The sequence below is a fragment of the Aminobacter anthyllidis genome, assembly GCF_018555685.1.
Classification (GTDB): Bacteria; Pseudomonadota; Alphaproteobacteria; order Rhizobiales; family Rhizobiaceae; genus Aminobacter; species Aminobacter anthyllidis.
Genome location: NZ_JAFLWW010000009.1, coordinates 108,474 through 163,800 on the forward strand (window position 1 = coordinate 108,474; position 55,327 = coordinate 163,800).

General features: G+C 64.1%; 55 protein-coding genes and 1 tRNA gene. 37 read left to right on the forward strand and 19 right to left on the reverse strand.

The features are described from left to right. Window positions 1-254 precede the first annotated feature (254 nt). Complete coding sequence (locus J1C56_RS25630) at window positions 255-893, forward strand: protein-L-isoaspartate(D-aspartate) O-methyltransferase (RefSeq protein ID WP_214392823.1); 639 nt, start codon at window positions 255-257, stop codon at window positions 891-893. A 4-nt stretch (window positions 894-897) separates the two neighbouring features. Here the strand turns inward: J1C56_RS25630 and J1C56_RS25635 are convergent, their stop codons facing one another. The 4 genes from J1C56_RS25635 to J1C56_RS25650 all read right to left on the reverse strand — a co-directional run bounded on the left by J1C56_RS25635 (window position 898) and on the right by J1C56_RS25650 (window position 5,814). Further along, window positions 898-1,473: a GNAT family N-acetyltransferase gene (locus J1C56_RS25635; protein WP_214392824.1), complete on the reverse strand. Its 576-nt coding sequence runs from the start codon at window positions 1,471-1,473 to the stop codon at window positions 898-900. A gap of 110 nt (window positions 1,474-1,583) precedes the next feature. Beyond that, entirely contained in the window at window positions 1,584-2,363 is a 780-nt protein-coding gene (locus J1C56_RS25640; protein ID WP_214392825.1) for a Bax inhibitor-1/YccA family protein, read from the reverse strand. Window positions 2,364-2,556: 193 nt separating this feature from the next. Then, the gene (locus J1C56_RS25645; protein WP_214392826.1) at window positions 2,557-5,100 is read right to left on the reverse strand and encodes an ABC transporter permease; all 2,544 of its coding nucleotides are present in this window, start codon (window positions 5,098-5,100) and stop codon (window positions 2,557-2,559) included. A gap of 6 nt (window positions 5,101-5,106) precedes the next feature. Next, window positions 5,107-5,814, reverse strand: coding sequence for an ABC transporter ATP-binding protein (locus J1C56_RS25650; RefSeq protein ID WP_214392827.1), 708 nt, complete (start codon window positions 5,812-5,814; stop codon window positions 5,107-5,109). Between the two features lie 62 nt (window positions 5,815-5,876). Between J1C56_RS25650 and J1C56_RS25655 the strand changes: the two genes are divergently transcribed. Together J1C56_RS25655 and thpR are read left to right on the forward strand one after the other, a co-directional pair. After that, window positions 5,877-6,509 (forward strand): arylesterase, encoded by a 633-nt coding sequence (locus J1C56_RS25655; RefSeq protein WP_214392828.1) that lies wholly within the window; start codon window positions 5,877-5,879, stop codon window positions 6,507-6,509. Window positions 6,510-6,647: 138 nt separating this feature from the next. Next, entirely contained in the window at window positions 6,648-7,244 is a 597-nt protein-coding gene (gene thpR, locus J1C56_RS25660; RefSeq protein ID WP_214392829.1) for an RNA 2',3'-cyclic phosphodiesterase, read from the forward strand. Here thpR and J1C56_RS25665 read toward each other — a convergent pair. Next, window positions 7,148-7,666 (reverse strand): low molecular weight protein-tyrosine-phosphatase, encoded by a 519-nt coding sequence (locus J1C56_RS25665; protein WP_214392830.1) that lies wholly within the window; start codon window positions 7,664-7,666, stop codon window positions 7,148-7,150. The genes thpR and J1C56_RS25665 overlap by 97 nt on opposite strands. Before the next feature lie 49 nt (window positions 7,667-7,715). Here J1C56_RS25665 and J1C56_RS25670 point away from each other — a divergent pair, with 49 nt between their 5' ends. The 3 genes from J1C56_RS25670 (at window position 7,716) to J1C56_RS25680 (ending at window position 9,247) form a co-directional block, all read left to right on the forward strand. Further along, window positions 7,716-8,012, forward strand: coding sequence for a 4a-hydroxytetrahydrobiopterin dehydratase (locus J1C56_RS25670; RefSeq protein WP_214392831.1), 297 nt, complete (start codon window positions 7,716-7,718; stop codon window positions 8,010-8,012). Between the two features lie 122 nt (window positions 8,013-8,134). Further along, the gene (locus tag J1C56_RS25675) at window positions 8,135-8,503 is read left to right on the forward strand and encodes a YkvA family protein (protein ID WP_214392832.1); all 369 of its coding nucleotides are present in this window, start codon (window positions 8,135-8,137) and stop codon (window positions 8,501-8,503) included. A 240-nt stretch (window positions 8,504-8,743) separates the two neighbouring features. Beyond that, complete coding sequence (locus J1C56_RS25680; RefSeq protein ID WP_214392833.1) at window positions 8,744-9,247, forward strand: invasion associated locus B family protein; 504 nt, start codon at window positions 8,744-8,746, stop codon at window positions 9,245-9,247. A gap of 65 nt (window positions 9,248-9,312) precedes the next feature. Here the strand turns inward: J1C56_RS25680 and J1C56_RS25685 are convergent, their stop codons facing one another. Continuing rightward, on the reverse strand, window positions 9,313-9,645 hold the full coding sequence (locus J1C56_RS25685; RefSeq protein WP_214392834.1) for a DUF1294 domain-containing protein: 333 nt from the start codon (window positions 9,643-9,645) through the stop codon (window positions 9,313-9,315). 144 nt (window positions 9,646-9,789) lie between these two features. Here J1C56_RS25685 and rlmN point away from each other — a divergent pair, with 144 nt between their 5' ends. Next, the gene (gene rlmN / locus J1C56_RS25690; protein WP_214392835.1) at window positions 9,790-11,025 is read left to right on the forward strand and encodes a dual-specificity RNA methyltransferase RlmN; all 1,236 of its coding nucleotides are present in this window, start codon (window positions 9,790-9,792) and stop codon (window positions 11,023-11,025) included. Continuing rightward, entirely contained in the window at window positions 11,022-11,483 is a 462-nt protein-coding gene (locus J1C56_RS25695; protein WP_214392836.1) for a hypothetical protein, read from the forward strand. Before rlmN ends, J1C56_RS25695 begins: the two co-directional genes overlap by 4 nt. On the opposite strand, the gene J1C56_RS25700 is transcribed toward J1C56_RS25695, so the two are convergent. Together J1C56_RS25700 and J1C56_RS25705 are read right to left on the reverse strand one after the other, a co-directional pair. Next, window positions 11,464-12,105, reverse strand: coding sequence for a LysE family translocator (locus tag J1C56_RS25700; protein ID WP_214392837.1), 642 nt, complete (start codon window positions 12,103-12,105; stop codon window positions 11,464-11,466). The two genes, J1C56_RS25695 and J1C56_RS25700, sit on opposite strands and share 20 nt — an antisense overlap. A gap of 198 nt (window positions 12,106-12,303) precedes the next feature. After that, window positions 12,304-13,569, reverse strand: a complete 1,266-nt coding sequence (locus J1C56_RS25705; RefSeq protein WP_214392838.1) for a Glu/Leu/Phe/Val family dehydrogenase — start codon at window positions 13,567-13,569, stop codon at window positions 12,304-12,306. 332 nt (window positions 13,570-13,901) lie between these two features. On the opposite strand from J1C56_RS25705, the gene J1C56_RS25710 reads away from it, so the two are divergent. The 7 genes from J1C56_RS25710 to J1C56_RS25740 all read left to right on the forward strand — a co-directional run bounded on the left by J1C56_RS25710 (window position 13,902) and on the right by J1C56_RS25740 (window position 20,733). Further along, window positions 13,902-14,960 carry a dipeptidase gene (locus tag J1C56_RS25710; protein WP_214392839.1) on the forward strand — a complete coding sequence of 353 codons (1,059 nt, stop codon included), beginning with the start codon at window positions 13,902-13,904 and terminating at the stop codon, window positions 14,958-14,960. 36 nt (window positions 14,961-14,996) lie between these two features. Then, window positions 14,997-16,634 (forward strand): ABC transporter substrate-binding protein, encoded by a 1,638-nt coding sequence (locus J1C56_RS25715; RefSeq protein ID WP_214392938.1) that lies wholly within the window; start codon window positions 14,997-14,999, stop codon window positions 16,632-16,634. Between the two features lie 28 nt (window positions 16,635-16,662). Then, complete coding sequence (locus J1C56_RS25720) at window positions 16,663-17,721, forward strand: ABC transporter permease (protein ID WP_214392840.1); 1,059 nt, start codon at window positions 16,663-16,665, stop codon at window positions 17,719-17,721. Further along, a complete protein-coding gene (gene nikC / locus J1C56_RS25725) occupies window positions 17,718-18,635 on the forward strand; it encodes a nickel transporter permease (protein ID WP_214392841.1) in 918 nt (305 codons plus the stop codon). The genes J1C56_RS25720 and nikC overlap by 4 nt, the downstream gene beginning before the upstream one ends. Beyond that, the gene (locus J1C56_RS25730) at window positions 18,632-19,465 is read left to right on the forward strand and encodes an ABC transporter ATP-binding protein (protein ID WP_214392842.1); all 834 of its coding nucleotides are present in this window, start codon (window positions 18,632-18,634) and stop codon (window positions 19,463-19,465) included. Before nikC ends, J1C56_RS25730 begins: the two co-directional genes overlap by 4 nt. Next, a complete protein-coding gene (locus J1C56_RS25735; RefSeq protein WP_214392843.1) occupies window positions 19,462-20,211 on the forward strand; it encodes an ABC transporter ATP-binding protein in 750 nt (249 codons plus the stop codon). Before J1C56_RS25730 ends, J1C56_RS25735 begins: the two co-directional genes overlap by 4 nt. A gap of 81 nt (window positions 20,212-20,292) precedes the next feature. Next, window positions 20,293-20,733 (forward strand): RbsD/FucU family protein, encoded by a 441-nt coding sequence (locus tag J1C56_RS25740; protein WP_214392844.1) that lies wholly within the window; start codon window positions 20,293-20,295, stop codon window positions 20,731-20,733. 185 nt (window positions 20,734-20,918) lie between these two features. Here J1C56_RS25740 and J1C56_RS25745 read toward each other — a convergent pair whose 3' ends face one another. Next, a complete protein-coding gene (locus tag J1C56_RS25745) occupies window positions 20,919-21,701 on the reverse strand; it encodes an IclR family transcriptional regulator (RefSeq protein WP_214392845.1) in 783 nt (260 codons plus the stop codon). A gap of 118 nt (window positions 21,702-21,819) precedes the next feature. On the opposite strand from J1C56_RS25745, the gene J1C56_RS25750 reads away from it, so the two are divergent. The 9 genes from J1C56_RS25750 (at window position 21,820) to J1C56_RS25790 (ending at window position 31,436) form a co-directional block, all read left to right on the forward strand. Continuing rightward, window positions 21,820-22,569: an SDR family oxidoreductase gene (locus tag J1C56_RS25750; RefSeq protein WP_214392846.1), complete on the forward strand. Its 750-nt coding sequence runs from the start codon at window positions 21,820-21,822 to the stop codon at window positions 22,567-22,569. Between the two features lie 14 nt (window positions 22,570-22,583). Then, window positions 22,584-23,468: an amidohydrolase family protein gene (locus J1C56_RS25755; protein WP_214392847.1), complete on the forward strand. Its 885-nt coding sequence runs from the start codon at window positions 22,584-22,586 to the stop codon at window positions 23,466-23,468. Further along, on the forward strand, window positions 23,465-25,012 hold the full coding sequence (locus J1C56_RS25760; RefSeq protein ID WP_214392848.1) for a sugar ABC transporter ATP-binding protein: 1,548 nt from the start codon (window positions 23,465-23,467) through the stop codon (window positions 25,010-25,012). The genes J1C56_RS25755 and J1C56_RS25760 overlap by 4 nt, the downstream gene beginning before the upstream one ends. Further along, window positions 25,009-26,004 carry an ABC transporter permease gene (locus tag J1C56_RS25765; RefSeq protein ID WP_214392849.1) on the forward strand — a complete coding sequence of 332 codons (996 nt, stop codon included), beginning with the start codon at window positions 25,009-25,011 and terminating at the stop codon, window positions 26,002-26,004. Before J1C56_RS25760 ends, J1C56_RS25765 begins: the two co-directional genes overlap by 4 nt. 102 nt (window positions 26,005-26,106) lie before the next feature. Beyond that, a complete protein-coding gene (locus J1C56_RS25770) occupies window positions 26,107-27,054 on the forward strand; it encodes an ABC transporter substrate-binding protein (RefSeq protein WP_214392850.1) in 948 nt (315 codons plus the stop codon). A gap of 64 nt (window positions 27,055-27,118) precedes the next feature. Continuing rightward, window positions 27,119-27,973 (forward strand): fumarylacetoacetate hydrolase family protein, encoded by an 855-nt coding sequence (locus J1C56_RS25775; RefSeq protein ID WP_214392851.1) that lies wholly within the window; start codon window positions 27,119-27,121, stop codon window positions 27,971-27,973. 21 nt (window positions 27,974-27,994) lie between these two features. Further along, window positions 27,995-29,272 carry an L-fuconate dehydratase gene (locus J1C56_RS25780; protein ID WP_214392852.1) on the forward strand — a complete coding sequence of 426 codons (1,278 nt, stop codon included), beginning with the start codon at window positions 27,995-27,997 and terminating at the stop codon, window positions 29,270-29,272. 5 nt (window positions 29,273-29,277) lie between these two features. Further along, window positions 29,278-30,054, forward strand: a complete 777-nt coding sequence (locus J1C56_RS25785) for an L-fucose dehydrogenase (protein ID WP_214392853.1) — start codon at window positions 29,278-29,280, stop codon at window positions 30,052-30,054. Window positions 30,055-30,152: 98 nt separating this feature from the next. After that, window positions 30,153-31,436 carry a glycosyltransferase family 2 protein gene (locus J1C56_RS25790; protein WP_214392854.1) on the forward strand — a complete coding sequence of 428 codons (1,284 nt, stop codon included), beginning with the start codon at window positions 30,153-30,155 and terminating at the stop codon, window positions 31,434-31,436. Between the two features lie 27 nt (window positions 31,437-31,463). On the opposite strand, the gene J1C56_RS25795 is transcribed toward J1C56_RS25790, so the two are convergent. After that, a complete protein-coding gene (locus J1C56_RS25795) occupies window positions 31,464-32,297 on the reverse strand; it encodes a helix-turn-helix transcriptional regulator (protein WP_214392855.1) in 834 nt (277 codons plus the stop codon). 131 nt (window positions 32,298-32,428) lie between these two features. Between J1C56_RS25795 and J1C56_RS25800 the strand changes: the two genes are divergently transcribed. Genes J1C56_RS25800 through J1C56_RS25815 form a run of 4 tightly spaced genes read left to right on the forward strand, consistent with a single transcriptional unit; the run spans window position 32,429 to window position 35,784 of the window. Beyond that, a complete protein-coding gene (locus J1C56_RS25800; RefSeq protein WP_214392856.1) occupies window positions 32,429-33,535 on the forward strand; it encodes a pyridoxal phosphate-dependent aminotransferase in 1,107 nt (368 codons plus the stop codon). 54 nt (window positions 33,536-33,589) lie between these two features. Next, window positions 33,590-33,769, forward strand: coding sequence for a hypothetical protein (locus J1C56_RS25805; protein WP_214392857.1), 180 nt, complete (start codon window positions 33,590-33,592; stop codon window positions 33,767-33,769). 39 nt (window positions 33,770-33,808) lie between these two features. Continuing rightward, a complete protein-coding gene (gene rocF, locus J1C56_RS25810; RefSeq protein ID WP_214392858.1) occupies window positions 33,809-34,729 on the forward strand; it encodes an arginase in 921 nt (306 codons plus the stop codon). A 2-nt stretch (window positions 34,730-34,731) separates the two neighbouring features. After that, window positions 34,732-35,784 carry an ornithine cyclodeaminase gene (locus J1C56_RS25815; RefSeq protein WP_214392859.1) on the forward strand — a complete coding sequence of 351 codons (1,053 nt, stop codon included), beginning with the start codon at window positions 34,732-34,734 and terminating at the stop codon, window positions 35,782-35,784. 335 nt (window positions 35,785-36,119) lie between these two features. Here the strand turns inward: J1C56_RS25815 and J1C56_RS25820 are convergent. Continuing rightward, window positions 36,120-36,194 (reverse strand) — tRNA-Gly (locus J1C56_RS25820). Between the two features lie 214 nt (window positions 36,195-36,408). Here J1C56_RS25820 and J1C56_RS25825 point away from each other — a divergent pair. From J1C56_RS25825 to J1C56_RS25840, 4 genes are all read left to right on the forward strand, one after another. Further along, on the forward strand, window positions 36,409-36,921 hold the full coding sequence (locus J1C56_RS25825) for a prolyl-tRNA synthetase associated domain-containing protein (protein WP_214392860.1): 513 nt from the start codon (window positions 36,409-36,411) through the stop codon (window positions 36,919-36,921). Between the two features lie 73 nt (window positions 36,922-36,994). Further along, complete coding sequence (gene trxA, locus J1C56_RS25830) at window positions 36,995-37,963, forward strand: thioredoxin (RefSeq protein ID WP_214392861.1); 969 nt, start codon at window positions 36,995-36,997, stop codon at window positions 37,961-37,963. Window positions 37,964-38,029: 66 nt separating this feature from the next. Then, complete coding sequence (locus J1C56_RS25835; protein ID WP_214392862.1) at window positions 38,030-38,701, forward strand: LON peptidase substrate-binding domain-containing protein; 672 nt, start codon at window positions 38,030-38,032, stop codon at window positions 38,699-38,701. Window positions 38,702-38,721: 20 nt separating this feature from the next. Then, window positions 38,722-38,949, forward strand: coding sequence for a Trm112 family protein (locus J1C56_RS25840; RefSeq protein WP_214392863.1), 228 nt, complete (start codon window positions 38,722-38,724; stop codon window positions 38,947-38,949). A 95-nt stretch (window positions 38,950-39,044) separates the two neighbouring features. On the opposite strand, the gene J1C56_RS25845 is transcribed toward J1C56_RS25840, so the two are convergent. Genes J1C56_RS25845 through J1C56_RS25855 form a run of 3 tightly spaced genes read right to left on the reverse strand, consistent with a single transcriptional unit; the run spans window position 39,045 to window position 44,786 of the window. Continuing rightward, the gene (locus J1C56_RS25845) at window positions 39,045-42,392 is read right to left on the reverse strand and encodes an error-prone DNA polymerase (protein ID WP_214392864.1); all 3,348 of its coding nucleotides are present in this window, start codon (window positions 42,390-42,392) and stop codon (window positions 39,045-39,047) included. Further along, window positions 42,389-43,903, reverse strand: a complete 1,515-nt coding sequence (locus J1C56_RS25850; RefSeq protein ID WP_246591970.1) for a Y-family DNA polymerase — start codon at window positions 43,901-43,903, stop codon at window positions 42,389-42,391. The genes J1C56_RS25845 and J1C56_RS25850 overlap by 4 nt, the downstream gene beginning before the upstream one ends. Then, the gene (locus tag J1C56_RS25855; protein WP_214392865.1) at window positions 43,800-44,786 is read right to left on the reverse strand and encodes an ImuA family protein; all 987 of its coding nucleotides are present in this window, start codon (window positions 44,784-44,786) and stop codon (window positions 43,800-43,802) included. The genes J1C56_RS25850 and J1C56_RS25855 overlap by 104 nt, the downstream gene beginning before the upstream one ends. A gap of 193 nt (window positions 44,787-44,979) precedes the next feature. Between J1C56_RS25855 and J1C56_RS25860 the strand changes: the two genes are divergently transcribed. Then, window positions 44,980-45,402, forward strand: a complete 423-nt coding sequence (locus J1C56_RS25860; protein ID WP_214392866.1) for a metallopeptidase family protein — start codon at window positions 44,980-44,982, stop codon at window positions 45,400-45,402. Between the two features lie 17 nt (window positions 45,403-45,419). Here J1C56_RS25860 and J1C56_RS25865 read toward each other — a convergent pair whose 3' ends face one another. After that, a complete protein-coding gene (locus J1C56_RS25865; protein ID WP_067955933.1) occupies window positions 45,420-45,626 on the reverse strand; it encodes a DUF1737 domain-containing protein in 207 nt (68 codons plus the stop codon). 13 nt (window positions 45,627-45,639) lie between these two features. Continuing rightward, on the reverse strand, window positions 45,640-46,530 hold the full coding sequence (locus tag J1C56_RS25870; RefSeq protein WP_214392867.1) for an HpcH/HpaI aldolase/citrate lyase family protein: 891 nt from the start codon (window positions 46,528-46,530) through the stop codon (window positions 45,640-45,642). A gap of 97 nt (window positions 46,531-46,627) precedes the next feature. On the opposite strand from J1C56_RS25870, the gene J1C56_RS25875 reads away from it, so the two are divergent. Next, a complete protein-coding gene (locus J1C56_RS25875; RefSeq protein WP_214392868.1) occupies window positions 46,628-47,797 on the forward strand; it encodes an NAD(P)/FAD-dependent oxidoreductase in 1,170 nt (389 codons plus the stop codon). Window positions 47,798-48,097: 300 nt separating this feature from the next. Here J1C56_RS25875 and J1C56_RS25880 read toward each other — a convergent pair whose 3' ends face one another. After that, window positions 48,098-49,816, reverse strand: coding sequence for a putative bifunctional diguanylate cyclase/phosphodiesterase (locus tag J1C56_RS25880; protein ID WP_214392869.1), 1,719 nt, complete (start codon window positions 49,814-49,816; stop codon window positions 48,098-48,100). A gap of 176 nt (window positions 49,817-49,992) precedes the next feature. Between J1C56_RS25880 and J1C56_RS25885 the strand changes: the two genes are divergently transcribed. Next, on the forward strand, window positions 49,993-50,844 hold the full coding sequence (locus tag J1C56_RS25885) for an MEDS domain-containing protein (RefSeq protein WP_214392870.1): 852 nt from the start codon (window positions 49,993-49,995) through the stop codon (window positions 50,842-50,844). A gap of 209 nt (window positions 50,845-51,053) precedes the next feature. Here the strand turns inward: J1C56_RS25885 and pepT are convergent, their stop codons facing one another. Together pepT and J1C56_RS25895 are read right to left on the reverse strand one after the other, a co-directional pair. Next, window positions 51,054-52,298, reverse strand: coding sequence for a peptidase T (gene pepT, locus J1C56_RS25890; protein ID WP_214392871.1), 1,245 nt, complete (start codon window positions 52,296-52,298; stop codon window positions 51,054-51,056). Window positions 52,299-52,468: 170 nt separating this feature from the next. Next, window positions 52,469-53,329 (reverse strand): alpha/beta fold hydrolase, encoded by an 861-nt coding sequence (locus J1C56_RS25895; protein ID WP_214392940.1) that lies wholly within the window; start codon window positions 53,327-53,329, stop codon window positions 52,469-52,471. A gap of 203 nt (window positions 53,330-53,532) precedes the next feature. Between J1C56_RS25895 and J1C56_RS25900 the strand changes: the two genes are divergently transcribed. Beyond that, entirely contained in the window at window positions 53,533-54,549 is a 1,017-nt protein-coding gene (locus J1C56_RS25900) for a GlxA family transcriptional regulator (RefSeq protein ID WP_214392872.1), read from the forward strand. 71 nt (window positions 54,550-54,620) lie between these two features. Continuing rightward, entirely contained in the window at window positions 54,621-55,295 is a 675-nt protein-coding gene (locus J1C56_RS25905) for a permease (protein WP_214392873.1), read from the forward strand. Window positions 55,296-55,327 lie beyond the last annotated feature (32 nt).

Below are 55,327 nucleotides of genomic sequence, written 5' to 3' on the forward strand. Positions count from 1 at the left end.
GGCCAGCGTCTGGGAGGAGGTAGGCGCTGACCTATTCGTCGGAAACCTGGGAGGAGGTAGGCCCGACAAATTCGATGACCCATATCTAGCTCCGGTGAGCCGTGATTTAAAGTGTTGATATTGCATAGGAGCTTTGCATTTTGTGCAATGCAGCAAGAGGCGTCGCGCTGCAGCATCAGGCGGACGCTGCGGCAGGTGCTGTGGCCGGGAACCTTGCTCGCTCGCCAGGGTTAATGCGCAACGGCAGGCAGGCCATGATCGACTACCAGGCAGCGCGTCTCAGCATGGTGGACTACCAGATCGCCCGGCGCGGCATCACCGAGCTGGCAGTGCTGGAAGCCATGGCAGCTGTGCCGCGCGAGGAATTCGTTCCCAAGGCATTGCGCGACCGTGCCTATGACGACACGGCACTTCCCATCGACAACGACCAGACGATCTCGCAACCCTACATCGTGGCGCTGATGACCTGGGCAGCGGAACTCAAGGGCGGCCACAAGGTGCTGGAGATCGGCACCGGCTCAGGTTACGCGGCCGCCGTCATGGCCAAGCTTGCTGGCCACGTCATCACCATCGAACGCATCGCTTCGCTGGCCGAGACCGCCAGGATGCGGCTGCAGAGGCTCGGCTATGCCAACATCGATGTGATGTCAGGCGACGGCTCGGCAGGCTGCGAGGCTGAAGCGCCGTTCGACGCGATCCTGTCGGCGGCGGGCACGCGCACCGTTCCGCCAGCGTGGAAGGAGCAGCTTGCGATCGGCGGACGGCTGATCATGCCACTCGGCCCGTTCGGCGATCAGCAACTGGTCAAGATCGTGCGAACCGGCAAAACCGACTACACGCAGAAGACGCTGGTCGCGGTGCGCTTCGTGCCGCTTGTCGGCGGAACGCGCTGACTGCTCAGCCTTGGCCGCCCTTGGCCCTGAAGCGCCGCTCCGGCATCGAACCCGGATCCGGCGGCAGCGTGGCACCGCCATTCAGCGCCAGTTGCATGAACACGGTGTCGAGCCAGCGGCCATGCTTGTAGCCGGAACCTTCCATGCGACCAGTGTGGTGAAAACCGAGCTTTTCATGCAGCCGCACCGAGGCACTGTCGGCATGGCCGTCACCGATGACGGCAATGATCTGGCGGAAACCGAGCGCTGTCGATTCGTCGACCAGCGCCTGCATCAGGGCCTTGCCGATGCCCGCGCCCTTGGCCTCGGGCGCAATGTAGATCGAATCCTCGACGATGAAACGATAGGCCGGGCGCGCCCTGAACGGCCCCGCATAGGCGTAGCCGATGATCGCGCCATCGCGCTCGACGACGAGATAAGGATAGCCGCCCTCCATAAGCGCCTCGAAGCGCTCGCCCATCTCGGTGCGTGTCGGCGGCTCCAGCTCGTAGCTCGCCGTGCCGTTGAGCACGGCGTCGGCATAGATTTCGGTGATCCGGTCGAGGTCGGCTGGCAGCGCGTGCCGTATCGTCATGCTCATTTTTTAGGCAGTCCATTTTTCTGCCTCCATTAGAGCAAAGCCTGGCGCAAATGAAAAGGGCGGCCATTAGGCCGCCCTTCGAAAGTCTGATGGTCCAGCTTCTCGATGCGTTATTCGCGGTTGCCCAGGAACGACAGCAGGAACGAGAACAGGTTGATGAAGTCGAGATAGAGCGTGAGTGCGCCCATGATCGCCTTGCGGCCGGAAACGAGCGCGTCGTCGCCGTCGAAATACATCTCCTTGATCTTCTGCGTGTCGTATGCGGTCAAGCCCGAGAACACCAGCACGCCGATCGCCGAGATGGCGAACTGCAGAGCCGACGACTGCAGGAAGATGTTGACCACCATCGCGATCAGGATGCCGAACACGCCCATGATCAGGAACGAGCCCATGGCCGTCAGGTCACGCTTGGTCGTGTAGCCGAACAGCGACAGCGCGCCGAAGGCGGCTGCGGTCACGAAGAAGGTCTGCACGATGCTGGCGCTGGTATAGACCAGGAAGACCGACGACAGCGACAGGCCCATCAGGCCGGCGAAGACCCAGAACGCGGTCTGCGCGCCCGAAGTGCTCATCGACTGGATGCGGGCGCTCAGGAAGAACACCATGCCGATCGGCGCCAGCATGACGACCCACTTCAGCGGCGAACCATAAAGCGCCACGCCGAGGCTGGTCAGCATCTTGCCGTTGCCCATCGTGGCGACGGCGGTGGCCGGATCGTTGGTGGTCGCCAGCATCATGGTACCGAACGCGGCAAGACCGGTGATAACCAGGCCAAGCGCCATAAGGTTGTAAACCTTGAGCATGTAGGCGCGCAGGCCTTCGTCGATCGACGCGTCGGTGCGGCTGCCTGCCGTCGCCATGCGCGTCTGGTAGTTTCTAAAGTCGGACATGGTATCCTCTGTTGCTTCTGCCCCGTCGGGTGTCAGGCCGAGACCCAGGCGCCGCTGGCGGGACTCCAGCATGCCTCCGCCGAAATATGATGTTTCTTTCAGACCTAAACAAGGCCCGTTACGGCTTGAAACCGGCTGTGAGCGCACATTTTCATACAAATGTCGTTGAAGTCCAGCCCACAACGACAATCCGTTACTCGCTACGCAGCACCGGAGCCGCCTTGTGGCCAAGCACGCGCCAGGTGCCGATGAGGCCGAAGCCGACGGTCAGCACCAGGGCGAAGACGATCGTCGCCACCGCGACCTCGGGCAGGAAGGAAGACGGCAGCGTCATGATTCGGGCAACCACGAACCAGGCAGCGACGCCGCCGGCGGCGAGCGCGAAGACCGCGGTGGCGAGGCCGATCAGCATGTATTCGAGCGAAAACGCCGATATCAGCGTCCGTCGCGTCGCACCCAGCGTCTTCAGGATGACCGCGTCATGGACCCGGGCGCGGTTGCCGGCGGCAAGCGCGCCGGCCAGCACCAGCACCGAGGCGATCAGCGCCACGCCGGCGGCGGCGCGGATCGCGGTGCCGAGCTGGGCGACGAGCCGGTTGACGACGTCGAGCGCGTCCTTGACCCGCACCGTGGTGATGGCCGGATAGCTACGGGTCACCGAATTGAGGATGCGCGATTCCTGGACGGGCGATGCCTTGTCTTCGGCCAGCGTGGCGAGCCAGCTGTGCGGCGCACCGGCGAATGTGTTGGGCGAAAACACCATGACGAAGTTGATGCCCATCGATTCCCACTGCACTTCGCGGAAATTGGCGATCTTTGCCGTGACGTTTCGGCCCAGCACGTTGACAGTCACCATGTCGCCGAGCTTGAGGCCGAGTTCGCCCGCCTCCTGTGCCGAAAACGACACCAGCGGCTCGCCGGAATAGTCCGCAGGCCACCAGGTGCCTTGCGACAGCGTCGAATTTTCCGGGAGATTCTTGGCGTAGGTCAGGCCACGGTCGCCGCGCAGCACCCAGGCGCCTTCCGGCGGCACGTTGAGCTTCTGCACGTCGGTGCCGTTCAGCGCCATGACGCGGCCGCGGAGCATCGGCACCCGCACGAGCTTGCCGCCAGGTGCCTCGGCCTCGACGAGCTTGGCGAAAGCGTCGACCTGATCGGGCTGTATGTCGACAAAGAAGAAGTTCGGCGCCCGCTCCGGCAGGCTGCCGGCGATCTGGCGGCGCAGGTTGCCGTCGATCAGCGCCAGCGTCACCAGCAGCGTCAGCCCGAGACCGAGCGACAGCACCACCGACGGCGTCAACGCGCCGGGCCGGTGAATGTTGCCTATTGCAAGCCTGAGTGCCGTCGAGCGCACGCGCGGGCTCTTTCGCGCCAGCCACTGCACCCCGCTGGCCACGGCGCGCAGCACCAAAAACGAAACGATCGTCGCCCCGACGAAGATGGTGGCGATACGGCGGTCGCCGGCGAACCAGATGGCGAGCAAGGCCAGAACGGCCGCGATGCCAAGGGCGGTGGCGATGTAGACAAGCCTCGGCAGTCCACGGCCTTCGAATCCCATCTCGCGGAACAGCGCGGTCGCCGGTACGTCGCGGGCGCGGCCGAGCGGCAGGATGGCGAAGGCGAGCGTCACCAGGATGCCAAACAGAGCGGCCATGCCGAGCGCTGCGGGGTAGACGCCAGCCTCAGCCGGCACAGGGATGACCGACTGGAGCGCGGCACTTGCGGCAAACGGCATCAGCGCCCCGAGCACGAGGCCGACAACGACGCCGACTGCCGCGATCAGCAGGATCTGGATGAGATAGACAGAAAGCACGAAGCCGCCCGAGGCGCCCAGGCTTTTGAAGGTGGCGATGACGCCGCGCTTGCCGTCGAGATAGGCACGCACGGCGTTGGCCACGCCAACGCCGCCGACGACGAGCGATGTCAGTCCGACAAGTGTCAGGAATTGGGTGAAGCGCTCGATATTGGCTGACAGTGCTGGGGCCGCATTGCTACGGGTGCGCACGCTCCAACCGGCTTCGGGGAATTCGGCATTCGCCCGCTCGCGCACGGCTGTCACCTCGGCCTCGCTCGTACCGACAGGCATGCGGACCTTGTAGGCGTGCTCGACCAGGCTGCCCGGCTGGATCAGGCCGGAGGCACCAAGACCTTCCATCGACACCAGCAGCCGCGGCGCGAAGCCGAAGCCGTCGGAGACCGCGTCGGGCTCGGTCACGAGCTTGGACCTCAGTTCGAAGGTGGCAGCGCCGAGCTTGATGCGATCGCCGAGCTTGAGGCCAAGGCGTTCAAACAAAAGGTCGGGTGCCGCCGCCCCAAAAACGCCCGAACGCTCGGCGAACAGGTCGTCACGCGGCAGGGCCGGCTCGGTGACCAGTGCGCCATAGAGCGGATAGGTAGCATCGACCGCCTTGGCCTCGACCAGCGACTGGTCGGAACCGTCCTCCAGCCGCGCCATCGAGCGCATGCCGGCATTGTGCGAGACGGTGCCGAGGCTCTCAAGGAAGGCCTTTTCCTTGTCGGTCGCTTCGCGCTGGATCAGCTGGAAGCGGATGTCGCCGCCAAGCAGCGCCTGGCCTTCGCTGGCGACGCCGGCAGTGATGGCGCGAGCCACCGAATTGACCCCGCCGATGGCGGCGACGCCGAGCGCGATGCAGGTCAGGAAGATCAGGAAGCCGCGCAAGCCGCCGCGCATTTCGCGCGAGGCAAAGCGGAAAGCCAGAGGCAGGTCTTTCAGCATGGGCGCCTATGCCCGCACTTTTTCGGCCAGCGGCGCGACCGTCGCCGTTTCGATCCGCCCCGAACGCATCGCCACCTGGCGGTCGCAACGCGCGGCAAGCGCGGGATCGTGTGTCACCAGCACCAATGTCATGGCGCGTTCGGCGGCCTTGGCGAACAGGAGGTCGGCGATCTGGCGGCCGGTCGCCTGGTCGAGATTGCCTGTCGGCTCGTCGGCGATCAGGATGCGCGGCTCGGGCGCCAAAGCGCGGGCGATCGCCACGCGCTGCTGCTCGCCGCCCGAAAGCTCGCCCGGATAATGCGTCACACGATCGGCAAGGCCCACGGCGGCAAGTTCCCGCGCGGCGATGGCGAAGGCATCGCGCTTGCCGGCAAGCTCAAGCGGCACGGCAACGTTTTCCAGCGCCGTCATGTTGGGAATGAGGTGGAACGACTGGAACACGATGCCGATGTTGCGCCCGCGGAATGCGGCGATCTGGTCCTCGCTGCGGCCATTGAGCAGCTCGCCGGCGATCTTCACCGTACCGCCATCAACACGTTCCAGCCCGGCCAGAACCATCAACAGCGTCGACTTGCCCGAGCCCGAGGGACCGACGATGCCCGTCGCCTCGCCGGCAGCGACATCAAGGCTCACGCCTTTCAGCACGTGCACGGAAGACGCACCGGTGCCCAGCGTCAACGACACGTCTCTCAGTTCGATGACTGCTTCTGTCACGGCAAATCTGTCCTATATGAAAATGAAAGAGGCGCGAATTTCCGTCATATGGGTTTTGAGACATGGCATTGAAACATCTTACTTTCGCAATCTTTGCCGCCTCTCTTGCCTTTTTCACGACAGCTGCCCCGGTTTGGGCCGAACCTTTCAAGATCGTCGGCTTTGGCGACAGTCTGATGGCCGGATATGGCCTCAATCCCGGCGAGAGCTTTCCCGAAAAGCTTGAAAAGGCGCTACGCAACAATGGTCACGATGTCGTGATTACCAATGCCGGCGTCTCCGGCGACACGACAAGCGGCGGCCTGTCGCGGCTCGACTGGTCGATTCCCGACGGAACGCAGCTGGTCATATTGGAACTCGGCGCCAACGACATGCTGCGCGGCATCGACCCGGCGCTCGTCGAGCAGAACCTCGACAAAATGCTTGCCCGGCTCAAGGAGCGCAAGATCGAGGTACTGCTGGCCGGCATGGTGGCGGCGCCAAATCTCGGCCATGCCTATGGCGAACAGTTTGGCACGATCTATCCGAAGCTGGCCGAGAAGTACGATGCCACGCTCTACCCGTTCTTCCTCGATGGTGTTGCCGGCGATCCGAAGCTGTTGCTGGAAGACGGGATGCACCCGACTGCCCAAGGCATCGACCGCATGGTCGAAAAGGCGTTGCCGACTGTCGAGAAGGTCATTGCCGGCAAATGACTGCGTCATGCAGCTATGCAACACACCTGCTTTCGTTGCGCTTTCGAAGCAGCAAGTGCTGAACAAAGCACTTGCCCGGCGCTGCGATCGATGATTCGCTGAGCTTACGAATTGCGATTCGAGGAAGGGAGCCTGGCCATGCCGCGTCTTTTCACCGCCCTCGAAATTCCGCGTGATGCCGCCTTATCGCTGTCCCTGCTCAGGGGTGGCCTGTCGGGCGCCCGCTGGATCGACGTCGAGAACTATCATCTCACCTTGCGTTTCTTTGGCGATATCGAAGGCCACGTCGCCGACGAGATCGTCGAAGCACTCGACCGCGTCGACCGCCCCGGCTTCCAACTCACGCTGTCGGGTGTCGGCGCCTTCGGGCAGAAGAAGCCGCATGCGGTCTGGGCCGGGGTCATTCCCTCGCCGGAGATGAACGCGCTGCAGGCCGAGATCGAGCGCATCAGCAAGCGCCTCGGACTGCCGTCCGATCCGCGCAAGTTCACGCCGCATGTGACGCTGGCACGGCTCAGGAACACCAGCCCGCTGGATGTCGCGCATTATCTGTCGGCACGCGGCAATTTCGCTACGGTGCCCTTCCGCGTCGGCCGCTTCGTCCTGATGTCGTCACGCGACTCGGTCGGCGGCGGCCCCTACATCGTCGAGGAGGCCTGGCCGCTGAATGGCAGCGATGCCCGCGCGTCGAGCCGGTCGACGAGTGCCTCGGAAGCCTCGCGGATCATGCGGTAGACCGCAGAAAACCCGTCTTCACCGCCATAATAGGGATCAGGCACATCCATTGGCCCGCCCTTGGCGTTGCCAAGGAAAAGCTCGACACGCTCGACCGCCCCTGATGGCGCGAGCGCCCGGAGATCGTCGACATTCGAGCGATCCATGCCGAGGATCAGGTCGAAACGCTCGAAATCGCGCGCCACGACCTTGCGCGCCTGCTGGGCGGTGATGTCGATGCCATGTTCGGCCGCAACCGCGATCGAACGCGGATCCGGTGCCGAACCGGCATGCCAGCCGCCGGTTCCCGCCGAGTCGATGGTGTACTGTCCGTCCAGCCCGCGTTCGGCAAGCACGGCTCGAAACACGCCCTCGGCGAGCGGCGAACGGCAGATATTGCCGAGGCAAACGAAGAGTATTGATTTTACCGGCTTCTCGCTCATCGATCCCGCGCTATGCTGGTGAACACTTCGAATATCACGGGAGCATGAAATGGCCAGAGAGAAACTTGAACCGAAGGAGCTGAAGGCAGCGCTTGACGCGCTCGGCGGCTGGACACTTGCCGCCGACGGGCTGTCGATGTCGCGCAGCTTCGTGTTCAAGAACTTCAGCGAGGCCTTCGCCTTCATGACCCGCGTCGCCCTCGCCGCCGAACAGCTCGACCATCATCCCGACTGGTCGAACGTCTACAAGACTGTCGACGTCACGCTCAACACCCATGACGCCGGGGGGCTGACCGAGCTCGATATCAAGCTGGCGAAGCGCATGAACGGCTTTTTCGGTTCCTGAGCCCGGCATCTTGCAGTGGAGGCCGAACCTTCCCACATCTTTGACTGCGCATTGGCCCGGAGACCGAAACCGGTTTCCGGCAAGCGCGAGAAGATAGAGTTCGGGCAAAGGAGATTGTCTGGATGATGAAGTTCCCCGGCTTTGACAGCTTTCGCGGCGGCACCAACGATGCTCCGGCAAGCGAAGCCGAGGTGCGCGAGAAATTCTGGCGCACCGCCAAGCGTGCTGCCCGCCATGTGCCTTTCATGGAAGAGGTGGTGGCGGCCTATTATTGCGCGCTCGACAAGGACACGCCGCTGCGGGCCAAGGGTATCCTGATCGCTGCGCTCGGTTATTTCATCCTGCCGGTCGACACCATCCCCGACGTCATCCTGGGCCTCGGCTTCACTGACGACATCGCCGTGCTGACAGCGGCGATCACCGCAGTTCGGGCCCACATGACCCCGGCCCACCGGCTTGCCGCGAGGGAAGCGCTGTCGCAGGACCAGTGACGGCGCGGCCCCGCTTGTTTCATCCTGAAACGAAAAGTCAAACTCTTGCCGTTTTCGTGGTTTTCAACCACGTCAGGGACAAGGTGCCTGTCCACAACAGGCAGTTCGGCGGGGTTCCACGCGGTGAAAGTCCTTTCTGAAAGACGTTCACCCTTTGGTAACCCAGATTAAATCAAAATGAAGCGAACGGGCGGGCGCGCAGTCGGCCTGCCCCGCTCCATTTGAGGTACAGGAAAAGCGATGCGCGGTTTGATAGCTACAATTTCGGGTCTGGTGCTTGCAGTGTCGGCAATGCCGGCGCTCGCCCAGTCGGCGACCAAGATCGGCCAGCACAACGCCTGGGGCACCTACAGCTACCAAGCGCAGAACGGCAAGGTCTGCTACGTGCTGACGGTGCCGACCGACAAGCAGCCACCGACCCTCGACCATGGCGACATGTTCTTCTTCGTCAGCCAGCGCCCGGGCCAGAAGGTTTCCTTCGAGCCGCAGTTCATTGCCGGCTACAATTTCCAGGAAAATTCCAAGGTCTCCGTCACCATTGGCGACAAGTCGTTCTCGATGTTCACCAAGGGCAAGTCGGCCTGGGTCGAGAACGCGGCCGAAGAGCCGGCCCTGATCGCCGCGATGAAGGGCGGCACGGACATGAAGGTCTCGGCCAAGTCCGGCCGCGGCAACCCGACCAACTACATCTTCTCGCTCAAGGGCATTTCAGCGGCGCTGACGTCGATCACCAGCTGCAAGTAAGCGCAGGCGCGAGACAGGTTTCGAAAGCCGGGCGGTCCATCGCCCGGCTTTTTTGCGTCGGGAACCTACGAAACCGCCGGGCCGCTCAGCGCGTTGAACAGCCCCGAAGCCCATTGCGGCGCAATCAGCCAGATCGCCAGCGCGGCGACAGCGACCGCATGCAGGACGACGATCGCGTAGAGCCTGCTGCGGAATGGCTCCTTGCGGGTCTTGTGCCGAAACAGGTGCTGGGCCGACAACGCACCCAGGCTGCCGCCGGCGAAGGCGAGCCAGAGCAGGGTTTTCTCAGGGATGCGCCTTGAGCCGGCGCGAGCCAGGAGCTTGTCGCGCCAGAAGGCAGCAAACGCCGCAAGGTTGACGGCGAGCACCACCAGCACGATATGGAGGATGTTGCTCATCGGGGCAGCATCCCAGCCATTGCCTAACAGAACGCAAAGCTGCGGCAGAAATGCATGGCCGCCAAAACGTGACGCGGCGACAGACCTGTGATATGTCGCCCCAAAATCCTACATTTGCCGCGATATGAACCTAGCTGAGCCCGAATGACCCTTTCGCTCGACCTCACCACCGATGCCACCCGGGACGCGTTGCGCGCCCGTGCGGCCGCGCCCGTCAAGGAGTCGCTGATCGGCCTCACCCGCGAGGAGCTTGCCGAAGCGTTGATCGCCTCCGGTACCGTTCCCGAACGCCAGGCCAGGATGCGCGTCCAGCAGCTGTGGCACTGGCTCTATGTCCGCGGCGTCTCCGACTTCGCCGACATGTTCAACATCTCCAAGGACCTGCGCGCCAAACTGGCGAAGCACTTCACCATCGCAAGGCCGGAGATTGTCGAGGAGCAGATCTCCTCCGACGGCACGCGCAAGTGGCTGTTCCGCTTTCCGCCGCGCGGCGCTGGTCGCCCGGTCGAGATCGAAACCGTCTACATTCCCGAGGAAGGCCGCGGCACGCTGTGCATCTCGTCCCAGGTCGGCTGCACGCTGACCTGCTCGTTCTGCCACACCGGCACGCAGAAGCTGGTGCGCAACCTGACGGCCGAAGAGATCCTGACGCAGCTGATGACGGCGCGCGACCGGCTCGGCGATTTCCCCGACCGCAATACGCCTGATGGCGCCATCGTGCCGGCCGAGGGCCGCAAGATCTCCAACATCGTCATGATGGGCATGGGCGAGCCGCTCTACAATTTCGAGGCGGTGAAAAAGGCATTGCTGATCGCCTCCGACGGCGACGGCCTGTCGCTGTCCAAGCGCCGCATCACGCTGTCGACCTCCGGTGTCGTCCCGGAAATCTTCCGCACCGGCGAGGAGATCGGCGTCATGCTGGCGATCTCGCTGCATGCCACCAATGACGATTTGCGCGACCTGCTTGTGCCGATCAACAAGAAGTACCCGCTCAAGGAGCTGATCGAGGCCTGCCGCTCCTATCCCGGCCTGTCCAACGCCCGCCGCATCACCTTCGAGTATGTGATGCTCAAGGACGTCAATGACAGCATCGAGGATGCCAAGGCGCTGGTGAAGCTTTTGCGCGGCGTTCCGGCCAAGATCAACCTGATCCCGTTCAACCCCTGGCCCGGCACCAACTACCAGTGCTCGGATTGGGAGACGATCGAGAAATTCGCCGACTACATCAACAATGCCGGCTACGCCTCGCCGATCCGCACACCGCGCGGCCGCGACATCCTCGCCGCCTGCGGCCAGCTCAAGTCGGAATCCGAGCGTATGAAGAAGACCGAGCGCCTGGCGCTCGAGGCGATGATGATCGCTGGACACGGCGAGGCGTGAGCCGCGTCCTTCTTTATCTCGGCAAGTTCGCCCACATGGTGCTGGGCTACGCGGCGGCATCCCTTGCCGCCAGCGCCTTTCTCAACATGGTCTTCCTCGGCGCCGCCGGCCTGATGGCCGCCGACATCCCGCCAGAGGTCGCAACCGGGTCGATGGTCTTCACCATCCCCTTCACCGCGCTTTTCGTGGCCTATTTCGCCTTCGTGCCGGCGATCGTGGTCATGCTGCTCGCCGAGTTGCTCGGCAAGCGCGACTGGCTGTTCTACGCACTCGCCGGCGGCTTCGTGGCGCTGGTGTTCATCGGCTTCGCCTATCAGAGTGGCGACCATGGCTTCGCTTATCGCGACCCGCTGCTGCCGGTATCGATCATCGGCAGCGGCCTGATCGGCGGCATTGCCTACTGGTTCGTCACCGGCCGCTTCGCCGGTGCGCTGCGGCCTACTTCGCCTGCGCCGTAAGGATCTTCAGCGCGAAGGCCGAGAACACGCCCGCGAACAGGTAGTCGACGATGCGCGTCACGCGCGGGCTCTTCCTGAGCAGGCCGGCGAACTTGTCTGCCGCGATGACCATCGGTGCCACAACCGGCAGCGACAGCACGATGAACATCGCGCCGAGGAAGAGCAGCTTGCCCGGCGCGTTGGTGTCGTGGGCGGAGACGAATTGCGGCAGGAAGGTCATGAAGAACAGGATGATCTTCGGATTGAGCAGGTTGATGCCAAGCCCGGTCGCCCAGTTCTGGAACACTGAGCGCGGCGCGCGCTTGGTGGTGTCGGGCGAAAACGCCGAACCCTTGGTGATCGCCTGGAAGGCGAGCCAGACCAGATAGCCGGCACCGACGATCTTGAGCGCCATGAAGGCCTGCGGCGAGGCAACGATGAGCGCCGACAGCCCGAGCGCCACCAGCGAGGTGTGGAAGACGATGCCGGTCATCGCGCCGGCCATGCAGGCAAAACCAGCCCTGCGGCCTTCCGACAGCGCCCGGCCGACGAACAGGGTCATGTCGGGTCCAGGCGTGATCGCGATGATGAAGGTTGCGATCGCGAACTGGATGATGGTCGACCAATCGGGAATGAAGGACATTGTCGGGCCGCCGGATCTGCCTCGAAGGCAAGGTTTGTGGGGGATTTCAGGCAACAGCCCTACCCGCAGCAATTCGGCGCTTCAACCGGAAAATGGCGGGCCAGAGCGCCGTGCGTCCGGTTGGACGCACAAATGACGCTCTAAATCATTGAATCAGTACCGCCGGACCATCTCGATCCGGCGGCGTATCGGATTGGATCAGCTTGCGAAGTAGTTCTGCGTGCCGTGCGCTTCGATCGCCTCGGCAAGTCGTGCCAGCGCATGGACATAGGCGGCGGTGCGCACCGACACATCCTTGGCCTTGGCGACGTCCCAGATGGCACGTCCCTCGCGCTCCATGATGGTGCGCAGGCGCTCGTGGATCTCCTCGATCGGCCAGTAATAGCCCTGGCGGTTCTGCACCCATTCGAAATACGAGACGGTGACGCCACCGGCATTGGCCAGGATATCGGGCAGGACGACGACGCCCTTCTTCTCCAGGATCGCGTCGGCTTCCGCGGTGACCGGGCCGTTGGCCAGTTCGAGCACGATCCGCGCCTTGACCAGATCGGCATTGTCGATGCGGATCATGTTCTCCAGCGCCGATGGCACCAGGATGTCGCAATCGACACCGACGAGAGCCGCGCCATCGAGCAGCTCATGGCCACCCTGGCCGGCGGTGGTGACGACCGAACGGCCAGCGTCCTTGGCAACGAAAAGGCGATCGAGGTCGAGACCGCCCGCAGCCCGCACCGCGCCCTCCGAATCCGACACGGCAACGATCTTGTGGCCATCCGAGGCAAGCAGGCGGGCGATGTGCTGGCCGGCATTGCCAAAGCCCTGCACGGCGATGCGCAGGCTGCCCTTGAGGCCGAGTTCCTCGGCGAGATGGCGAACCAGATAGAAACCGCCGCGCGCGGTGGCGTCGCCACGACCGAGCGAACCGCCCAGCGCCAGCGGCTTGCCGGTGATCACGCCCGGCGAGGCCTGGCCGACGATCTGAGCGTATTCATCGGCCATCCAGCCCATGATCATCGAATTGGTGTAGACGTCGGGAGCCGGTATATCGCGATCCGGGCCGATGATGCGGGCGAAAGCTTGGATGTAGGCGCGGGACAGCCGCTCCAGTTCCGCCTTCGACAGCTTGCGCGGGTCGACCTGCACGGCACCCTTGCCACCGCCATAGGGCAGGTTCATCACGGCGCATTTGAAGGTCATCCAGAACGCCAGCATCTCGACCTCGTCGGCCGTCGATTCCGGATGGAAGCGGATGCCGCCCTTTGTCGGTCCGCGCGTGTCGTCATAGCGGCAGCGCCAGGCCAGGAAGGATTTGCGCGAGCCGTCGTCCATGCGGATCATCAGGCGGGCCTTGGTGGTCTCGCGGGCAAATTTCAGTTTCTCGATTACGTCGGCATCGACATTGAGATGTTTCGCCGCCTCGTCGAGGCGCACGAGTGCATGATCGAGAAGACTGACTTCTGACATATGTAAATTTCCTGTTGGTACTAAGCCTGCGGCTACGCCGCCGGCTTCACTCGCCTGCATAAATATTCACCACAGTTCAAGACCGAAGAAGGTCGCAGCTCTTCCGCAAGGTCAGGTGCAGAACTGCCTTTGGCCAGATAGCACAGCCGATTGCTTATATTTCCGCGGCCAAATGGGACCGCTGAAGACGAGTGGTCCAGGCCAAGATTCCTTTTGGTCCTGCCTGCCTGCGCGAAGCGGATTTGCGGCATCGGCGCAAAGCGCACGCCAGCGGGCAGGTTGACTTGCCCTGTCGCGCATCATCCAACTGCCGCCGCAGACAGGAGTGGGTAATGCAGGCAGTTTTCGACGGCCACAACGACGTGCTTTATCGGTTGTGGAACAACGCCGCCAAGGGTGCCGACCCGGTGGCCGAATTCATCGAAGGCACCAAGCAGGGCCATATCGACATGCTGCGCGCCCAAAAGGGCGGCCTCGTCGGCGGCCTGTGTGCGATCTACATCACCTCCACCAACATGCCCGACGAAGTGCGCGACGAAAACGGCCACTACGCCATTCCGCTGTGCAAGCCGCTCGAACGCGCGCCTTCGCTCGACATCGCCCTCGACATGGCATCGATTGCCTTCAGGATCGAGCGTGCCGGCGGCTGGAAGATCTGCCGCAACGGCGCCGACATCGACGCAGCACAAGCCGCTGGCAAGTTCGCGGCAGTGCTGCACATGGAAGGCTGCGAGGCGATCGACGTCGATCTTGCCGCGCTTGATGTGTTCTACGCCGCCGGCCTGCGCTCGCTCGGCCCGGTGTGGAGCCGCAACACGGTGTTCGGCCATGGCGTGCCCTTTGCCTTCCCGTCGAGCCCCGATACCGGTCCCGGCCTGACCGAGGCCGGCAGGCGGCTGGTCAAGGAATGCAATCGCATCGGCATCGCCATCGATCTCGCCCACATCACCGAACAGGGATTCTGGGACGTCGCCAAGCTCAGCGACCAGCCGCTGATCGTCAGCCACTCCAACGTCCATGCGATCACGCCGATCAGCCGCAACCTGACCGACAAGCAGCTTGCCGCCGTGCGCGAGAGCAACGGCCTGGTCGGGCTCAACTTCGCCGTCACCATGCTGCGCGAGGACGGAGCCAAGAACACCGACACACCGCTCTCCGACATGATCCGCCACATCGACTATCTCGTCGAGCATGTCGGCATCGACGGCGTGGCGCTCGGTTCGGACTTCGACGGCGCCACCATGCCGGCCGAGATCGGCGACGCAACCGGGCTTCAGAACCTCGTTGCGGCTCTGCGGAATGCTGGATACGGTGACGCCGATCTGGCGAAAATCTGCCGTGACAACTGGCTGAGGGTGTTGCGCTCGGCCTGGCACGAAACGGCGGCCTAAAAATAAATAATCGTCAACTTGGGGAACTGAAAAATGATGATCGGTAAAATGAACGGGCATTTCCGTCTTATGCTTGCAGGCGCTGCGCTGTCGGCAATGGTGTTCGCGGCACCCGCGCTTGCAGTGACTCCTGCCGACACGCTGGTCCAGGCCTGGGCCATCGACGACACCATCACGCTTGACCCGGCAGAGTCGTTCGAGCTCAGCCCGGCCGAATTCCTCGGCAACGCCTATGACATGCTGGTGCGCCTCGACATCAACGACACCACCAAGGTACGCCCAGGTGTCGCCGAGAGCTGGACGGTTTCCGACGACGGCCTGGTCTACACCTTCAAGCTCAAGTCCGGCCTGAAGTTCGCGTCCGGCAATGCGATCACCGCCAAGGACGTCGCCTGGTCGTTCGAGCGCGTCGTCAAGCTCGACAAGAGCCCGGCCTTCATCCTCACCCAGTTCGGCCTGACCAAGGACAACGTCACCGAAAAGGCAAAGGCCGTCGACGACAGCACCTTCGTCTTCACCGTCGACAAGTCTTACGCGCCGTCCTTCGTGCTGAACTGCCTGACGGCAACTGTCGGCGCCGTGATGGACAGCAAGCTGGTGCTCGAGCACGTCGCACCGGTGACACCGACCGACGACTACAAGTTCGACAACGATTTCGGCAATGGCTGGCTCAAGACAGGTTATGCCGGCTCGGGTCCGTTCAAGATCCGCGACTGGCGCGCCAACGAAATCCTCGTGTTGGAACGCAACGACAACTACTACGGCGACAAGCCGGCCCTCGCCCGTGTCATCTATCGCCACGTCAAGGAAAGCGCGACCCAGCGCCTGATGCTCGAAGCCGGCGACATCGACGTCGCCCGCAACCTCGAGCCAGGCGACCTCGAAGCGGTCTCGAAGAACGCCGATCTGACCACCACCAGCGCGCCCAAGGGCACCGTCTACTACATCAGCCTCAACCAGAAGAACCCCAACCTGGCCAAGCCCGAAGTGCGCCAGGCGCTGAAGTACCTGGTCGACTACGACGCCATCGGCTCGACGCTGATCAAGGGCATCGGTGAAATCCGCCAGACCTACCAGGCCAAGGGCGTGCTCGGCGCGCTCGACTCCAACCCGTTCACCTTCGACGTCGCCAAGGCCAAGGAACTGCTGGAGAAGGCAGGGCTGAAGGATGGCTTCACCGTCACCATGGACGTGCGCAACACCCAGCCGGTGACGGGCATCGCCGAATCCTTCCAGCAGACCGTCGGCCAGGCCGGTGTCAAGCTCGAGATCATCCCCGGCGACGGCAAGCAGACGCTGACCAAGTACCGCGCCCGCAACCACGACATGTATATCGGCCAGTGGGGAATGGATTACTGGGATCCGAACTCCAACGCCGAGACCTTCACCTCCAACCCCAACAATGCCGACGACGGCACCGTGAAGACGCTGGCCTGGCGCAATGCCTGGGACGTGCCGGAGCTGACCGAAAAGACCAAGGCCGCCCTTCTGGAGCGCGACAACGACAAGCGCGCCACCATGTACAAGGAGCTGCAGCAGGCAGCGCTCGACACCAGCCCGTTCCTGCTGATCTTCCAGCAGACCGAGGTTGCCGGCCTGCGCGGCAACGTCAAGAACTACAAGCTCGGGCCGAACTTCGACTCCAACTTCGTCGCCCCCGTGACCAAGGAATGATCTCACAAAGATCACTCCGTTGAGCAGCATGGAAAACCAAACCCAAGCGAGGCGCGCCAACAAGCGCGCCTCCGACATTCTCAAGGCGGTCGCCAGTTTTGTGGTGATCGTGGCAACGACCTATCTCGGCCTATTGGCGGTGACCTTCTTCATCGGCCGTGTCGTGCCGATCGATCCGGTTCTGGCCATCGTCGGCGACCGGGCGCCCGCTCATGTCGTCGAGCGCACACGCATCGAGATGGGCTTCAACCTGCCCTACTACCAGCAGTTCTATCTCTATGTGAAAGGCGTGCTGCAGGGCGATTTCGGCACCTCGGTGCTGACCACCAACCCTGTCATGGCTGACATCCGCCGGGTCTTCCCGGCGACCATGGAACTCGCCACCGTCGGCACCGTCATCGGTGCGGCGCTCGGCATCCCGCTCGGCGTGCTCGCCGCGGTCAAGCGCGGCAGCCTCGCCGACCAGGTCGTGCGCATCATCGGGCTGATCGGCTATTCGGTGCCGATCTTCTGGCTCGGCCTGTTGGCGCTATTGGTGTTCTATGCCCGGCTCGGCTGGACCGCCGGCCCCGGCCGCATCGACGTGGTGTTCGAATACACCTTCACCCCGATCACCGGCTTCTATTTGCTCGACGCGGTGCTCAACCGCGACTGGGCGGCGTTCAAGGACATCTTTGCCCACATCATCCTGCCGGCCTCGCTGCTCGGCTACTTCTCGCTCGCCTATATCAGCCGCATGACTCGCTCCTTCATGCTCAACGAGCTGAGCCAGGAATACATTGTCGCCGCGCGCGCCAAGGGCCTGTCGGAAACCCGCATCATCTGGGGCCACGCGCTGCGCAACGCCGCCGTGCCGCTGGTGACGGTCATCGCGCTGTCCTACGCCGGCTTGCTCGAAGGCTCGGTCCTGACCGAGACGGTCTTCGCCTGGCCCGGCCTTGGCCTCTATATCACCAACTCGCTGCAGAACGCCGACATGAACGCGGTGCTGGGCGGCACGATCGTCATCGGTTCGGTGTTCATCGCGCTCAACCTGCTCTCTGACCTGCTTTATCGCCTGCTCGACCCAAGGACGCGGATCCGATGAGCGACACTGTCATGACCCGCCGCGAATGGCTCCTCACCGACCGTCCGCAATCGCGCCTGCAGGCCCGGCTCGGCCGCGCCTATCTGACGTGGAGCCGCTTTGCCGCAAACAAGCTTGCGGTCATCGGCCTCGGCATCATCCTGCTGCTGCTGTTCGTCGCCGCAGTTGCGCCGCTGCTGGCTCCCCATTCGCCCTATATCGGCGACCTCAAGAACGCCCGCCTGCTGGCGCCCAGCGCCACCAACTGGCTCGGTACCGACGACCAGGGCCGCGACATCCTCTCGCGCCTGATCTACGGCTCGCGGCTGACCTTGCAGGTCATCGTTCTGGTCGCGGTCATCGCCGCTCCCATCGGCCTGTTGGTCGGCACTGCCGCCGGTTATGCCGGCGGCTGGGTCGATGCGGTGTTGATGCGTATCACCGACATCTTCCTGGCGTTTCCCAAGCTGGTGCTGGCACTGGCCTTCGTCGCGGCACTCGGGCCCGGCATCGAAAACGCCATCATTGCCATCGCTTTGACCTCGTGGCCGCCCTATGCCCGCATCGCGCGTGCCGAAACGCTGACAGTGCGCAACTCCGACTACATCGCGGCGGTCAAGCTGATGGGTGCTTCGCCGATGCGCATCGTGCTGCGCCACATCATGCCGCTGTGCATCTCGTCGCTGATCGTGCGCGTCACGCTCGACATGGCCGGCATCATCCTGACCGCCGCCGGCCTCGGTTTCCTCGGCCTCGGCGCGCAGCCGCCGCTGCCGGAATGGGGTGCGATGATCGCGTCGGGCCGCCGCTTCATCCTCGACCAGTGGTGGGTCGCTGCCGCTCCCGGTGCGGCCATCCTCATCGTCAGCCTTGGCTTCAACCTTCTCGGCGACGGGCTGCGCGACGCCCTCGACACCCGCAGCGGTGGCCAATGAGCACCCTGCTGCATGTCGAAGACCTGAGGGTTTCGTTTCCTACCCGCACTGGCGTAGTCGAGGCCGTGCGCGGTGTTTCCTTCGCGCTCGGCCAGGAGCGGCTCGGCATTGTCGGCGAGTCCGGCTCCGGTAAGTCGCAGACCGGCCGCGCCATAATGGGGCTGACGCCGCTGCAGGCCGAGATCAAGGCCAGGCGGCTTGAATTCAACGGCATCGACCTGTTGAAAGCCTCCGCTGCCGAGCGCCGGGCACTGCGCGGCAACCGCATCGCCATGATCCTGCAGGATCCGAAATATTCGCTCGATCCCGTCATGACCATCGGCCGGCAGATCGTCGAGACGCTGCGCACGCACGAAAAGGTTGGCAAGTCGGAGGCGCGTGCGCGTGCGCTCGACATGCTCGCCGCCGTCCAGATCCGCGACCCCAAGCGCGTCTACGACCTCTACCCGCACGAGGTGTCGGGCGGCATGGGCCAGCGCGCGATGATCGCCATGATGCTGATCGCAGGCCCGGAGCTTCTGATCGCTGACGAGCCGACATCGGCGCTCGACGTCACCGTGCAGCTCGACATCCTGCGCATCCTCGACCGGCTGGTCATCGACCGTGGCATGGGGCTGATCTTCATCTCGCACGATTTGCGCCTGGTCTCGACCTTCTGCGACCGGGTGATCGTCATGTATGCCGGCAAGATCGTCGAGGAGCTCAAGGCCTCCGAGCTCTCGCAGGCGAAGCACCCCTACACGCAAGGCCTGCTCAACTGCATGCCCAAGATTGGCGAGAACCGGCACCCGCTGCCCGTGCTCGACCGCCAGCCGGAGTGGCTGCTTTGACCCCTGCGCTTGCGATCGACAAACTGCGCGTCGTCTATGACGATTTCATCGCGTTGAAGGATGTCAGCCTGACCGTCGCGCAGGGCGAATCCTTCGGCCTTGTCGGCGAATCCGGCTCGGGAAAATCGACGCTGCTGCGCGCGGTCGCCGGTCTGGCGCCCGTGACCTCCGGCACCATCGACGTCGGCGGCAAGCGCCTGGGCAAGACCCGCGAAAAGGAATTCTATCGCCAGGTCCAGATGGTGTTCCAGGACCCCTATGGTTCGCTGCACCCGCGCCAGACCGTCGACCGGCTGCTGCTCGAACCGCTCGATATCCACGGTTTTGCCGACACAGAAAAGCGCATCCAGCGCGCGCTCGACGAGGTCGGCCTCGGCTCCGGCTTCCGTTTCCGCTATTCGCACCAGCTGTCGGGCGGCCAGCGCCAGCGCGTCGCCATTGCCCGCGCGCTGATCCTGGAACCCTCGGTGCTTCTGCTCGACGAGCCAACCTCGGCGCTCGACGCCTCGGTGCAGGCGGAAGTGCTCAATTTGCTCGAACAGATCCGCCGCAACCGCAAGCTGACCTTCGTCATGGTCAGCCACGACCTCGGCGTCATCACCCATATGTGCGAGCGGCTGATGGTGATGCAGACCGGCGAGGAGGTCGAGCGGCTCGAAGCCGGCGATCTCGCCTCCCGCAAAGTCACCAAGGATTACACGCGCAACCTCCTGGTCGCGAGCGAAGGGTTTGTTCGGGAGCCTTGAGCCAAGGCTTTCGCTTGCCTGTTGCCGACCACGCCTGCACATTGCAATCGAGCCGCAACCCGCATCATCAGGTATCCGCCCATGCTCTTAGGGATCGATCCACTGCTCAGCGCCGACGTGCTCTACGTGCTGCGCTCCATGGGCCATGGCGACGACCTGATCATCGCCGACGCCAACTTCCCGGCCGATGCCATGGCCAGGCAGACCGTCCATGGCCGTCCGCTGCGCATCGACGCCGACATCGTCCGGGTGATGAAGGCCGTGCTGTCGGTGATGCCCGTCGACACCTTCGTCGACGATGCCTTCGGCCGCATGGAGGTCGTCGGCAAGCCGGACGAGATCCCGGACGTCCAGAACGAGGTCGGCAAGTTGATTGCCGGCACCGGCACCAAAATGGTCGGCATCGAGCGCTTTGCCTTCTACGACCGCGCCAAGCAGGCCTATGCGGTCATCCAGACGCAGGAGCGCCGCTTCTACGCCGACTTCGCCGTGCGCAAGGGTGTCATCCCGCCGGATGCTTGAAGCTTCCACTTTCCTTCGACACTACCCCCACCCCTAACCCCTACCCCCACAAGGGGGAGGGGGATAGCTGCCGTCGCGCCAAGATCGCCGACATCAGCTTGGGGTGACCGTGACGAAAAGTCCCCCTCCCCCTTGTGGGGAGGGGTTAGGGGTGGGGGTTTTGCCGGCGAAGAGGCCCCTTCGAGCTACGACAGCGAAAGCTTCGCCGCCACGTCCTTGAGCAGGACGAGCGTCTGGTCGATGTCGGCCTGCTTGTCGTCGAGCCTCTGGATATAGGGGCAGGTCAGCACGGCGATCGCATAACCGTCGGGCGACAGGATCGGCACCGAGATATCCTCGATGGCGCGCATCTGCTGGCTCGGCCCGACACGGTGGCCGGCCTGGCGATAGGCTTCCAGCACCGGCTCGAGCTTGTCTCGTGCCTCGGCCTGTTTCGTGCCTTCCCAGCGCATCGCCAGCTCCGATTGCGCCTGCTCATCCAGGAAGGCGAGCAGGATATGGCCGGAGCTGGTGGTCAAAAGCTCGATATGGGCACCGATGCGGATGCCGAACTCCCAGTTGCCGGGGCAGCTGGCATGCGCGACGACGAGTGCCGCGCCGCCTTCTGGAACGACGAGATGGCAGGATTGGCCGGCCTCGCTGGCGAAGGCATCCATCAGCGGCAGCGCGCGCGCCACAAGGCGGCGCACCGGCGGATGGCGGTGGGCGAGGATGAACAGCTTCATCGTCAGGGCGTAGCGGTCGCCTTCGGGTGAGCGGCTGACATAGTCACGCGCCACCAGCCGTTCGAGCATGCGGTAGACCTCGCTTGGCCCCCGGCCCATCGCCTTGACGATTTCAGCGCGGGTCAGCCCGCCCGGCTGCTCGGACAACAGCTCCAGAATATCGAGCCCCTTGTCGAGCGCCGGCGCCCGGTAGCGCTCATCCTTGTCCTGGTCGTTCGCGGCATTGATCGGCCGTTTTGGCATCGCTCGAAGTCCTCCCTCGTGACCGCCCTCGCATTTCCCCATTGCAAGGTCGGTTCATTTATGAATAGTATGTTCGTATATAGACAGACGCAAGCAGTTTGCTGGGAGGGCAACGGTTATGCGACTAAGCGGGAAACGCATCTTCATTTCCGCCGCCGCCCAAGGCATCGGCCGCGCCAGTGCGCTGGCCTGCGCCGCTGAAGGCGCCCACATCATTGCCACCGATATCAACGCCGAGGCACTGACAGCGCTTGCCACGGAAAGCGACCGCATCGAGATCCATCGTCTCGATGTGCGCGATAGTGCGGCTGTCGCCGCCTTCGCCAAGCATCAGGCTCCACTCGACGGGCTCTTCAATTGCGCCGGCTTCGTCCACAACGGCACCATTTTGGACTGCAGTGACGAAGACTGGGATTTCAGCTTCGACCTCAACGTCAAGAGCATGTACCGCACGTCAAAGGCCTTCCTGCCCGGCATGCTGGAGCAGGCTGAAAAGACAGGCAGCGTCGCCATCCTCAACATGGCGTCGATGGCCTCCTCGATCAAAGGCTTCCCCAACCGCCTGCTCTACGGCGCCACCAAGGCGGCGGTGATCGGCTTCACCAAGGGCATGGCCGCTGACTACATCCGCCGCGGCGTGCGCTGCAACGCGCTCTGCCCCGGCACCGTCGACACGCCGTCGCTGCGCGGCCGTATCGCTGCCGCCGCCGACCCTGTGCAGGCCGAGAAGGACTTCATCGCCCGCCAGCCGATCGGCCGGTTGGCGACCGTGGACGACATCGCGCCGCTTGTCGTCTACCTGTTGTCCGATGAATCCCGCTTCGTCACCGGCCAGGCTGTCCTGGTCGACGGCGGCGTCACCATCTAGGCGGGGCGGCGGCCATGATCGAAAGGATCGACGGCCACTGCCACTACTGGGCGCTCCAGCGCGGCGACTATGGCTGGCTGACGCCTGATGCCGCCCACCTTGCGCCGATCTATCGTGATTTCGGCACTGCCGACATGCGGCCGCTCGCCGAGACGGCTGGCATAGGCCAGCGCATTCTCGTCCAGGCCGCGCCGACTGAAGCGGAGACGCTGTTCCTGCTCGATCAGGGGCGCGAGGACAAAGCGGTCGCCGGCGTTGTCGGCTGGGTTGATCTTTCCACCGCTGAAAGCGTGGCCTCTCTGGAGAGCCTGGCGAGAAACCCGCTGTTCAAAGGCGTCCGGCCGATGCTGCAGGACCTCGACGATCCCGACTGGATCGCCACCCGCCCTCATCCTGAAGCGATCGCCGCGCTGAAGCGCCTCGGCCTGCGTTTCGATGCGCTGGTCATGCCGCAGCATCTCCAGTCGCTCAGCCGTTTTGTCGAGATGCACCCGGATCTGCCCGTCATCATCGACCATGCCGCCAAGCCGGCCTTCGCCGCCCCTGCCGAGGACCCGCGCCATGGCATGTGGAAGATCGGCATGGCCGAGCTTTCCGGCCACACGCAGGTCTATTGCAAGCTTTCGGGCCTGCTCACCGAACTGCCGTCCGGGCGCCGCACAACACCCGTGGCCGCCGCCGCCGCACTGATGCCGACGGTCGAGCGGCTGCTCACCTGGTTTGGCCCAAAGCGCGTCGTCTGGGGCTCCGACTGGCCCGTGCTGACGCTTGCGGCGGGCTATGATTTCTGGATCGAGGTCACCGAACTTCTGCTCGCCGAGCTTGGCGCCGCCGAACGCGCGAGCATCCATGGTGGCGCAGCCAAGCTCTTCTACGGCCTCGAAGGAGGCCGCGCATGAACGCCGTCGTCGTCATGAAGGACATCGAAAAGTCGTTCCCCGGCGTACGCGCTTTGCACAATGCCCAGCTCGAACTGCGTTCGGGCGAAGTGCATGCGCTGATGGGCGAGAACGGCGCCGGCAAGTCGACGATGATGAAGATCCTCGCCGGCATCTACCGCCGCGACGGTGGCGAGATCCTGCTCGATGGCAAGCCGGTCGACATCAACTCGCCGCGCCAGGCGCAGGATCTCGGCATCGGCATCATCCATCAGGAACTCAACCTGATGCCGCATCTGACGGCGGCGCAGAACATGTTCATCGGCCGCGAGCCGCGCAAGGCGGCCGGCCTGCTGCTCGACGAAGGCAAGCTCAACGGCCAGGCCGCCGAAATCTTCGCCAGCATGCATCTGAAGCTCGACCCGCGCACGCTGGTCGGTGGGCTGACCATCGCCCGCCAGCAGATGGTCGAGATCGCCAAGGCGCTGTCCTATCGCTCACGCGTGCTGATCATGGACGAGCCGACGGCTGCCCTGAACGACGCCGAGATCAACGAGCTGTTCGCCATCATCGCCCGCCTCAAGGCCGAAGGCGTCGGTATCGTCTACATCTCGCATAAGATGGATGAGCTGAAGCGCATCGCCGACCGCGTGACCATCATGCGCGACGGCGAATACATTGGCACCGTGCCGGCCGAGACGACGCCGGTGGAAAAGATCATCTCGATGATGGTCGGCCGCGCCCTCACCGATGAGCGCCCAGACGTTCCCGATCATTCGAACTCCGAGGTCGTGCTCGAGGTCAGGAACCTCAATCGTGGTGCCACCATCCGCGACGTCAGTTTCTCCGTGCGCAAGGGCGAAATCCTCGGTTTCGCCGGGCTGATGGGTGCCGGCCGCACCGAGGTCGCACGCGCCATCTTCGGCGCCGACCGCCGCGACGGCGGCGACATCTTCATGCATGGCAAGAAGGTCGACATCCATATGCCGCAGGACGCCGTACGCGCCGGCATCGGCTACCTCTCCGAGGACCGCAAGCATTTCGGCCTCGCCACCGGCATGGACGTGCGCAACAACGTCGTGCTGGCAAGCCTTCGCCGCTTCACCGGCCCGGGCGGGTTGCTGAAGGAGGCGGCGATGCACGATGTGGCGGTCCGCTACATCGACCAGCTCGCGATCAAGACCCCGTCCGACAAACAGGAAGTTCGCCTGCTCTCCGGTGGCAACCAGCAGAAGATCGTCATCGCCAAGTGGCTGTTGCGCGACTGCGAGGTGCTGATCTTCGACGAGCCGACGCGCGGCATCGACGTCGGCGCCAAGAACGAGATCTACAAGCTGCTCAACGCACTGGCCCAGCAGGGCCGCGCCATCATCGTCATCTCGTCCGAGCTGCCCGAGGTACTTCGTCTCAGCCACCGTATCGCCGTCATGTGCGAGGGCAGGCTTACCGGCATTCTTTCAGGTGGCGCCAGCCAGGAAGAGATCATGCACCTCGCCACGCTGCGCGGCGAAGGCGCGAACAACAATAACAAACAAACAAAGCCGGCTAAGGGAGAGGCCAAATGAGTGCGACAGCATCCAGTGGAACTGCCTCGATAGGCTCGAAATTCTCCGGCGCGCACCGACTGCTCGCCTTCGCCAGCCTGATCGCGCTGGTCCTTGTGTTCAGCCTCGCCTCGCCCAACTTCATGCAGACCTCCAACATCATCGCCATCCTGCAGGCGACCTCGGTCAACGGCGTGCTGGCGATTGCCGCGACGCTGGTCATCATAACCGGCGGCATCGACCTGTCGGTCGGCACGCTGATGACCTTCTGTGCTGTCATCGCGGGCGTGGTGCTGACCTTCTGGGGCATGCCGCTCGGCCTTGGCGTGCTTGCCGCCATCCTCGCCGGCGCCGCCAGCGGGACGCTCTCGGGCACCTTCGTCGCCAAGCTCAAGATCCCGCCCTTCATCGCCACGCTCGGCATGATGCTGATCCTCAAGGGGCTGTCGCTGGTCATCTCCGGCACCCGGCCGATCTATTTCAACGGCACCCCCGGCTTCACCCAGATCTCGCAAGGTTCGCTGATCGGCACGGTCATTCCCGGCCTGCCCATACCCAATGGTGTGCTGATCCTGTTCCTGGTGGCGATCGCCACGAGCTTCATCCTTGAGCGCACCATCCTCGGCCGCTTCACCTTCGCGCTGGGATCGAACGAGGAGGCGGTGCGACTGTCGGGCGTCAACACCGACCGCTGGAAGATCGCCGTCTACGCGCTCGCCGGCGGCATCTGCGGCATCGCCGGGCTGCTGATCGCGTCGCGCCTCAACTCGGCGCAGCCGGCGCTCGGCCAGGGCTACGAACTCGACGCCATCGCGGCGGTCGTCATCGGCGGCACCTCGCTGTCAGGCGGCCGCGGCACCATCATCGGCACGCTCATCGGAGCGCTCATCATCTCCGTGCTCGCCAACGGGCTGCGCATCCTATCGGTCGCCCAGGAGTGGCAGACCGTGGTCACCGGCTCGATCATCATTCTCGCCGTCTACACCGACATTCTGCGGCGCCGCAGGCTTTGAGCAAGGCTTGCTTCGCGCAGCGCCGTCGTGCTGCGCCAACACCAAGAAGAGAGCGAAAGCGCTCCCCCGGCAACGATCAACCAAGATTCAATCGGAGGAAACATGTTCACTAGACGCACCGTGCTTGGCGCCCTCAGCGCCATGACAATCCTCGGCTACGGCTCGACCATGGCAATGGCCCAGGACAAGATGTACATCCCGCTCATCTCCAAGGGCTTCCAGCACCAGTTCTGGCAGGCCGTGAAGGCGGGCGCCGACAAGGCCGCCGCCGATCTCGGCGTCACCGTCACCTTCGAAGGTCCGGATTCGGAAACGCAGGTCGACCGCCAGATCGACATGCTGGCGGCGGCGCTCGCCAAGAAGCCGGCGGCGATCGGTTTCGCCGCGCTCGACAGCCAGGCAGCGCTGCCGCTGCTGCAGCAGGCCAAGGACGCCAAGATCCCGGTCGTCGCCTTCGACTCCGGCGTCGAAGGCGACATCCCTGTCGCCACCGCATCGACCAACAACATCGCCGCCGCAGCGCTTGCCGCCGACAAGATGGCCGCGCTGATCGGCGACGAAGGCAAGGTGGCGTTGGTCGTGCATGACCAGACCAGCCGCACCGGCATCGATCGCCGCGACGGCTTCGTCAACCGCATGAAGGAAGCCCATCCGAAGGTCGAGATCGTCGCCATCGAATATGGTGAAGGCGATCACCTCAAGTCGACTGAGATCACCAAGGCGATCCTGCAGGCCAACCCTGATCTCAAGGGCATGTTCGGCGCCAATGAAGGCTCGGCCATCGGCGTCGTCAACGGCGCCAAGGAACTGGGCCGTCAGCTGGTGATCATCGGCTACGACTCGGGCGCCCAGCAGAAGGCGGCGATCCGCGACGGCCAGATGGCCGGCGCCATCACCCAGAACCCGGTCGGCATCGGCTACAAGACCGTCGAAGCGGCGGTCAAGGCAGCCAAGGGCGAAGCCGTTGAGAAGAACATCGACACCGGCTTCTACTACTACGACAAGACCAACATCGATCAGCCCGAGATCGCAGCGGTGTTGTACGACTGATCCCGCGCAACTCTCCCCGGAGGCGGTGTGCCGCCTCCGGTTTCTTTCAATCAAGGTGATCCAGATGAAACTGCTCCGCTACGGCCCCAAGGGTACCGAAAAGCCCGGCGTCCTTGACACTGCCGGCCGCGTCCGCGACCTCTCAGGCATAATCGACGACATTGCCGGCGACGTGCTGACGCCTGCAGGCCTCGACCGCCTCCGCGCTGTCGACGTCGCCACGTTGCCGCTTGTTGCCGGGACCCCGCAGCAGAACCTGCGCCTCGGCGCCTGCGTCGGCCGCATCGGCAAATTCATCTGCATCGGCCTCAACTACGCCGACCACGCCGCTGAGACCGGCGCAGCCATCCCCGCCGAACCCATCGTATTCAACAAATGGACCTCGGCCATCGTCGGTCCCGACGACGACGTCGAAATCCCACGCGGCTCGGTCAAGACCGATTGGGAGGTCGAGCTTGGCGTCGTCATCGGCAAGCCCGGCCGCTACATCGACGAGGCAGACGCGATGAGCCACGTCGCCGGCTATTGCGTCATCAACGACGTCTCCGAACGCGAATACCAGATCGAGCGCGGCGGCACCTGGGACAAGGGCAAGGGCTGCGACACCTTCGGCCCGACCGGCCCCTGGATGGTGACGGCTGACGAGATCGCCGACCCGCAGGACCTCAAGATGTGGCTCGACGTCGACGGCAAGCGGTTCCAGGACGGCTCGACCAGGACCATGATCTTCACCGTCCAGCAGGTCGTTGCCTACCTCAGCCGCTTCATGAGCCTGCAGGCCGGCGACGTCATCTCCACCGGCACACCGCCCGGCGTCGGGCTCGGCCAGAAGCCCCCAGTCTATCTCAAGCCCGGCCAGACGATGACCCTCGGTATCGAAGGCCTCGGCACCCAGAGGCAGCGCGTCGTCGCTGCCTGAACCCCTCAGGGATACCCTACCATGACCAGCATCATCGACATGCGGGTGCTCGACCTGCGCTTCCCGACCTCGCAGCATCTCGACGGCTCCGACGCGATGAACCCGGACCCCGATTATTCGGCGGCCTATGTCATCCTGAAAACCGACGCGCCAGGCATCGAAGGCCACGGCCTGACCTTCACCATTGGCCGCGGCAACGAGATCTGCTGCGCCGCGATCGAGGCGATGCGCCACCTGGTCGTCGGGCTGGACATGGAAACGGTGACCGCCGACATGGGCGCCTTCTGGCGCCATGTCACCTCAGACAGCCAGTTGCGCTGGATCGGACCCGACAAGGGCGCGATCCATCTCGCCACCGGTGCGGTGGTCAACGCCGTCTGGGACATCTGGGCCAAGATGGTGCGCAAGCCGGTGTGGAAGCTTGTCGCCGACATGTCGCCGGAAGAACTCGTGCGCTGCATCGACTTCCGATACATCACCGACTGCATCACTTCAGACGAAGCGCTCGCCATGCTGCGCGACAAGGCGCCCGGCAAGGCCGAACGCATCGCCATCCTCGAGCGCGAGGGCTATCCCTGCTACACCACCTCCGCCGGCTGGCTCGGCTATGAGGACGAAAAGTTGCGCCGGCTCTGCCAGGAAGCGGTCGATGCCGGCTTCAACCACGTCAAGCTCAAGGTCGGCCGCGACAAGGCCGACGACATCAGGCGCCTGCGCATCGCCCGCGAAGTGCTCGGCCCCGATCGCCAGCTGATGATCGACGCCAACCAGGTCTGGGAAGTCGGCCAGGCCATCGAATGGGTGCGCGACCTCGCTTTCGCCAAGCCGTGGTTCATCGAGGAGCCGACCAACCCTGATGACGTCGAGGGCCATCGCAAGATCCGCGAAGCCGTGGCGCCGGTACAGGTCGCCACCGGCGAGATGTGCCAGAACCGCATCATGTTCAAGCAGTTCATCATGCGCGGCGCCATCGATGTGGTGCAGATCGACTCCTGCCGCCTCGGCGGCGTCAACGAGATCCTGGCCGTGCTGCTGATGGCGGCGAAGTACAACCTTCTGGTCTGCCCGCATGCCGGCGGCGTCGGCCTGTGCGAATACGTCCAGCATCTGTCGATGATCGACTATGTCTGCATCGCCGGCACCCGCGAAGGCCGCGTCGTCGAATATGTCGACCACCTGCACGAGCACTTCAAGGAACCGTGCACCGTCGTCAACGCCGCCTACATGCCGCCAACCGCGCCAGGCTTCTCGATCGAGATGAAGCCGGCGACGCTCGAAGACTATCAGTTCAAGGGTTGACGACAATGGATCTCGGCCTGAAGGACAAGGTGGTCATCGTCACCGGCGGCGGTGCCGGCATTGGCGGCGCGGTCACGCTCGGCCTCGCTGCCGAAGGCGCGATCCCCGTCGTATTCGGCCGCAGTCCGCTCGCTGAAGACTTCGCGGCGAAACTCAAGGCAGCATCGCCGCGCTCGCTGTTCATTCAGGTCGAGCTGATGCACGACCCGGAAATCGGCGCGGCCATTGAACAGGTGGCGAAGGCCTTCGGTCGCATCGACGGGCTGGTCAACAATGCCGGCATCAATGACGGCATCGATCTTGAGGCTGGTCCGGATGCCTTCCGCGAGTCGCTGGAACGCAACCTGATCCACTACTACACGACCGCTCATCACTGCCTGCCGTGGCTGAAGAAATCGCGTGGGGCGATCGTCAACGTCTCCTCCAAGACCGCGCTGACGGGCCAGGGCAGCACCAGCGGCTACACCGCCGCCAAGGGCGCGCAGCTGTCGCTGACCCGCGAATGGGCAGCGGCTTTGCGGGGCGACGGCATCCGCGTCAACGCCGTCATCCCGGCCGAGGTAATGACGCCGCTCTACGAAAAGTGGCTCAAGACCTTCGACGATCCCCAGGCCCGGCTGGAAGAAATCACCCGCCGCATCCCTCTCGGACAGCGTATGACGACCTCGGAAGAGATCGCCGACACCATCATTTTCCTCCTCTCAGACAAAGCCAGCCACACCACCGGCCAGTGGCTGTTCGTCGACGGCGGCTACACACATCTCGACCGCGCGCTGGATTGACGCCGACGCCCCCATGTTGCCAAGGTTCGCATGTCGTGCGATGTGCAAAGCCATTGCAAGAGCGCCTGCCCCGCTCAGCCATTGTCGGGGAATCGTGAGTGCACAAGAAGCTGGACGAGCTGTCGGTTGAGACGTCAGCATCGAATTTGTCGCTTGGCGGGATTTTGCTCAACGAGCTGGCGCCCGAACCGGTAACCTACCCGCTCGTCTCTTTCATCATCCGCAACTGGAACTACGCCCGCTTCGTGGGATCGGCGATCCGCTCGGTTCGCAACCAGACCTACCCCAACTTCGAGGCCATCGTCGTCGACAATGGCTCGACGGACGACAGTCGCGCAGAGATCGAGGCAGAGATCGCCGACGACCCGCGGTTTCGCACGATCTGGCTCGACGAAAACCTCGGCGCGCTCGCCGGCGCATTGAAGGGCCTCGATGTCGCGCGCGGCGATTTCGTCACCTTCGTCGATTCCGACGACTATCTGCTCGCCGACTTTGCCGCCATGCACGTCCAGGCGCATCTGGCGCTGCCGCGCGGTGTCGCCTTCACATCGAGCGCGGTGATCGAGATCGATGCCACTGGCGCCGCATTGGGGACTGGCCTGAGGGGGTTGCAGCTCGAGACACGCAATGGCGGCCTGCGAAGCTCGTTTTTGGTGCTGCGGTTGTCGGAGGTCAGCGGCGCGCAGTTCGATCAACTCGACCGCAGCATCGTTGCTCATCCGCCCACCGAAAATGGCTGGCTGTGGTCACCGGGCACATCAAACATGTTCCGCCGTTTCCTGCTCGAAACGATACGGCCACGCGCCAAGCCGGATGTCATGTTCGGCCTTTCGGCCGACGGCCATTTTTGCCGGCTCGCCCATGTATTCGGCGGCTCAGCCACGATCGCCATGCCGCTGTCGGCTTACCGGCTGCATGGCGACAACTTCTTCGCCGGCAACCCGGCGCTGGACGGCGTGGTGGACGTCTCCGGCCCTGCGAGGCGATTTTTCCCCGCGCGCCGCCGCGAGGCGATGCGCGTTCTGGTCGAGGACGCCGCATCACTTTCGGCGCGCATGGGCGCGTGGCGCTTCTGGTCCTCGATCGCCCAGGTTCTCGACAGCGACGGTGTCTCTTCGGTGCAGGTTTTCGAAGCACCGCAAGCCCAGGCCATCATCTCTGAAAACCTGCCATTGCTCTTCGCCACCTTCGGCAAATGGAACACTCTGCGCAAGCTGCGGGAGCTGATGTCACGAAGCGCATTGCAAGCGATCCTCCACGCGGCCGACCATGGCTCTGCTGCTTACGCACCGCGCATGATCGGCATCGAAATCTCGATGCTTGAAGCCAGGCTACGGCGCAAACGTCGCGCCAAGGCCGCAAGGCGCGGGCTGCGACGATAGCGGCCGTCGTCCTTGCGAGGCAGGCCTTCAGCCTGCCGGCATGTGTCCGCGCACATGCTGGAGAAAAAGCGACAGGAGCTCAGCCTGGGTCGAGATGCCCAGCCTCTCATAGGCATGCTTGCGATGGGTTTTGACCGTGGCGCGCGAGATGTCGAGAAGTGCCGCGATCGATTCCGACGAGTGCCCGCGCAGCACCAGCACCATGACCTCACGCTCGCGGTTGGTCAGAAGATCGCTGCCGAAGTTGTTGTAGGCCGCCTCGGCCCAGCCAGCACCATGCGAGACCCGCTCGGCGGCATGCCGCGCCTTGATGCGCTCCCAATGCTGGCGAAAGCTCGCCTCGATCAGCGGCAGCATGCCGGCGAGCCTCTCGATCGCCGCGCCGTCGAAGCTCCCCGGCTCGGCCCTGTATATGCCGATCTCGGTCGTCTCGCCGTCGTCGAGCGTCACCGCGATATCGATCTCCTCGAGCCCGCGCGGCCAGCCTCGGGTGATGTAGCCGATCTCCTCCGTCTCCGAGATGATGATCTCGTAGGAGCGGTAGACCTCGCTCTGAAGGTAATGATCGGGCGCAAGATCGCGGATGCGGTAGACGCCTGAGGCGATGCCCTTGAGATGGCTCTGGTAGAACGGGTTGAGCAGGTAGGTCTGCGCCAGATATTGCCTCAGCCCGTTGCGCGCCTGCTCGCCCTTGAAGTCGTCGTGGATGTGCAGCGGCGGATGGCTGCCGCGATAAACGACGATCGCGATCATGTCGAACGCAACGTGGCTGCGCATCCAGCCGGCCAGGATCGATGGAAACGCCGGCGCGCCGATGGCACCGACCAGTTCCGCCACATCGCGATAGTCGTCCTGCGGCATGCCCTTGCTGCGTCCCCTTGTGCTCGCAAACCTCCTCCCCTGGGAGGATGGCTTGCCATGGCGATCCTGACTAACGCTGTTCGCCGACATGATCGCAACGGCTGGCATGCCGTGGGACGGGAGAGCGCAAGATGAACTACGCCAGGATGGTAATCGAAAAGGAAGCACCGGAGGAATATGGCTACGACCGTATTCGCTACAATCTCTCTGAAAGCTCGATTGCCGACCAGAAGCTGTCCGAGATCGGCCTGTCCTTGCCCGACCTGACACTGTTTTACGGCGAGCATCGCGGCGACAAGGCCCTGCGCGACCTGATAGCCGGCCAGGATGCGGGGCTTTCGGCCGACCATGTCCTGGTCACCGCGGGTGCGGCCGGCGCGCTGTTCATCATCGCCACCAGCCTGCTGTCTGATAAGGACCACCTCGTGGTGGTGCGGCCCAACTACGCCACCAACATCGAAACGCCGCGCGCCATCGGCTGCGCCATCAGCTACATCGACCTCGATTTCGACAACAACTTCGCCATCGACCTCGCCGAAGTCGCTGCCGCCCTGCGTCCCGATACGCGCTATATCAGCGTCACCTGCCCGCACAACCCAACCGGCACAATCATGAGCCGCGCCGACCTCGACGGGCTGATCGCCCTTGCCGAGCGCCATGGCTGTTACCTGCTGGTCGACGAGACTTATCGCGACCTGAGCTACGGCCAGCGCCTGCCCGCCGCCGCATCGCTCAGTGCGAGCGCCATCAGCGTCTCGTCGCTGTCCAAGGCCTTCGGCATCCCCGGCATCCGCATCGGCTGGCTGGTCACCCAGGATCCAGAGCTGTACGAACGGTTCCTTGCTGCCAAGGAGCAGATCGGCATTTGCGGCAGTGTCATCGACGAGGCCATCGCGCGCGCCATGCTCGAACGCCGCGACGATTTCCTTGGCGCGCTGATGCCCGAGATGAAGCTCAGGCGCGACATCGTCCAGCAATGGATCGACCGCGAGCCGCTCGTCGACTGGGTCCGGCCGGAAGGCGGCGTCGTCGGCTTCCCCCGGCTTAATGTCGGGTCCGATTTCGATCTCGACCGCTTCTATAACGGCCTGCTCGAAAAGCACGGCGCCTATGTCGGCCCCGGCCACTGGTTCGAGATGCCGCGCAACTACTTCCGCGTCGGCTTCGGCTGGCCGACCGAAGCGGAACTGAGGAGCGGGCTCGAAGCCATTTCCGCCGCCCTGCGCGAGCAGAACTGAGCCTCTTGGCCTGGCAAAAAGCGATAGCGACGGCGCCGGGCCAAAACCGCCTTCGTGACGGCAGCACTTGAGACCGGCACCATCAGGCATCTGCGCCCATCAGTGGACGCCACGCTCGGGGCATATTATGCCTTGGTGCATGCGCGCTCGAACGTCGCCGACGCCTTCGTCGCCTGGCTGAAGAGCGAGGGCAAAGGCGCAGAGGCTGGACACATCAGCGAGTGCGAGAATTGAAAACAGCACCGGGCCACGGCCCGGCGAGGAGATATTGAGATGCATTGCCGGATCATTGGCGCCCCCATCCAGGAAGGCACCGATCGCAGGGGCTGCGACATGGGGCCAAGCTCGCTCCGCACCGCTGGCCTCGTCGAGGCACTGGTCGAGCTCGGCCATTCCGTCGCCGACATGGGACAGGTGGTGCCGACACCGGGGCCGCTGCAGGCGCACCCAAACAAGGCGTTGAAAGCCTTGCCAGCGATCGCCGCCTGGACCGCCGCCCTGGCCGAGGCTGCCTACCAGATGAGCGCCGACGCCCTGCCGATCTTCCTCGGCGGCGACCACAGCATGTCGGCAGGCACGGTCAGCGGCATTGCCCGGCGCGCCGACGAGCTCGGCAAGCCGCTGTTCGTGCTCTGGCTCGATGCGCACCCGGATTTCCACACGCTCGACACCACGACCAGCGGTAATCTGCATGGCGTGCCGCTTGCCTATGCCAGCGGCCTGTCCGGCTTTCAGGGCTATTTCCCGAAGCTTCAGGCCAATGTCAGCCCTGAGCGCATCTGTGCGATTGGCATCCGCAGCGTCGATCCGGCCGAGCGTGTCGCGCTCGCCGAGGCCGGCGTCGTCGTCCACGACATGCGCGCCATCGACGAGCATGGCATCGCGCCTTTGCTGCGCGCCTTCCTTGAGCGCGTCGCGGCGGAAGGCGGCATGCTGCATGTCAGCTTCGACGTCGACTTCCTCGATCCGGCGATCGCACCGGCCGTCGGCACCACCGTGCCTGGTGGCGCGACCTTCCGCGAGGCGCACCTGGTGATGGAAATGCTGCATGACAGCGGCCTGGTCACCAGCCTCGACCTCGTCGAGCTGAACCCCTTCCTCGACGAACGCGGCCGCACCGCAACGCTGATGGTCGACCTGACGGCGAGCCTGATGGGCCGCCGCATCATGGATCGTCCGACCCGGAGTTTCTGATCATGACCGAAAAACTGAACGTCGTTCCGTTCGTCAGCGTCGACCACATGATGAAGCTGGTGCTGGCGGTCGGCGTCGAACGCTTCCTGACCGAGCTGTCGGCCTATGTCGAAGAGGATTTCCTGCGCTGGGAGCAGTTCGACAAGACCCCGCGCATCGCCTCGCACAGCCATGACGGCGTCATCGAGCTGATGCCGACAAGCGACGGCCACCTCTACGGCTTCAAATACGTCAACGGCCATCCCAAGAACACCCGCGACGGCCGCCAGACGGTGACCGCCTTCGGCGTGCTCGCCGACGTTGGCAACGGCTATCCGATGCTGCTGACCGAAATGACCATCCTGACGGCGCTGCGCACCGCGGCCACCTCGGCGGTGGCGGCCAAGTATCTCGCGCCCAAGGGCGCCGACACCATGGCCATCATCGGCAACGGCGCCCAGTCGGAGTTCCAAGCCCTGGCCTTCAAGGCACTGCTTGGCGTGAACAAGCTGCGCCTCTACGACATCGACGCCTCGGCTTCGCAAAAATGCCAGGCGAACCTTGCCGGCATGGGCTTCGACATCGTCATCTCAGACAATGCGCAGGACGCGGTCGAAGGTGCCCAGATCATCACCACCGTCACCGCCGACAAGCAGCTTGCGACGATCCTCACCGACAACATGGTCGGCACCGGCGTGCATATCAACGCCGTCGGCGGCGATTGCCCGGGCAAGACGGAGCTGCACCGCGACATCCTGCTGCGCTCGGACATCTTCGTCGAGTTTCCGCCACAGACCCGCATCGAGGGCGAGATCCAGCAATTGCCCGCCGATCACCCTGTCATCGAGCTGTGGCAGGTCATGGCAGGCAAGGCGCAGGGCCGCAGTTCGAGCGCGCAGGTGACGCTGTTCGACAGCGTTGGCTTTGCCATCGAGGATTTCTCCGCGCTGCGCTACGTCAGGGACAAGCTGATCGACACCGGCCTGTTCGAGGAACTCGACCTTCTCGCCGACCCCGACGAGCCGCGCGACCTGTTCGGCATGCTGTTGCGCGCCGCCAAGGCGTCAGCCATCTAGCTGGGGTCGTCACGTCGCCAAGCAGACTGCCAGGCTTACGGCGAGACTGGCCCTGGCATCTGTCGAGGGCTGACGCCAGCACGCTACCTTGTACGTTCGGCCCTGTAGAGGGTGTGCTGGGCTCTGGGCCGGCCGCGCCGCAACCGCGATACTGATTCTGTCGCGCTTCGAGCGCCTGACGCGAATCTAGCGGCCACGGTGACGATACGGACATTGCCGTGGACCAAGCCATTCGACCGTGCTTCGAGGACAAGCTGAATCGAAGCGTCGCGGTTTCACCGCTTACCAGAAACGACGAAGGCCGCGGTAAACCGCGGCCTTTTTCGTGGGATATTTGGAGCGGGTGAAGCGATTCGAACGCTCGACCCCAACCTTGGCAAGGTTGTGCTCTACCCCTGAGCTACACCCGCTCGCCGCAGCTCGTCGCCGCAACGGCGCCTATATGGCCGATGCTCGCGGCGAATGCAACAGGGAAAGCGCGATCTTTTTCCGCTATTTTTCATATGCCTGCGAAAGCCCGGAATTCTGCGGAAAGCGCGCCTGTGGATGATCGGAGCGGGCTTGTCTTGGCGGCGGCCTTTGCCCATAAACCGTTGCAACCAGCAATTTTTGGCGAAGGCATGCATGACCGGCGCAACGAATCCCAAGACCAGGGCCGAGCTTTTGGCCTTCCTCGACAGCCTCGGCATCGCTGTTCAGACGCACGATCATCCGCCGCTATACACCGTCGCCGACTCACAGGCGCTGCGCGGCACAATCCCCGGCGGCCACACCAAGAACCTGTTCCTCAAGGACAAGAAGGACAACTTCTTCCTGGTCACGGTCGACGAGGAGGCAAGTGTCGACCTCAAGCAGATCCACCAGCTGATTGGAGCGTCGAGCCGGGTCTCGTTCGGCAAGCCGGAAGCTCTGATGGAGTTGCTCGGCGTTGTGCCTGGCGCGGTCACCGTCTTCGGGCTCATCAACGACGCCTCTGCCAGGGTGAAGCTGGTGCTCGACAGCGCGCTGATGGAAAACGCCGTCATCAACGCCCACCCGCTGACCAACGAGGCGACGACCTCCATCACCAAGGCCGACCTGCTGCGATTCGTCGAGGCAACCGGCCACGATGCTGTTATCTTGAAAGTCTCGGGCTGATCGCCACATGGTTGCCTGACAGCCGCGCGGCCGAACAGGTCGCATGCGGGAACGACACACCGGAAGAGTGAAGATGAGCAACGAAAGCAATCCCTTCGGCGGCATGGGAAGCCAGTACGCCACCAACGTGCAGTTTGGCGCGGCACCGGCCAACGGCGCTGCACCTGCGGCCGACCTCATCAAGGATACGACGACCGCGGCCTTCACCACCGATGTGATCCAGGAATCGCGCAACCAGCCGGTGCTTGTCGACTTCTGGGCGCCGTGGTGCGGCCCATGCAAACAGCTGACCCCGGTCATCGAGCGCGTCGTCCAGGCCGCTGGTGGACGGGTGAAGCTGGTCAAGATGAACATCGACGACCATCCGGCGATTGCCGGCCAGCTCGGCATCCAGTCGATTCCTGCCGTCATTGCCTTCAAGAACGGCCAGCCGGTGGACGGTTTCATGGGCGCCGTGCCCGAAAGCCAGATCCGCGACTTCATCGACAAGATCGCCGGCAAGGATGGCGGCCAGCCTCAAATCGCCGAGGCGCTGGCGGCCGCGACGGAAGCGCGCGACGCCGGTGACCTGCAGACGGCGGCGCAGATCTATGACGCGGTGCTCGAACAGGCGCCGGACAATATCGACGCCATCGCAGCGCTTGCCGATGTCCTCTTCGAGGCCGGTGACATCGAAGGCGCAAACGACGTGCTGGCCCGCGCGCCGGACGACAAGAAATCTACCCCTGCCCTCGTTTCGGTTCGGGCCAAGATCGCACTCGCCGAAGAGGCGGCAGCCCTTGGCGATTCCGCCGAGCTCGAGCGCAAGCTGGCGCAGAACCCCGGCGATCACCAGGCGCGTTTCGACCTCGCCATGATCCAGAACGCCAAGGGTCAGCGCACCGAGGCGGCCGACAATCTGCTCGCCATCGTCAAGGCGGACCGGACCTGGAATGACGACGGTGCACGGGCACAACTGCTCAAGCTGTTCGAAGCCTGGGGCTTCACCGACGAGGTGACGCTCGCCACACGGCGCAAGCTGTCGTCGCTGCTGTTTTCGTGACGACAGCCTCGCTGCGGCCTTGCGTTTGACCGCGACGACCCCAGATGAATAGCAGCTGAGGACAAGATGCAGGCAGGAAACGCGCATTACCGGCTCGACAGCGATCTGCCGACAACGCTGGCAGTGTTCCCGCTGACGGCCGCGTTGCTGCTACCGGGCGGACGCATGCCGCTCAACATCTTCGAGCCGCGCTATCTCCAGATGATCGACGACGCGATGGCAGGCTCGCGGCTGATCGGCATGATCCAGCCATCGCTCGACGGCACTCTGCGGCCGGACGGCGAGCCGGCGCTCTGCCCGGTCGGCTGCATCGGCCGCATCACCTCGCTCGCCGAAACAGGCGATGGCCGCTACCTGATCTCGTTGCAAGGCGTCTGCCGCTTTCGGGTCACCCAGGAACTGGTCGTCAAGACGCCATTCCGGCAGTGCAAGATCGCCTCGTTCGCCGCCGACCTCGGCGAGGACAAGGCCGGCGCGGAAGTCGACCGGCCGGCACTGCTCAAGGCATTCCGCACCTATCTCCAGGCCAACGAACTGGAGGCCGATTGGGAGAGCGTCAGTCGCGCCGACAACGCTATACTGGTCAACGCGCTGTCGATGATGGCGCCCTATGGTGCCGCCGAAAAACAGGCGCTGCTCGAAGCCCCCGATCTCAAGACCCGCGCCGAAACGCTGATCGCCATCACCGAAATGGCGCTGGCACGCGAAAACGAAGATTTCGGGTCGAGCCTGCAATAGGCAGCCGCCAGGAGAGCTGAATGGTCGATACCAACAAGCGCGACATCGACGTCAAGCTGCTTGAGCTTTTGGCCTGCCCGCTGACCAAGGGGCCGCTGAAGTGGGATGCCGAACGCGGCGAGTTGGTCTCCAGGCTCGCACGCCTCGCCTACCCCGTGCGCGACGGAATTCCGGTGATGCTGCCGTCTGAGGCGCGGCAGATTCTCGACACCGAGGTCGCGCCCAAGAACACCTCGTCGACGGACTAATTCTCGACACCGAAAATCGGAATCGATTTCGGTGTTCATGTGCACACTCAAGGCTTCCGGCCCCTGCGCCCAAGCTCGCTTTTAACGTACCTCCTTCATTGAAAATTACGCCCCTTGGGCATGACGCTGCTGGCCTTGCGGGCAAGCCTTTCATACGTTTGCACAACGCGTGGATCCTTTGCCGCTTTTTCGGCAACGCTTTGTCTTGCTCCGTTCGCCTGAGCAGGCGCGGCTTGAGCATCGGCGGATGCCTGCAGCTCTTCCGACATCGCGGCCAACCAATGCGTCAGGTCCTCCATCTTGTCGGCGACGATGTGGATCACGCCTGATTCCGCCTGCAGCTTGCCGGTGACGCGGATGAACTTCGATCCCATGATGACAGGCCGGAAACGCTCGAACACCCGCGACCAGACAATGACATTGGCGATCGAATGCTCGTCCTCCAGCGTGAGGAAGATGGCATTTCCCTTGCCCGGCCGCTGGCGCACCAGCACCAGCCCTGCGACGGAGACGCGCTGCCCGTCGGCCACGTTGCCGAGCCGGGCATTCGGTGTGATGCCAGCACGGTCGAGGTGATGCCTGAGAAAGGCCACCGGATGCGCCTTCAGCGACAGGCCGAGCGAGCGGTAGTCGTGGATGACATGTTCGCCGAGGGGCATTGACGGCAAATGCATCTCGGGTTCGTTGTTGGCCAGCTGGACGTCGGGACGGTCGAACAGCGGCAGCATCTCGGCGGCACTCCTGCCGTCGAGCGCACGCACCGCCCAGAGTGCGGCACGCCTGTCGATATCGATCGAGCGGAAAGCATCAGCCTGGGCAAGCAACTCGATCTCGCCGACATCGAGCCCCGAGCGCAGCCAGACATCACGTACCGAGGCGTAGCCCTTGCCGCGCCGCTCGACGAAAACCTGCATCTTCTTGTCGGAAAGCCCCTTGATCTGGCGGAAGCCGAGCCGGACAGCGTGGCTGGTCCTGATGACATCCCGCATTTCGGCGTGGCGTTGCTGAATGCGTTTTGGGTCGAAGCCTGAGCGCTCGAGCGTGCAGTCCCAGACGGATTGGTTGATATCGATCTGTCGGATCTCGACGCCGTGGTCCTGCGCATCGCGTACAAGCTGAGCCGGCCGGTAGAAGCCCATCGGCTGAGCGTTCAGGATCGCCGCGCAGAACACGTCTGGATAGTATGCCTTGAACCAGCAGGAGGCGTAGACGAGCAGCGCAAAGGCCGCGGCATGGCTCTCGGGGAAACCGTACTCGCCAAAACCCTCGATCTGCTTGAAACAACGCTCGGCAAAGTCGCGCTCGTAACCACGCTCCACCATGCCCTTGATCATGCGGTCGCGGTAATTGCCGATCGTGCCGGTGCGCTTGAAGGTCGCCATGGCGCGCCTGAGCTGGTCGGCCTCGCCGGGCGTGAAGCCACCTGCGACGATGGCGATTTTCATCGCCTGCTCCTGGAACAGCGGCACGCCCAGCGTCTTGCCCAGGATGTCTTCGAGCTCCTTCTTGGGGAAATCTACCTTTTCCTTGCCCTGCCGCCGCCTGAGATAGGGGTGCACCATGTCGCCCTGGATCGGACCGGGCCTCACGATCGCCACCTCGATGACAAGGTCATAGAATTCGCGCGGCTGGAGCCGCGGCAACATCGACATCTGCGCCCGGCTTTCGATCTGGAAGACTCCAAGCGTATCGGCGCGGCAGATCATGTCATAGACTTTCTGGTCCCCCGCTGGAATCGTCGCCAATTCGAGTGGGCGGTCATGCTCGTCGCGGACACCATATTGCTTGGTCAGCATGTCGAAGGCCTTGCGCAGGCAAGTCAGCATGCCGAGCGCCAGGACGTCGACCTTCAATATGCCGACGGCATCGAGGTCGTCCTTGTCCCACTCGACCATCTTGCGCTCGTCCATCGCCGTCTTGACGATCGGCACGATCTCGTCGAGTCGGTCGCGAGTGATAACGAAGCCGCCGACATGCTGCGACAGGTGGCGTGGAAAACCCATGATGCCGTTGGCATGTTCGATCACATGCCTGGTCACCGGATCAGCCTTGTCGAGCCCTCCGGCTGCCGTTTCCTTCTCGCCAAGCACGGAGGAGTACCAGCCCCATATCGACCCCGACAAAGCCCCCCTGACGTCATCCGACAGTCCCATCGCCTTGGCCACCTCGCGCAGAGCCGAGCGACCGCGATAGGTGACGACGGAGGCGGCGAGCGCGGTCCGCTTGGAGCTGTATCTTTCGTAGATGAACTCGATGACCTCGTTGCGCCGCTCGTGCTCGAAGTCGACGTCGATATCTGGCGGCTCGCCACGCTCCTCCGAGATGAAGCGCTCGAAAAGCACATCGACGATGTCGGGTCCGACGTCGGTGATGCCGATGCAGAAGCAGATGACCGAATTGGCAGCAGATCCGCGCCCCTGGCAGAGGATTTCCTTCGAGCGGGCGAACTTCACGATCTCGTGGACGGTGAGGAAATAGCGGGCGTAATTGAGCTTTTCGACGATACCGAGCTCATGCCGGATGATGCCCTGCACCTTCTCCGGAACGCCATCCGGGTAGCGCTTTTTTGCTCCTTCCCAGGTCAGCCTTTCCAACTCCGCCTGAGGTTCGAGGCCCGATTCCGTCGGTTCGTCGGGATAATTGTATTGGAGCTCCTTCAGCGAGAAATGCAGGCTTTCAGCAAATCGCAGCGTCTCGGCAAGGGCCTCCGGATGATTGCGGAAAAGCCTCGCCATATCGGCCGGTGGCTTGAGGTGGCGTTCGGCATTCGCCTTGAGCTCAAGGCCGGCCTCGGCAACAGGCACGCTGAGGCGGATCGCCGTCAGCACGTCCTGCAGCGGCCGCTGGCTCGGGGCATGGTAGAGCGCATCATTGGTCGCCATCAGCGGCACGCCTGCCATGGCGGCCATGGTCGCGGCCTGCTCGATCCTGAAACGGTCGCTGCCGCCAAAATTCGGCGCCACCGCCAGCCACAAGGAGGTGCCAAACCGCTCCTTGAGACTGCGCAGAAGCGTGACGTCATCTTCGGTCGCAGCCGTGACGTCGGGCAGGACGGCAAGCGACAGCAGGTCGCCCCACTCGAAAAGATCTTCCCGGTAGAGAAGCGGTGCACCCTTTTCGCTCTCATCCCGGGTATTGGCCTGGGTGAGCAGGCGGCACAGATGACCCCAACCCTTGCGATCCCTTGGGTAGGCGAGCATGTCGGGCGTGCCATCAGCGAAAACCAGGCGGCATCCCGGGTGGTAGGCCAGCCCCTCCGTCTGGGCCATCTTCCAGGCGCGCACGGTGCCCGCCACGGTGTTGCAGTCGGCAAGGCCGATGGCGGAAAGCCCCAGGAACTTCGCCGCGATCACCAGCTCTTCCGGCGCGGAAGCACCGCGCAGGAAAGAGAAATTCGACTGGATGCCGAATTCGGCATAGGCGATCGGAGCTGCGGCGCTCATGCGAAGACCCCGTGCAGGAACCAGCGTGGCACCGCTTGCGCATTGTAGAGGCCCTGCCGGTAGAGCCAGTAGCGACGGCCCTCGGCGTCCTCGATACGGTAGTAGTCGCGCGTCGGCGCGTCCGCGTCCTCGCGCCACCACTCCGGTGCGATGCGCTCGGGCCCTTCCGCTCGAGCCACGCGATGCAGCGCCCGGCGCCAGTGGAAATTGAGCGGCGGGCCATCGGGGACCTCGGTCGCCGGCACGTCGATGGGTTCGGGTTGCCGGAACAGGCGGATGGGGCGGTCGACCTGTCGAGGGTGCCGGCCGGCTTGCTGCACCGCCCTGGCCGGACGCGCGACCTGGCCTTTGCGCGCCTCCTCCTGGGCATAGGGCCGGGCAGGCGCGGCACGTTCGGGCAAATGGCTCTCGACGGGGACGGCTTCGAGCACCGCAGCCTCACCAAGGCGGGCACCGATGCGATCGGCAAAGATCGCCAGCTCCTCCCCGCCATCCTCGACCTCGCCGGCAAGGTCGGCCTGGCGTGCGTCGAATCGGGCTGTCGACAGGGCGGAGAGACGCACGAGGTCGAAGCCGTAGCCGGCATCGATGGTCTCGCCGAGCGTCGCCAGCCGCTCATGGAACAGTCTGCGCACCAGTGTCGGCTCGCGGATGGGGCGCGAGGCGCCGACAGTTATGCGGCTGACCATGCCGTCGACCCTGAACAGCAGGAGTTCGAGGGCGCGTGCGCCCTCTTCCCTGCGTTCGAGATCGACCTTGAGGGTGGCGGCGAGCAGGCCGATCAGCCGCTCGATGTCGTCGATGAGCGACAGCGGGTCGGCGAGATGGCGTTCGACCGAAAGCGGCGCGACGGGCAGGCGCGGCGAGATCGCCTCCTCGAGCCGGCCCAACGCCTGGTCGAGGCGCTCGATGAGCTCGGTACCGAAGCGGCGGACGAGCGGCGCGCGCGGTCCGTCCATGATGGCACCCACTGTCCGTAGCCCGACGCTTTCGAGGCTCGCCTTCGTCCTGGCATCAATCCGCAGCGCCGACAGCGGCAGGCGGGAAAGGAAATTGCGCTCGCTGCCCGGGGCCAGAATATGGCCGGTGGCGAAACGGGCCGCCGCCCATGCCGCGCCCGGTGTGGAGGCAAGACCGGCACGCACGTCGAAGCCCTGGTGGAAAAACCGCGCCATCAGATCGGCGAGCAGCGCCTTTTCGCCACCGAAGAGATGGGCACAGCCGGTAATATCGAGGAACAGCCCGTTTTCACCGTCGATCGCGACCAGCGGCGTGTAGCGGTCGCACCAGTCGGCAAGGCCTTCGAGCAGCCGGCGGTCGGCCTCGGGATCGGCTTCGACGACGTCGATGTCGGGGTGCATGGCGCGCGCCTCGGCGATGCCCATGCCCGGCTTCAGCCGGAGCGCCTCAGCCCGTGCGTCGAGGCCGGCGATGCGCTGGGTGTTGCTCTCGCGATGGCTTGTTACCAGCGGTTTCAGCGGCTGCGGGCTTGAACGCCAGGACCGCCCCAGCCTGCGCCGGAGGACGCGTTCGGCCGCGAGATGGGGAAACCACAGCGACACGATTCTCTGGGTTTCGTTCTGCGAGGGTGCGTGCATCGGGGTTCCATTCCAGAATGAAGCTGCCGGGAAGAGCCGTGCGGCTCTTGCCGATCTCGACAGCGAAGGCGGGTGCTGCGATCGAACCGGCCAGCGGACCGAGAAGCGTCTGCCGCAGGTTGGCAGGCGCGGGAGAGACGACCAGCCGGACGGGTGCCGCCGTCGGCTCCGGCGCGGCCGACTGGCGCAGCAGGAAGACGGGCCGGCCGCTGTCTTGCGCCCGGCGGTGCAGGCGCCGCGTCGCCGTGAGGTCAACGATGCGCGGGTTGCCGCGCAGTTCGACGACGATGGCCGCGATCTCCTCGATGCGGGCGGCCTCCTCGGCGATCCAGAGCACGTCTGAGGCTTTCGGCGCCTCGGCAAGCAGCAGGCTTTCGGCTGACATGCCGAAGAAGCTGGCGAGACCCGGCGCGTAGGGAAGCCCCGCCTCCCGGAACATCTCGGTGGTGCCGACCCACAGCACCAGATCATTGCGCCGCGACCGCTCCTTCAGCATGCCGCTGACGAGACAGAGGGCGAGCCCCGCGGCGGCACCGGCATTGCGGGTTTCGGTGCCATGGATCTCGGTCAGCGCCGCCTTCGGCAGGCCACCGCCGAGCACCTTGTCGAGCCGCTCGACACCCGTCGGCAGGAAGAAGTCGCGCGCCGAGGCATGGCCGTTGCGGCGGACCAAAAGCCCCGCGACCGGCTGGCCGTCGGCAGGCGCGACCAGCCTTTCGGCCAGCGTGCCCTCGATCTTCGCGATCTTCTGGCGCAAGGCAAAAACGACGTCCTGCGCCACGGCGCTGGTCGCCATGTCGATCTGCCTCCGGCTAATTGTTCCTGTTATGTTCTTATAGATTCCAGAGGCGCCGGTGAGAGTCAAGCCGATTCACAGGGAATTTATTCCTCTCTCTGGAGAGCCCTGCTCATCGCTTATTTGTCGCCCGAGCGGCAAAGGCCTCGTAAGCGCGGCGGCAAAGGGCTATATGCCCCCAAAAGGACAAAGAATGGCCCGCATTTACAAGACTCGCGCCTGGCATGACCAGCTTTCGCCCTCGATCGAGGAGATGGAGCTTCTGGCGCTCGAAGCCTATGCGCATCTGCCGGAGGAGTTTCGCCAGCTGACCGGCGAGGTCGTCATCCTGCTGACCGAATTCCCCACCGACGAGATCATGGACGACCTGTCGCTGGAGACGCCGTTCGACCTGCTCGGCCTGTTCGAGGGACGCGGCATCGCCGAGCGCTGGAACCCGCAGACCGGCGAAGGCCCCAACCGCGTCACGCTCTACCGCCGCGCCATTCTCGACTACTGGGCCGAGAACGAGGAGACGCTGGGCGACATCGTCACCCATGTGCTGATCCATGAGATCGGCCACCATTTCGGCCTGTCCGACGAGGACATGGAGCGGCTGGAGGAAGCCGCCGAATAGCGGCAACTCCCCGACAATCAGTAGTCGCCGAGCTTGATGTCAGGCGTATACTCGGCGCCTTCGACATCCTTCACCACCGCCTGGCCGCAGCGCATCGTCCTGGTTTCGGCGTCGAACGAATAGGTCGGCGAGCCGAACAGGTGCCAGCCCTTGTTCACGGCAGCCGTGACCTTGTGGCAGAAGGTGGCGTCGTCGGGGCCGGTCAGGAAGCGGTAGAGTTTCATGGCGGTGTCCCTTTCAGTGCCTGAGGCTTTCGAGCTGTGCTGCCCGTGCCAGAAGCCGCTCGGCCTCCGCAAGATGCAGCCGCTCGACCATCTTGCCGCCGAGTGAGATTACACCTGAGGACGCATTCTCCGGAAGCGCGAAGGCGTCGACGACGGCACGCGCCTCGGCGAGTGCGGCGACTGAGGGCGAGAACGCCACGTTGGCCGGGCCGATCTGGGCCGGGTGGATGACGGTCTTGCCCGAAAACCCCATCGCGGCCGCCTCGCCGCACTCGGCGGCGAAGGCATCGAGATCGCGGAAATCGTTGGAGACGCTATCGAGCATGTCGACCCCGCCGGCACGGGCGCAAAGCACCATCTGCATCAGCCAGGGCTGGAGATAGCGGCGGTCGGGCGTGAGCTTGACGCCAGTGTCCTTGGCGAGGTCGTTGAGCCCGGCGATCAGGCACGACAGCCGTGCCGCGGGATCGCGGCCGAGTTCGGCGATGGCGGCGAGATTGACCAGCGCGCGCGGCGTTTCGATCATCGCCCACAGCTTGAACGTGTCAGGCGCATCGGCCTCGTCGAGCACGTCATTGGCTTCCAGCAGGTCGCGCGGCGTCTCGATCTTGGGCAGCACCACGCCGTCGGCATTCCAGCCGCTGGCAGCAGCGAGATCGTCCACTCCCCATGCGCTTTTCAGCCCATTGATGCGCACGACATATTCGCGCGCACCGGCCGGCCTTGCGGCGAAGAACTGGGCCAGCCTGTCGCGCGCCGATGCCTTGTGCTTGGGCAGCACAGCATCCTCCAGGTCGAAGATGACGGTATCGCAGGCAAGCGAAGCAAGCTTCGCAATCGCCTTTTCGTTGGTGGCGGGAACGAAGAGCACCGAGCGGCGCGGGCGAGGCAAAGAATGTGACATCTGGTCTTCTTGCCCGGCAATGCTGGCCCTTGCAAGGGCTTGCCGGGCGATGGCGTAACTGCTTTTGTCCTCCATCACTGACAGACGGGAACACTCCATGGCACGCTACGACGTGGTCATCACAGGCGGCGCGATCGTCGGCAGCTCGATCGCCTATTATCTGCGCGAGGAGGGTTTCACCGGCTCGATCGCGCTGATCGAGCGCGACCCGCAATTCGCCCATGCGGCGACCACGCTGTCGTGTGCTTCGATCCGCCAGCAGTTCTCGATCCCCGAAAACATCCGCCTGTCGCAGTTCACGCTTGGCCTGTTCCGGCGGCTCACGGACGAGTTCGGCCCCGACGCCGACATCGGCTTCCGCGAGGGCGGCTATTTGATCCTCGCCGGCGACAACGGCCTGCCGATCCTCAGGGCAAACCACGCGACGCAGATGGCCGAGGGCGCCGACATCGTGCTCGAGGACGCCGAGCAACTGCAAAAGCGCTTCTCCTGGATCTCGACCGAGGGCATTTCCGCCGGCGCATACGGCCGCACGGGCGAAGGCTGGTTCGACGCGCATGCCATGCTCGGCCTGTTCCGCAAGGCGCTGAAGACCAAAAACATCGACCTGATCACCGCAGAGGTCACCGGCATCGAGCGTGTCGGCAACCGCGTCACCGCCGTCACGCTTGCCACTGGCGAGCGGCTGGAGGCCGGCACGCTGTTCAACGCGGCGGGGCCGAACGCCGGCAAGGTCTCCGCCATGGCCGGCCTCGCGCTGCCAGTCGAGCCGCGCAAGCGCAACGTCTTCGTCTTCGAGGCGCGGGAAAAATTCGCCGACATGCCGCTGATGGTAGATCCCTCCGGCGTCTATGTCCGGCCCGAGGGTTCGGTCTACATCACGGGCGGGGCCGAGAGCGAGGACGGCGAACTGGCCGCCGACGTCAACGATTTCAACCCAGACTGGGGACTGTTCGAGGAGGTGATCTGGCCGGTACTGGCGACCCGCGTGCCGGCCTTCGAGGCGATCAAGGCGACGCAAGCCTGGGTCGGGCATTACGACTACAACGCGCTCGACCAGAACGCCGTCATCGGCCCGCATCCCGAGGTTACCAATTTCATCTTCGCCAACGGCTTTTCCGGCCACGGCCTGCAGCAGGCGCCGGCGGTGGGCAAGGCGCTGGCCGAGCTTCTGGTGCATGGCGCCTACCGCACCATCGACTGCTCGGCCTTCGGCTACCAGCGCGTCGCGGAGGGGCGGGCGTTCAGGGAGCTGAACGTGATCTAGCCTCGTTTCCAGTCGATTTGCCCCTCACCCTCACCCTCTCCCCGTGAAGGACGGGGCGAGGGGCGCGCCGGCGTAGCGGCCAGCCTCCTTCGCCCCGCCTGCGGGGAGAAGGTCCCGGCAGGGGGATGAGGGGCCCTGCACCAGGGATGAAGGGGCATCCGCCAGCACCGCCCTATGCCTCTCCCGCGCCCATCGACAGCGCGGCGAGGAAGGTCATCATCGCCTCGACCTCGGATATTGCCCGGCCCGACAGGCCGTGAGGCAAGAAGAAGGGCGTTGTAATCATGGTCGCTCGAGCCCTCAAACCAGCGCTTCAAACCCTGCGGCGCTGACCGGCCGACCGAACAGAAATCCTTGCCCGAAATCGCAGTCCATGTCGCGCAAGAGTGTGCGTTCCACTTCTGTCTCTATTCCCTCGGCGACGACATGAAAGCCGAGTTCACTGGAAATCCTGATGATCGACTCAATGATGACCCGCTTGGATCGGCTTTGCGCTAGCCCTTTGACAAAACCGCGATCGATCTTGATTTCTGTGAGGGGGAAATCTTCGAGATAGCGCAGATTTGCGTAACCGGTACCGAAATCGTCGATCGATAGGCCGACGCCCAGTTCGCGCAAATGTCTCATGATCGACAGCATTTCCGCAGAACTCTCGACCATCAAGCTCTCGGTGAGCTCAAGCTTGATCCATGCGGCATCGGCGCCGCTGGCCGTCAGTACGTCGGAAACAAATTTCGGCATGTCGCGAAGCTTGAACTCGATCGGCGAAACATTGAACGAGAAGACTATCGGCACCGGTCGGTCCCTGTTCACGCGTGTGGCAAAGTCCGCGACGGTGCGAAGGCCACTGGCGCCAATGTCGAGTATGAGACCCGTGTCTTCGGCATGGCCGACGAACTTGTCCGGCGACTGCATTCCAAACAGGCCATGGTGCCATCGCAATAGGGCTTCAGCGCCGACAATAGTTCCTGTGGCGAGGTCGACCTGCGGCTGGTAGTGAAAATCGAACTCGTCATGTTCCAGTGCCTGCTGCATTTCGTTGGTCATTCGCAGTCGGTTTCGGGCGCGCCGATCATCCTCAGGGCTGAATGCGCAAACATCGAGGAATGCGGACGACTTCGACCGATGCAAGGCGGCCCCGGCACGACGAACCAGCGTCATGGCGTCCGTCGTTTGGTTGCCAACGACATAGCCCATTGCAAAACGTATCCTGATCGTTGCGCCGGCAACGAGATAGCGCGGCGCCAGGGAATGCCGGATCATTTCAATTGTAGCTTGAGCCTCGTCGGCATTGCCAAGCGGATGGGCGAGCGCAAACTCATTGGATCCCGTACGGCAGACCAGTGCCGCGCCAGTGTTGGTCAGGCGTCGGGCAATCTGCACCAGCACCTGGTCGCCAACATCATATCCGTAACCTTCGTTGATGTCATGGAACCGAGCCATGTCGATCTTGGCAAGCAGGATCGGCCGCTCCCTGGTACGAAGGAGGATGTCGGTGTCCTCGACGAAGGAATATCTGTTGAGCACACTGGTCAGCATGTCGGCGCGAGTGCTCTGGGCAATTTGAGCCGCAGCGGCCCTGCTCGCCGTCACGTCCCGCATCAGTCCCAAATAGTGCGTCGGCTCGCCACCAGCTATGCTCACGGCCGCGAGACGGAGTTCGTTCCAAAACAAGCTACCGTCCTTGCGATAGTTCTTCAGCGTGACGGCAACATCCGCACGACGGGCGATTGCGTCGCGCATGGACTGGATTTCGGGTTGAAGGCAATCGCTGCCTTGCAGGAACCGGCAGTTTCTCCCTATCAGTTCGTCACTAGAATAGCCGGTGGTATCCTGGAAAGCGCTGTTGACGTAGACGAGCGGCATACCCCTTTCACGCAGATCGCTGATGGCCACACCATCCCTCGATAGATCGGGCAGCCGGGCGGCGATCGCTTCCGGCACGCTTGGGCGGCGCGGGTTGGCGGCCGCGGTAGTCCGGATCAGACTACCAAACCCGGCCTTGAAAAGCTCTGTCATGTTGGGGCCACAGCTGGTAGTCTCTCCGGAGGTGCACGCCCCATAAATGGCCAGTTACCCCGCACATTCTACTGGTACGATCATCAGGTTCCGCAACGGAATGGTCGACGTAGCGTCGGCTGCGACCGTTTTTGTGGGTCAGTGAAGTACCCGTGCATCCGGAAAGCGGCATCGACATGAACGATGAGCCTGCCTATGCGCCCCGCAAGTCCGGCATCCGCGTCATGGGCGAGATCTCCTGGGGCACACATATCTGCGTCTTCTACGAAGCGGAACAGGACCTGCTTGCCACCAACTCTTCCTATTTCGCGGCTGGTCTGGAGGACAACGAATTCTGCATCTGGGCGGTCTCCGATCCGATCGACGCGGAGATGGCGAAGGATGCATTGCGGCAGTCCATCCCCGACATCGATACACGTCTGGTGGCCGGCCAGATGGAGATGATCCCTGCCGCTGACTGGTATCTTCCGGGCGGAGAGTTCGACATGCAGCACATCACCGGCGGCTGGAATGAGAAGCTGCGTTCAGCCTTGGAAAAAGGCTTCGCTGGGATGAGAGTGAGCGGTAACGCATTCTGGATCGGCACCAGCCACTGGAAGGAGTTTTGCCAATATGAGCATGAACTCGACCGGTCACTGGCGGGTCAGAAGATGGTCGTGCTGTGCACTTATTCCCTGTCGAAAAGCAGGGCCGTGGACCTGCTTGACGTCGCGCGCGCCCACCAATTCACCATCACCCGGCGAAAGGGAGAATGGGAATTTCTAGAAACGCCAGAGCTACAGGCCGCCAAGCAGGAAGTCAGAAAGCTGAAAGGCGCACTTGATGTCCTCTCGGATGCCGGCCATGCCGCTTTCACGGCCCGCGAGCGTGTCGTGCTCGCCCAAATCGTCAGGGGTTATTCGAGTAAGGAGATTGCCCGCACCTTGGGAATTGCCCCGCGAACGGTCGAGTTTCACAGGGCCAATCTTCTCAAGAAAACCAACGCACGAAGCACGGTCCACCTCTTGCGCATAGTTCTTGGCGAGTAGCACAACTCCGGACTTGCTCTTGCGATAGGAAGCTGGACCGGATTTGCGCGGCGATGAAACAGCACTATGCAATACGTTTCCGGGCAGCCTCAGCGGGTTGAACGTCCGCTATCGCTTCCCGGCAGCCACAAGCTGCGGGTCCGATTCCGGCCCCAATCGAGACATTCAATAACTCGATACCGAGCATCCGCAAAACAACCTTGCGCCCCCTACGCCCTCTCCTCCCAAACCCTCGCCAGCTCTACGATCGTCTTCACCGCCTTTTCCATGTCCTGGCGGCTGACCCATTCGAGGGGGGAGTGGAAGGCGTGGCCGCCGGCGAAGATGTTGGGGCATGGCAGGCCCATGAACGACAGGCGCGAGCCGTCGGTGCCGCCGCGGATGCTGCCGCGCACCGGCTCCATGCCGGCGCGGCGGACGGCTTCGAGCGCGTTTTCGACGATCTCGGGGTGGCGGTCGAGCACCACCTTCATGTTGCGGTACTGCTCCTTGACCGTGAAGGCGTAAGACGAGCCGGGATAGGCTTGGAGGACGTCCCTGACGGTATCTTCGAGCATCTGCTCCTTGGCGGCGAGGCCTGCCTCGGTGAAGTCGCGCACGATCAGGCTGAGCGAGGCCTTTTCCATCGAGCCCGACAGGGCGGTGGGGTGGAGGAAGCCTTCGCGGCCCTCGGTGGTTTCGGGCGCCATGTCCTTGGGCAGCCGGTCGACGATGGCGCCGACAATCTTGATGGCGTTTTCCATGCGGCCCTTGGCGAAGCCGGGGTGGATGGCGACGCCCGAAATGGCGATGTCGACGCCGTCGGCCGAAAAGGTCTCGTCCTCGATATGGCCGGCGGTTTCGCCATCCATGGTGTAGGCGAAAGTGGCGCCGAGCTTGGCGAAGTCGACCTTGTCGACGCCACGGCCGATCTCCTCGTCTGCGGTAAACAGCAGCTTGACCGCGCCGTGCTTGATGTCGGGATTGGCGATGAGGAACTGCGCTGCCGTCATGATCTCGGCGATGCCGGCCTTGTCGTCGGCGCCGAGCAGCGTGGTGCCGTCTGATGTGACGATGTCATTGCCGATCTGGTTGGCAAGCTCGGGGTGATCGGTGACGCGGATGACCTGCTGCGGGTCGCCTGAAAGCCGGATGTCGCCGCCGGCGTAGTTGCGCAGGATCTGCGGCTTGACGTTGGTACCGGTGAAATCGGGCGCGGTGTCCATGTGCGAGCAGAAGCAGATGACCGGCACCTGCTTGTCGGTGTTGGCGGGCACCGTGGCGTAGACATAGCCGTGCTCGTCGAGATGGGCGTCGGCGAGGCCGATCGCCAGAAGCTCCTCGACGAGCAGGCGGCCGAGGTTCTTCTGCTTTTCGGTCGAGGGCTGGGTCGAAGAGCTCGCATCGGACTGGGTGTCGATGACGACGTAGCGGAGGAAGCGGTCGAGCACGGTGTCGGTGGTCGTGGCGGTCATGGCGGGCTCCAATGCATCGGCGATGCACTGCTATAGCCGCCCGGGCGGGTGCCGTGAACGGGTTTCGCGCCTGCTATGGCCGCTGTCCGCGCGATCGGCGCGCTCTGGCCCAAGGCGCGCCCGGCGGGCCGGGCGCTTCACCAGACGCTTCCGGGCGACGTGCCTGCGCCTCAGCGCGGCGCTGTGCTGTTGTTAACGATGGCCGGGATGACGATGCCCCAGTCGTCCTCGTGCAGCTCGTGGCCGCCGCCGTCGACAACGAGATAGGTCGAACCCGCGACCGTGTCGGCGATCGCCTTGCCGTGGACGATCGGGAAAATCGGGTCGGCGGTGCCGTGGATGACCGCAAGCGGCACCTTGAGGCCGGGAAGCTTGCCCTTCACCGCCTCGCCGCCGGTGAGCATGAAATGGTTGGTCGCCGAGAGATAACCGCCCGAGCGGTCATGGTCGCGCTCGATGAAGGCGCGGGTCTTCGCCGCATCATGCGGATGGGCAGTGCTTGCGATCACCCGGGCCTCGCCGGCAATGAAGCCGGTCGCCTGGGCGCGGTCCGACCAGTCGACGCCCTCGCCCGTCGCGGCATGCTCCATGTAGCTGGGCGTGGGCGGCGGCAGGTCGAGATCGAGGCCGATGGGCGTCGTCGACACCAGGGTCAGCGAGGCGACGCGGCCAGGCGACGACAGCGCCAGGATCTGGGCGATCATGCCACCCAGCGACATGCCGACGACATGGGCCTTTGCGATGCCGTAGGCGTCGAGCACGGCGATGGCGTCGGTCGCCATGTCGTCCATCGAATAGGGCGGCTTGCCGGGCGCGAACTTGGTCGACAGGCCGGTGTCGCGGTTGTCGTACCGGATGACATAGCGGCCGCTGGCAGCGATGCGGCGGCAGAAATCTTCCGGCCACCACAGCATCGAGGCCATGGCGCCCATGATCAAAAGCACCGGCGGCGCCGAGGGGTCGCCAAAGGCCTCGGTGGCGATCTCGACGCCATTGGCGCGGACGGTCCTGGTGGTGGTTTCGCTGGCCATCGCCTTGCTCCTGAGGGTTGCGCCAACGACGGCAATTGCTGCTGCGGAAAGCAGGAAGCGGCGCCGGCTGGTCGTTGTGGTGTCGTTCGACATTTCGGTCTCCTCGCGCCCGTTGGGCGGCTTGGATGGACACTAGGGGTGTCGAAGTCGGCTCGCGAGAGCGATACTGGACAAAAACAAGGCATACGTGCCACTCATGGTGCATGAATGCACAAGCCGAACCTCTCCGCATCAGCCTGCTTGCCTTGCCGCAGACGACACCGGCGGCGGTGTACGGACTGTTCGAGGTGCTGTCGGCGGTGGGCTCGATCTGGGACCGGCTGACCGGGCAGCAGACAAGGGCACGGCGCATCTCAACCGAGATCGTGGCAGGGCGCAAGGAGGCGTTCACCTGCGCCATCGGCACGCCGATCCAGCCGCATGCGACGTTCGCCGACACCAAGAGCACCGACGTGGTGATCGTCACCGACCTGGCGCTGCCGCTCGACGGCGACGCTGCGGGCGGCTGGACCGACGAGATGGCCTGGGTGCGGGCGCAGCTGGATGCGGGCGCGACCATCTGCTCGGTCTGCACCGGCTCGATCTTTCTCGCCGAGGCCGGCCTGCTTGACGGCAAGGACGCGGCCTCGCACTGGATCGCCGCCGACATCTTCCGCGACCGCTACCCCCGGGTGAAGTTCCGGCCCGAGCGCATCGTCTGCGACATGGATCCCGAGGGACGGCTGATCACCACCGGTGGTGCGTCGTCATGGGAAGACCTCGCGTTGCACCTGATCGCCCGCTACAGCGGCAAGGAGGAAGCCGCACGCATCGCAAAAGTATTCCTGCTCGGCGACCGCAGCGACGGCCAGCTGCCCTTCGCCGCGATGGCGAAGCCGAGGCGTCACGAGGACGCGGCGATCGGCAACTGCCAGGTCTGGATCGCCGACAATTACGCCGCCGCCAACCCGGTGACGCGCATGGTCGCCGAAAGCGGCCTGCCAGAGCGCACCTTCAAGCGCCGCTTCAAGGCGGCGACCGGCTACACGCCTGTCGACTATGTCCAGAGCCTGCGCATTGAGGAGGCCAAGCAGATGCTGGAGGCCACCACCGAGGCCACAGACGCGATCGCCGAGACGGTCGGCTACGAGGACCCGGCGTTCTTCCGGCGGCTGTTCCGGCGCCACACCGGCATCACGCCGGCGCAGTATCGGCAGCGGTTTCGCATGAGGCGACCGTAGCGGCTGGCCCTTCCCTTCATCCAGTCCCGCCGTCATCATCCAGCGCGGACCAGCCTGCGGAGGAGCGATGCATGGACTTCATGCGACTGCTGAAATCGATCGAGGAACTGCTCTACGAAGTCGTGTCGTGGCTGCTGTTTTACCCGCTGACGATGTGGCGGGCATTGCGCGATCCCGACAAGATGATGCGCTACGCCAATGTCGAGCTGTCCGACGACGTGGACGAGCAGTACCAGGACACGATGAGCCCGCCGATGTTCCTGCTGCTGACGCTGCTGATCGTGCACGGCCTGGAGCTCGGCTTCATCAACGATCGTTCCTGGGTGGCACCATCGATGCTCGCCAGCGACTCCAACCTTCTGATCTTTCGCGCCGTCATCTTCAGCATCTTCCCGCTGCTGATGGCGGTGAAGCTGCTGCGCTTTCGCGGCGCCCGGATCGACCGGGCAACCTTGAAGCCGCCGTTCTACAGCCAGTGCTATGTCGCGGCACCCTTTGCCCTCGGCGTCAGCCTGGCGGGCGTGGTGTGGCGCGTCCACAACAGCACCGCCAGCGTCGCGGCGCTGCTGCTGCTGGTCGTTGCCATCGTCTGGTACGTGGCGGTGGAGACGCGCTGGTTTGCCCGCAATCTCGACCTTGGTCTTGGCCGAGCGCTGCTCAGTGTCGTTGTCACCGTGCTGCAAGGCGTGGCAGCCATCCTGATCGTCGGCATGGCCATCGCCCTGACGCAGGTGTCGGGGAGTTAGCGCAACAACCATCGCCGTCGCGGTATGCCGGC

What these genes read in the sequence shown, in the direction of transcription:
- J1C56_RS25635 (WP_214392824.1), bottom strand. Translation starts at nt 1,473, where the DNA reads ATGAGCATGACGATACGGCACGCGCTGCCAGCCGACCTCGACCGGATC.
- J1C56_RS25845 (WP_214392864.1), bottom strand. Translation starts at nt 42,392, where the DNA reads ATGAGCGCCGCAGCTCCGATCGCCTATGCCGAATTCGGCATCCAGTCG.
- J1C56_RS25885 (WP_214392870.1), top strand. Translation starts at nt 49,993, where the DNA reads ATGAACGATGAGCCTGCCTATGCGCCCCGCAAGTCCGGCATCCGCGTC.
- J1C56_RS25775 (WP_214392851.1), top strand. Translation starts at nt 27,119, where the DNA reads ATGAAACTGCTCCGCTACGGCCCCAAGGGTACCGAAAAGCCCGGCGTC.
- J1C56_RS25875 (WP_214392868.1), top strand. Translation starts at nt 46,628, where the DNA reads ATGGCACGCTACGACGTGGTCATCACAGGCGGCGCGATCGTCGGCAGC.
- J1C56_RS25730 (WP_214392842.1), top strand. Translation starts at nt 18,632, where the DNA reads ATGAGCACCCTGCTGCATGTCGAAGACCTGAGGGTTTCGTTTCCTACC.
- J1C56_RS25895 (WP_214392940.1), bottom strand. Translation starts at nt 53,329, where the DNA reads ATGGCCAGCGAAACCACCACCAGGACCGTCCGCGCCAATGGCGTCGAG.
- J1C56_RS25760 (WP_214392848.1), top strand. Translation starts at nt 23,465, where the DNA reads ATGAACGCCGTCGTCGTCATGAAGGACATCGAAAAGTCGTTCCCCGGC.
- J1C56_RS25645 (WP_214392826.1), bottom strand. Translation starts at nt 5,100, where the DNA reads ATGCTGAAAGACCTGCCTCTGGCTTTCCGCTTTGCCTCGCGCGAAATG.
- J1C56_RS25825 (WP_214392860.1), top strand. Translation starts at nt 36,409, where the DNA reads ATGACCGGCGCAACGAATCCCAAGACCAGGGCCGAGCTTTTGGCCTTC.
- J1C56_RS25900 (WP_214392872.1), top strand. Translation starts at nt 53,533, where the DNA reads ATGAATGCACAAGCCGAACCTCTCCGCATCAGCCTGCTTGCCTTGCCG.
- J1C56_RS25665 (WP_214392830.1), bottom strand. Translation starts at nt 7,666, where the DNA reads ATGAGCGAGAAGCCGGTAAAATCAATACTCTTCGTTTGCCTCGGCAAT.
- rocF (WP_214392858.1), top strand. Translation starts at nt 33,809, where the DNA reads ATGCATTGCCGGATCATTGGCGCCCCCATCCAGGAAGGCACCGATCGC.
- J1C56_RS25675 (WP_214392832.1), top strand. Translation starts at nt 8,135, where the DNA reads ATGATGAAGTTCCCCGGCTTTGACAGCTTTCGCGGCGGCACCAACGAT.
- J1C56_RS25780 (WP_214392852.1), top strand. Translation starts at nt 27,995, where the DNA reads ATGACCAGCATCATCGACATGCGGGTGCTCGACCTGCGCTTCCCGACC.
- pepT (WP_214392871.1), bottom strand. Translation starts at nt 52,298, where the DNA reads ATGACCGCCACGACCACCGACACCGTGCTCGACCGCTTCCTCCGCTAC.
- J1C56_RS25770 (WP_214392850.1), top strand. Translation starts at nt 26,107, where the DNA reads ATGTTCACTAGACGCACCGTGCTTGGCGCCCTCAGCGCCATGACAATC.
- J1C56_RS25905 (WP_214392873.1), top strand. Translation starts at nt 54,621, where the DNA reads ATGGACTTCATGCGACTGCTGAAATCGATCGAGGAACTGCTCTACGAA.
- J1C56_RS25860 (WP_214392866.1), top strand. Translation starts at nt 44,980, where the DNA reads ATGGCCCGCATTTACAAGACTCGCGCCTGGCATGACCAGCTTTCGCCC.
- J1C56_RS25815 (WP_214392859.1), top strand. Translation starts at nt 34,732, where the DNA reads ATGACCGAAAAACTGAACGTCGTTCCGTTCGTCAGCGTCGACCACATG.
- J1C56_RS25705 (WP_214392838.1), bottom strand. Translation starts at nt 13,569, where the DNA reads ATGTCAGAAGTCAGTCTTCTCGATCATGCACTCGTGCGCCTCGACGAG.
- rlmN (WP_214392835.1), top strand. Translation starts at nt 9,790, where the DNA reads ATGACCCTTTCGCTCGACCTCACCACCGATGCCACCCGGGACGCGTTG.
- J1C56_RS25740 (WP_214392844.1), top strand. Translation starts at nt 20,293, where the DNA reads ATGCTCTTAGGGATCGATCCACTGCTCAGCGCCGACGTGCTCTACGTG.
- J1C56_RS25840 (WP_214392863.1), top strand. Translation starts at nt 38,722, where the DNA reads ATGGTCGATACCAACAAGCGCGACATCGACGTCAAGCTGCTTGAGCTT.
- J1C56_RS25700 (WP_214392837.1), bottom strand. Translation starts at nt 12,105, where the DNA reads ATGTCCTTCATTCCCGATTGGTCGACCATCATCCAGTTCGCGATCGCA.
- J1C56_RS25720 (WP_214392840.1), top strand. Translation starts at nt 16,663, where the DNA reads ATGGAAAACCAAACCCAAGCGAGGCGCGCCAACAAGCGCGCCTCCGAC.
- J1C56_RS25670 (WP_214392831.1), top strand. Translation starts at nt 7,716, where the DNA reads ATGGCCAGAGAGAAACTTGAACCGAAGGAGCTGAAGGCAGCGCTTGAC.
- J1C56_RS25855 (WP_214392865.1), bottom strand. Translation starts at nt 44,786, where the DNA reads ATGGCGACCAGCGCCGTGGCGCAGGACGTCGTTTTTGCCTTGCGCCAG.
- J1C56_RS25880 (WP_214392869.1), bottom strand. Translation starts at nt 49,816, where the DNA reads ATGACAGAGCTTTTCAAGGCCGGGTTTGGTAGTCTGATCCGGACTACC.
- J1C56_RS25865 (WP_067955933.1), bottom strand. Translation starts at nt 45,626, where the DNA reads ATGAAACTCTACCGCTTCCTGACCGGCCCCGACGACGCCACCTTCTGC.
- J1C56_RS25710 (WP_214392839.1), top strand. Translation starts at nt 13,902, where the DNA reads ATGCAGGCAGTTTTCGACGGCCACAACGACGTGCTTTATCGGTTGTGG.
- J1C56_RS25640 (WP_214392825.1), bottom strand. Translation starts at nt 2,363, where the DNA reads ATGTCCGACTTTAGAAACTACCAGACGCGCATGGCGACGGCAGGCAGC.
- nikC (WP_214392841.1), top strand. Translation starts at nt 17,718, where the DNA reads ATGAGCGACACTGTCATGACCCGCCGCGAATGGCTCCTCACCGACCGT.
- J1C56_RS25870 (WP_214392867.1), bottom strand. Translation starts at nt 46,530, where the DNA reads ATGTCACATTCTTTGCCTCGCCCGCGCCGCTCGGTGCTCTTCGTTCCC.
- thpR (WP_214392829.1), top strand. Translation starts at nt 6,648, where the DNA reads ATGCCGCGTCTTTTCACCGCCCTCGAAATTCCGCGTGATGCCGCCTTA.
- J1C56_RS25630 (WP_214392823.1), top strand. Translation starts at nt 255, where the DNA reads ATGATCGACTACCAGGCAGCGCGTCTCAGCATGGTGGACTACCAGATC.
- J1C56_RS25835 (WP_214392862.1), top strand. Translation starts at nt 38,030, where the DNA reads ATGCAGGCAGGAAACGCGCATTACCGGCTCGACAGCGATCTGCCGACA.
- trxA (WP_214392861.1), top strand. Translation starts at nt 36,995, where the DNA reads ATGAGCAACGAAAGCAATCCCTTCGGCGGCATGGGAAGCCAGTACGCC.
- J1C56_RS25715 (WP_214392938.1), top strand. Translation starts at nt 14,997, where the DNA reads ATGATCGGTAAAATGAACGGGCATTTCCGTCTTATGCTTGCAGGCGCT.
- J1C56_RS25745 (WP_214392845.1), bottom strand. Translation starts at nt 21,701, where the DNA reads ATGCCAAAACGGCCGATCAATGCCGCGAACGACCAGGACAAGGATGAG.
- J1C56_RS25655 (WP_214392828.1), top strand. Translation starts at nt 5,877, where the DNA reads ATGGCATTGAAACATCTTACTTTCGCAATCTTTGCCGCCTCTCTTGCC.
- J1C56_RS25785 (WP_214392853.1), top strand. Translation starts at nt 29,278, where the DNA reads ATGGATCTCGGCCTGAAGGACAAGGTGGTCATCGTCACCGGCGGCGGT.
- J1C56_RS25765 (WP_214392849.1), top strand. Translation starts at nt 25,009, where the DNA reads ATGAGTGCGACAGCATCCAGTGGAACTGCCTCGATAGGCTCGAAATTC.
- J1C56_RS25800 (WP_214392856.1), top strand. Translation starts at nt 32,429, where the DNA reads ATGAACTACGCCAGGATGGTAATCGAAAAGGAAGCACCGGAGGAATAT.
- J1C56_RS25795 (WP_214392855.1), bottom strand. Translation starts at nt 32,297, where the DNA reads ATGCCGCAGGACGACTATCGCGATGTGGCGGAACTGGTCGGTGCCATC.
- J1C56_RS25680 (WP_214392833.1), top strand. Translation starts at nt 8,744, where the DNA reads ATGCGCGGTTTGATAGCTACAATTTCGGGTCTGGTGCTTGCAGTGTCG.
- J1C56_RS25750 (WP_214392846.1), top strand. Translation starts at nt 21,820, where the DNA reads ATGCGACTAAGCGGGAAACGCATCTTCATTTCCGCCGCCGCCCAAGGC.
- J1C56_RS25685 (WP_214392834.1), bottom strand. Translation starts at nt 9,645, where the DNA reads ATGAGCAACATCCTCCATATCGTGCTGGTGGTGCTCGCCGTCAACCTT.
- J1C56_RS25755 (WP_214392847.1), top strand. Translation starts at nt 22,584, where the DNA reads ATGATCGAAAGGATCGACGGCCACTGCCACTACTGGGCGCTCCAGCGC.